The 57,671-nt window shown below is 45.0% G+C and carries 56 protein-coding genes (1 of these 56 cut by a window edge); 34 read left to right on the top strand and 22 right to left on the bottom strand.

The window, feature by feature from the left end:
* The first annotated feature begins 276 nt into the window (after positions 1 to 276).
* From moaB to ACR64J_RS09315, 10 genes are all read left to right on the top strand, one after another.
* Complete coding sequence (gene moaB, locus ACR64J_RS09360) at positions 277 to 807, top strand: molybdenum cofactor biosynthesis protein B (protein WP_435949425.1); 531 nt, start codon at positions 277 to 279, stop codon at positions 805 to 807.
* A 1-nt stretch (position 808) separates the two neighbouring features.
* Positions 809 to 1,591, top strand: a complete 783-nt coding sequence (gene mobA / locus ACR64J_RS09355) for a molybdenum cofactor guanylyltransferase (RefSeq protein WP_435949424.1) — start codon at positions 809 to 811, stop codon at positions 1,589 to 1,591.
* The gene (gene moaC / locus ACR64J_RS09350; protein ID WP_435949422.1) at positions 1,588 to 2,109 is read left to right on the top strand and encodes a cyclic pyranopterin monophosphate synthase MoaC; all 522 of its coding nucleotides are present in this window, start codon (positions 1,588 to 1,590) and stop codon (positions 2,107 to 2,109) included. The genes mobA and moaC overlap by 4 nt, the downstream gene beginning before the upstream one ends.
* 71 nt (positions 2,110 to 2,180) lie before the next feature.
* The gene (locus ACR64J_RS09345; protein ID WP_435949421.1) at positions 2,181 to 2,483 is read left to right on the top strand and encodes a MoaD/ThiS family protein; all 303 of its coding nucleotides are present in this window, start codon (positions 2,181 to 2,183) and stop codon (positions 2,481 to 2,483) included.
* A 74-nt stretch (positions 2,484 to 2,557) separates the two neighbouring features.
* Complete coding sequence (locus tag ACR64J_RS09340; protein WP_435951061.1) at positions 2,558 to 3,022, top strand: molybdenum cofactor biosynthesis protein MoaE; 465 nt, start codon at positions 2,558 to 2,560, stop codon at positions 3,020 to 3,022.
* Positions 2,988 to 3,839 carry a molybdate ABC transporter substrate-binding protein gene (modA, locus tag ACR64J_RS09335; protein WP_435949420.1) on the top strand — a complete coding sequence of 284 codons (852 nt, stop codon included), beginning with the start codon at positions 2,988 to 2,990 and terminating at the stop codon, positions 3,837 to 3,839. The genes ACR64J_RS09340 and modA overlap by 35 nt, the downstream gene beginning before the upstream one ends.
* A gap of 59 nt (positions 3,840 to 3,898) precedes the next feature.
* Positions 3,899 to 4,603 carry a molybdate ABC transporter permease subunit gene (gene modB, locus ACR64J_RS09330; protein ID WP_435951060.1) on the top strand — a complete coding sequence of 235 codons (705 nt, stop codon included), beginning with the start codon at positions 3,899 to 3,901 and terminating at the stop codon, positions 4,601 to 4,603.
* Between the two features lie 69 nt (positions 4,604 to 4,672).
* Positions 4,673 to 5,059 carry a tautomerase family protein gene (locus tag ACR64J_RS09325; protein ID WP_435949419.1) on the top strand — a complete coding sequence of 129 codons (387 nt, stop codon included), beginning with the start codon at positions 4,673 to 4,675 and terminating at the stop codon, positions 5,057 to 5,059.
* An 18-nt stretch (positions 5,060 to 5,077) separates the two neighbouring features.
* Positions 5,078 to 5,686 (top strand): GNAT family N-acetyltransferase, encoded by a 609-nt coding sequence (locus tag ACR64J_RS09320; protein WP_435949418.1) that lies wholly within the window; start codon positions 5,078 to 5,080, stop codon positions 5,684 to 5,686.
* A gap of 90 nt (positions 5,687 to 5,776) precedes the next feature.
* Positions 5,777 to 6,877 carry a hypothetical protein gene (locus tag ACR64J_RS09315; protein ID WP_435949417.1) on the top strand — a complete coding sequence of 367 codons (1,101 nt, stop codon included), beginning with the start codon at positions 5,777 to 5,779 and terminating at the stop codon, positions 6,875 to 6,877.
* Here ACR64J_RS09315 and ACR64J_RS09310 read toward each other — a convergent pair.
* On the bottom strand, positions 6,874 to 7,539 hold the full coding sequence (locus ACR64J_RS09310; RefSeq protein WP_435949416.1) for a class I SAM-dependent methyltransferase: 666 nt from the start codon (positions 7,537 to 7,539) through the stop codon (positions 6,874 to 6,876). The two genes, ACR64J_RS09315 and ACR64J_RS09310, sit on opposite strands and share 4 nt — an antisense overlap.
* A gap of 450 nt (positions 7,540 to 7,989) precedes the next feature.
* On the opposite strand from ACR64J_RS09310, the gene gdhA reads away from it, so the two are divergent.
* From gdhA to ACR64J_RS09285, 5 genes are all read left to right on the top strand, one after another.
* Complete coding sequence (gdhA, locus tag ACR64J_RS09305; RefSeq protein WP_435949415.1) at positions 7,990 to 9,336, top strand: NADP-specific glutamate dehydrogenase; 1,347 nt, start codon at positions 7,990 to 7,992, stop codon at positions 9,334 to 9,336.
* 310 nt (positions 9,337 to 9,646) lie between these two features.
* Positions 9,647 to 11,284: a glycosyltransferase family 2 protein gene (locus ACR64J_RS09300; protein WP_435949414.1), complete on the top strand. Its 1,638-nt coding sequence runs from the start codon at positions 9,647 to 9,649 to the stop codon at positions 11,282 to 11,284.
* A 44-nt stretch (positions 11,285 to 11,328) separates the two neighbouring features.
* Complete coding sequence (locus ACR64J_RS09295; RefSeq protein ID WP_435949413.1) at positions 11,329 to 12,564, top strand: glycosyltransferase; 1,236 nt, start codon at positions 11,329 to 11,331, stop codon at positions 12,562 to 12,564.
* 16 nt (positions 12,565 to 12,580) lie between these two features.
* Entirely contained in the window at positions 12,581 to 13,810 is a 1,230-nt protein-coding gene (locus ACR64J_RS09290; RefSeq protein WP_435949412.1) for a hypothetical protein, read from the top strand.
* A 22-nt stretch (positions 13,811 to 13,832) separates the two neighbouring features.
* Positions 13,833 to 14,792: a glycosyltransferase family 2 protein gene (locus tag ACR64J_RS09285; RefSeq protein WP_435949411.1), complete on the top strand. Its 960-nt coding sequence runs from the start codon at positions 13,833 to 13,835 to the stop codon at positions 14,790 to 14,792.
* Between the two features lie 11 nt (positions 14,793 to 14,803).
* On the opposite strand, the gene ACR64J_RS09280 is transcribed toward ACR64J_RS09285, so the two are convergent.
* Positions 14,804 to 15,595: a hypothetical protein gene (locus ACR64J_RS09280; protein WP_435949410.1), complete on the bottom strand. Its 792-nt coding sequence runs from the start codon at positions 15,593 to 15,595 to the stop codon at positions 14,804 to 14,806.
* A gap of 463 nt (positions 15,596 to 16,058) precedes the next feature.
* Between ACR64J_RS09280 and ACR64J_RS09275 the strand changes: the two genes are divergently transcribed.
* Genes ACR64J_RS09275 through ACR64J_RS09265 form a run of 3 tightly spaced genes read left to right on the top strand, consistent with a single transcriptional unit; the run spans position 16,059 to position 18,429 of the window.
* Complete coding sequence (locus ACR64J_RS09275; RefSeq protein ID WP_435949409.1) at positions 16,059 to 16,889, top strand: amino acid ABC transporter substrate-binding protein; 831 nt, start codon at positions 16,059 to 16,061, stop codon at positions 16,887 to 16,889.
* Positions 16,889 to 17,626 (top strand): amino acid ABC transporter permease, encoded by a 738-nt coding sequence (locus ACR64J_RS09270; RefSeq protein WP_317198707.1) that lies wholly within the window; start codon positions 16,889 to 16,891, stop codon positions 17,624 to 17,626. Before ACR64J_RS09275 ends, ACR64J_RS09270 begins: the two co-directional genes overlap by 1 nt.
* Positions 17,627 to 17,685: 59 nt before the next feature.
* The gene (locus ACR64J_RS09265) at positions 17,686 to 18,429 is read left to right on the top strand and encodes an amino acid ABC transporter ATP-binding protein (protein WP_435949407.1); all 744 of its coding nucleotides are present in this window, start codon (positions 17,686 to 17,688) and stop codon (positions 18,427 to 18,429) included.
* 104 nt (positions 18,430 to 18,533) lie between these two features.
* On the opposite strand, the gene ACR64J_RS09260 is transcribed toward ACR64J_RS09265, so the two are convergent.
* From ACR64J_RS09260 to ACR64J_RS09235, 6 genes are all read right to left on the bottom strand, one after another.
* Positions 18,534 to 19,481, bottom strand: a complete 948-nt coding sequence (locus ACR64J_RS09260) for a DMT family transporter (protein ID WP_435949406.1) — start codon at positions 19,479 to 19,481, stop codon at positions 18,534 to 18,536.
* 448 nt (positions 19,482 to 19,929) lie between these two features.
* Complete coding sequence (locus ACR64J_RS09255) at positions 19,930 to 20,496, bottom strand: ureidoglycolate lyase (protein WP_435949405.1); 567 nt, start codon at positions 20,494 to 20,496, stop codon at positions 19,930 to 19,932.
* Positions 20,497 to 20,510: 14 nt separating this feature from the next.
* Positions 20,511 to 21,347, bottom strand: a complete 837-nt coding sequence (locus ACR64J_RS09250; protein ID WP_435949404.1) for a bifunctional allantoicase/(S)-ureidoglycine aminohydrolase — start codon at positions 21,345 to 21,347, stop codon at positions 20,511 to 20,513.
* Positions 21,348 to 21,412: 65 nt separating this feature from the next.
* Positions 21,413 to 22,405 carry an allantoinase PuuE gene (gene puuE / locus ACR64J_RS09245; protein ID WP_317198702.1) on the bottom strand — a complete coding sequence of 331 codons (993 nt, stop codon included), beginning with the start codon at positions 22,403 to 22,405 and terminating at the stop codon, positions 21,413 to 21,415.
* Between the two features lie 62 nt (positions 22,406 to 22,467).
* The gene (locus ACR64J_RS09240) at positions 22,468 to 23,718 is read right to left on the bottom strand and encodes an NCS1 family nucleobase:cation symporter-1 (protein WP_435949403.1); all 1,251 of its coding nucleotides are present in this window, start codon (positions 23,716 to 23,718) and stop codon (positions 22,468 to 22,470) included.
* An 81-nt stretch (positions 23,719 to 23,799) separates the two neighbouring features.
* Entirely contained in the window at positions 23,800 to 23,973 is a 174-nt protein-coding gene (locus ACR64J_RS09235) for a hypothetical protein (RefSeq protein WP_435949402.1), read from the bottom strand.
* A gap of 503 nt (positions 23,974 to 24,476) precedes the next feature.
* On the opposite strand from ACR64J_RS09235, the gene ACR64J_RS09230 reads away from it, so the two are divergent.
* On the top strand, positions 24,477 to 26,594 hold the full coding sequence (locus tag ACR64J_RS09230; protein WP_435949401.1) for a TonB-dependent receptor domain-containing protein: 2,118 nt from the start codon (positions 24,477 to 24,479) through the stop codon (positions 26,592 to 26,594).
* 127 nt (positions 26,595 to 26,721) lie between these two features.
* Positions 26,722 to 27,471, top strand: a complete 750-nt coding sequence (locus ACR64J_RS09225) for a siderophore-interacting protein (RefSeq protein WP_435949400.1) — start codon at positions 26,722 to 26,724, stop codon at positions 27,469 to 27,471.
* Between the two features lie 69 nt (positions 27,472 to 27,540).
* Here the strand turns inward: ACR64J_RS09225 and ACR64J_RS09220 are convergent, their stop codons facing one another.
* The 4 genes from ACR64J_RS09220 to ACR64J_RS09205 form a co-directional block, all read right to left on the bottom strand.
* A complete protein-coding gene (locus ACR64J_RS09220; protein WP_435949398.1) occupies positions 27,541 to 28,311 on the bottom strand; it encodes an ATP-binding cassette domain-containing protein in 771 nt (256 codons plus the stop codon).
* Positions 28,312 to 28,369: 58 nt separating this feature from the next.
* Entirely contained in the window at positions 28,370 to 29,413 is a 1,044-nt protein-coding gene (locus ACR64J_RS09215; protein WP_435949397.1) for an iron chelate uptake ABC transporter family permease subunit, read from the bottom strand.
* A 38-nt stretch (positions 29,414 to 29,451) separates the two neighbouring features.
* On the bottom strand, positions 29,452 to 30,552 hold the full coding sequence (locus ACR64J_RS09210) for an ABC transporter permease (RefSeq protein ID WP_435949396.1): 1,101 nt from the start codon (positions 30,550 to 30,552) through the stop codon (positions 29,452 to 29,454).
* Positions 30,553 to 30,621: 69 nt separating this feature from the next.
* The gene (locus ACR64J_RS09205; protein WP_435949395.1) at positions 30,622 to 31,662 is read right to left on the bottom strand and encodes a siderophore ABC transporter substrate-binding protein; all 1,041 of its coding nucleotides are present in this window, start codon (positions 31,660 to 31,662) and stop codon (positions 30,622 to 30,624) included.
* A gap of 312 nt (positions 31,663 to 31,974) precedes the next feature.
* Here ACR64J_RS09205 and ACR64J_RS09200 point away from each other — a divergent pair, with 312 nt between their 5' ends.
* The 3 genes from ACR64J_RS09200 to ACR64J_RS09190 all read left to right on the top strand — a co-directional run bounded on the left by ACR64J_RS09200 (position 31,975) and on the right by ACR64J_RS09190 (position 34,204).
* On the top strand, positions 31,975 to 33,012 hold the full coding sequence (locus tag ACR64J_RS09200) for a TonB family protein (protein WP_435949394.1): 1,038 nt from the start codon (positions 31,975 to 31,977) through the stop codon (positions 33,010 to 33,012).
* A gap of 98 nt (positions 33,013 to 33,110) precedes the next feature.
* Positions 33,111 to 33,704, top strand: coding sequence for a MotA/TolQ/ExbB proton channel family protein (locus ACR64J_RS09195; protein WP_435949393.1), 594 nt, complete (start codon positions 33,111 to 33,113; stop codon positions 33,702 to 33,704).
* Positions 33,705 to 33,802: 98 nt separating this feature from the next.
* On the top strand, positions 33,803 to 34,204 hold the full coding sequence (locus ACR64J_RS09190; protein ID WP_435949392.1) for an ExbD/TolR family protein: 402 nt from the start codon (positions 33,803 to 33,805) through the stop codon (positions 34,202 to 34,204).
* A gap of 176 nt (positions 34,205 to 34,380) precedes the next feature.
* On the opposite strand, the gene ACR64J_RS09185 is transcribed toward ACR64J_RS09190, so the two are convergent.
* Complete coding sequence (locus ACR64J_RS09185; protein WP_435949391.1) at positions 34,381 to 34,905, bottom strand: DUF2799 domain-containing protein; 525 nt, start codon at positions 34,903 to 34,905, stop codon at positions 34,381 to 34,383.
* A 246-nt stretch (positions 34,906 to 35,151) separates the two neighbouring features.
* On the opposite strand from ACR64J_RS09185, the gene ACR64J_RS09180 reads away from it, so the two are divergent.
* Entirely contained in the window at positions 35,152 to 35,766 is a 615-nt protein-coding gene (locus ACR64J_RS09180) for a hypothetical protein (RefSeq protein WP_435949390.1), read from the top strand.
* Between the two features lie 252 nt (positions 35,767 to 36,018).
* Positions 36,019 to 38,724, top strand: coding sequence for a type I DNA topoisomerase (gene topA, locus ACR64J_RS09175; protein ID WP_435949389.1), 2,706 nt, complete (start codon positions 36,019 to 36,021; stop codon positions 38,722 to 38,724).
* Positions 38,725 to 38,825: 101 nt separating this feature from the next.
* On the opposite strand, the gene ACR64J_RS09170 is transcribed toward topA, so the two are convergent.
* Complete coding sequence (locus ACR64J_RS09170; RefSeq protein WP_435949388.1) at positions 38,826 to 39,383, bottom strand: superoxide dismutase family protein; 558 nt, start codon at positions 39,381 to 39,383, stop codon at positions 38,826 to 38,828.
* A 318-nt stretch (positions 39,384 to 39,701) separates the two neighbouring features.
* Positions 39,702 to 42,209, bottom strand: coding sequence for an endopeptidase La (lon, locus tag ACR64J_RS09165; RefSeq protein WP_435949387.1), 2,508 nt, complete (start codon positions 42,207 to 42,209; stop codon positions 39,702 to 39,704).
* Between the two features lie 265 nt (positions 42,210 to 42,474).
* On the opposite strand from lon, the gene ACR64J_RS09160 reads away from it, so the two are divergent.
* Positions 42,475 to 43,848 (top strand): Na+/H+ antiporter family protein, encoded by a 1,374-nt coding sequence (locus ACR64J_RS09160; RefSeq protein WP_435949386.1) that lies wholly within the window; start codon positions 42,475 to 42,477, stop codon positions 43,846 to 43,848.
* Positions 43,849 to 44,295: 447 nt separating this feature from the next.
* On the opposite strand, the gene ACR64J_RS09155 is transcribed toward ACR64J_RS09160, so the two are convergent.
* On the bottom strand, positions 44,296 to 45,153 hold the full coding sequence (locus tag ACR64J_RS09155; RefSeq protein ID WP_435949385.1) for a 5-formyltetrahydrofolate cyclo-ligase: 858 nt from the start codon (positions 45,151 to 45,153) through the stop codon (positions 44,296 to 44,298).
* 132 nt (positions 45,154 to 45,285) lie between these two features.
* On the opposite strand from ACR64J_RS09155, the gene fumC reads away from it, so the two are divergent.
* Entirely contained in the window at positions 45,286 to 46,686 is a 1,401-nt protein-coding gene (fumC, locus tag ACR64J_RS09150; protein ID WP_435949384.1) for a class II fumarate hydratase, read from the top strand.
* Positions 46,687 to 47,026: 340 nt separating this feature from the next.
* The gene (locus ACR64J_RS09145) at positions 47,027 to 47,767 is read left to right on the top strand and encodes a hypothetical protein (protein ID WP_435949383.1); all 741 of its coding nucleotides are present in this window, start codon (positions 47,027 to 47,029) and stop codon (positions 47,765 to 47,767) included.
* Positions 47,768 to 47,964: 197 nt separating this feature from the next.
* On the opposite strand, the gene ACR64J_RS09140 is transcribed toward ACR64J_RS09145, so the two are convergent.
* The 5 genes from ACR64J_RS09140 to ACR64J_RS09120 all read right to left on the bottom strand — a co-directional run bounded on the left by ACR64J_RS09140 (position 47,965) and on the right by ACR64J_RS09120 (position 52,656).
* Positions 47,965 to 48,846: a DMT family transporter gene (locus ACR64J_RS09140; RefSeq protein ID WP_435949382.1), complete on the bottom strand. Its 882-nt coding sequence runs from the start codon at positions 48,844 to 48,846 to the stop codon at positions 47,965 to 47,967.
* A gap of 271 nt (positions 48,847 to 49,117) precedes the next feature.
* Entirely contained in the window at positions 49,118 to 49,921 is an 804-nt protein-coding gene (locus tag ACR64J_RS09135; protein ID WP_435949381.1) for a MipA/OmpV family protein, read from the bottom strand.
* An 84-nt stretch (positions 49,922 to 50,005) separates the two neighbouring features.
* Positions 50,006 to 51,001, bottom strand: a complete 996-nt coding sequence (locus ACR64J_RS09130; RefSeq protein ID WP_435949380.1) for a rhomboid family intramembrane serine protease — start codon at positions 50,999 to 51,001, stop codon at positions 50,006 to 50,008.
* Positions 51,002 to 51,061: 60 nt separating this feature from the next.
* The gene (locus ACR64J_RS09125; RefSeq protein WP_435949379.1) at positions 51,062 to 52,282 is read right to left on the bottom strand and encodes an alpha-hydroxy acid oxidase; all 1,221 of its coding nucleotides are present in this window, start codon (positions 52,280 to 52,282) and stop codon (positions 51,062 to 51,064) included.
* Between the two features lie 17 nt (positions 52,283 to 52,299).
* Positions 52,300 to 52,656 (bottom strand): glutaredoxin family protein, encoded by a 357-nt coding sequence (locus ACR64J_RS09120; RefSeq protein ID WP_435949378.1) that lies wholly within the window; start codon positions 52,654 to 52,656, stop codon positions 52,300 to 52,302.
* A gap of 192 nt (positions 52,657 to 52,848) precedes the next feature.
* On the opposite strand from ACR64J_RS09120, the gene mtgA reads away from it, so the two are divergent.
* The 6 genes from mtgA to ACR64J_RS09090 all read left to right on the top strand — a co-directional run bounded on the left by mtgA (position 52,849) and on the right by ACR64J_RS09090 (position 57,306).
* On the top strand, positions 52,849 to 53,535 hold the full coding sequence (gene mtgA, locus ACR64J_RS09115; RefSeq protein WP_435949377.1) for a monofunctional biosynthetic peptidoglycan transglycosylase: 687 nt from the start codon (positions 52,849 to 52,851) through the stop codon (positions 53,533 to 53,535).
* Positions 53,536 to 53,589: 54 nt separating this feature from the next.
* Positions 53,590 to 55,794, top strand: a complete 2,205-nt coding sequence (gene ppk1, locus ACR64J_RS09110; protein ID WP_435949376.1) for a polyphosphate kinase 1 — start codon at positions 53,590 to 53,592, stop codon at positions 55,792 to 55,794.
* A gap of 293 nt (positions 55,795 to 56,087) precedes the next feature.
* On the top strand, positions 56,088 to 56,264 hold the full coding sequence (locus ACR64J_RS09105) for a hypothetical protein (RefSeq protein ID WP_435949375.1): 177 nt from the start codon (positions 56,088 to 56,090) through the stop codon (positions 56,262 to 56,264).
* Positions 56,265 to 56,325: 61 nt separating this feature from the next.
* Complete coding sequence (locus tag ACR64J_RS09100; RefSeq protein WP_435949374.1) at positions 56,326 to 56,586, top strand: hypothetical protein; 261 nt, start codon at positions 56,326 to 56,328, stop codon at positions 56,584 to 56,586.
* A 54-nt stretch (positions 56,587 to 56,640) separates the two neighbouring features.
* A complete protein-coding gene (locus ACR64J_RS09095) occupies positions 56,641 to 57,021 on the top strand; it encodes a hypothetical protein (protein ID WP_435949373.1) in 381 nt (126 codons plus the stop codon).
* A gap of 84 nt (positions 57,022 to 57,105) precedes the next feature.
* Complete coding sequence (locus ACR64J_RS09090) at positions 57,106 to 57,306, top strand: hypothetical protein (protein ID WP_435949372.1); 201 nt, start codon at positions 57,106 to 57,108, stop codon at positions 57,304 to 57,306.
* A 121-nt stretch (positions 57,307 to 57,427) separates the two neighbouring features.
* On the opposite strand, the gene ACR64J_RS09085 is transcribed toward ACR64J_RS09090, so the two are convergent.
* Positions 57,428 to 57,671: the end of a tRNA-(ms[2]io[6]A)-hydroxylase gene (locus tag ACR64J_RS09085; protein WP_317198661.1), read on the bottom strand. The gene runs 482 nt beyond the window's last position; the window shows 244 of its 726 coding nt (coding positions 483–726); the start codon falls outside the window, past its right edge; its stop codon occupies positions 57,428 to 57,430.

The following is a 57,671-nucleotide window of genomic DNA, read 5'->3' as shown; positions in this document are numbered from 1 at the left end:
CTAAAATATTTCTAGTCTAAGTGAAAATTGCAGGTAATGCAGATGCCTTGGCTAGATTTTTACAACGACTAGGGCGATTTTAGCATCAGCCTTGCAGGACAGGACTATTTTTTGCCACTTTATTGATAAAAATAGACCCTTAGAGTAACTAAGCTTGCTATTTTTATCTGCAAATTGCCTAAAAAATAGTCTCTATCAGTGCCACGGTCGAATGCTCAAACACGCCCTAGTAGCCACTTTTGAATAATTAAAGTCTGTATTTTATTAGGAACTTTTATGAGTAAGCCTGCTGCTAGTTTTATACCCCTTAACCTTGCTATTTTGACCGTTTCTGACAGTCGTACGCTGGCAGAAGATACCTCGGGTCAGTATTTAGTAGACAGTCTAACTGAGGCAGGCCATCACTTGGCTGATCGTAAGCTTATCACCGATGATATCTATCAGATTCGAGCGGTCATTAGTGGCTGGATTGCCGATCCAAATGTGCATGCGGTGATTACCACGGGCGGTACTGGGTTTTTTATCAGAGATAGCATGCCAGAGGCGGTAAGCGTGTTGTTTGATAAGTCAATCGATGGCTTTGGTGAGATGTTCCGTCTGATCTCAAAAGACGAGATTGGCATGTCAACGGTACAGTCGCGCGCCGTTGCAGGCATGGCGAATAATACAGGTATCTTTTGTTTGCCAGGCTCGTCGGGCGCGTGCCGTACAGGCTGGGAGAGTATCTTAAAAGAGCAGCTCGATAGCCGTACGCGTCCGTGCAACTTTGTACCGCACTTTATGGCACAAAATCCTACTCATAATTAATATGACTGACGTTATAAAAGACTTGGCTCATTTGGCAGGCGTGGTCATTTTAGCAGGCGGCGCATCCACACGTATGGGCACAGCAAAAGCCCAGCTTAGATTGCCGCCAGGTGAGCGCTTGCTAGATTATCACGTCAGACATGCGCTTGACTTGGTCAGAGCTAATGTTGTCCATGGTAAAAAGCTACCTATTATGATTGCTGATAATGGTCGCGGGTTTGACGTTGATTCAGCTCTAAAGAACAGCAGCCCGCAAGCTTCCATCATACATATTGCTGATTATGCTAGCGCTGATAATAAAAATAGGAATGATAAGATCAAGACGGGCGGGGCATTGGTCGCTATCGAGTCCGCTTTGCAGACTTTGACTCATTTAAAGCAAGCCACCCAGTTGCACTATAATCCATCATCATGGTTATTGGTTATCAGCTGTGACAGCTTGATACCAGCCACAGACTTATGGCAGAAGTTGCAGCTTGCAGCGACTCAAATAACTAAAAGTCAGTCAACTGATAAAAAAGTGATTTGCTTGATTGATGATAGCCATTTATATCCGCTGTTAGGACTTTATCAATTAAGCCTTGAGCCTGATCTAAAAGCTTATATCGATAGCGGCGCGCGCCGAGTTATGCCCTTTATTAAACCTAATGTACAAGCGGTATCCTTCACAAACAACTGGCAGCATTTAACCAATTTTAATACGCCTAAAGACTTTGAGCAGGCTTGCCACTCGTTAAGCACTCTATCTATGTCAGACTATAAATATCAGAGAAATCCTCTATGAACAGAGACGTCCAAACAGACAATCAAAATACTGCGATCCAATCTGGACTATCGCATTTAGATAGCGACGGTGATATTACCATGGTCGATGTGAGTGGCAAGAGTACCACCACGCGAGAGGCTCATGCGGCCGGACAAGTGCGATTTCCTAGCGAGATTTATCAGCAGATCAAAGCCGCTGATGGCATGACCAAAAAAGGCAGTATCACTCAAACGGCGCATATTGCAGGCATTATGGCTGCCAAGCGCACTCATGATTTGATTCCACTATGTCACCCATTACCACTCGATAAAATAGGCTTGAGCTTTGACTATGATGATCGTTTAAACAGTATCATCGTTAGTGCTACGGTCAAAGTCACGCATAAGACGGGCGTTGAGATGGAAGCCTTAACGGCTGTGAGCATTGCTTGCTTGACCATTTATGACATGACTAAAGCCATATCACATGATATCGTCATTGATAATGTGCGCTTGATAACCAAAACGGGCGGCAAATCTGATTATAGTCATGCTTAGGATAGTAAAGTTTCGTTTTAATGATTAGTAATGAAATGAAACTGAATAGCTTGCAAAGAACGGAGAAAATAATGAGCGCTATTAAAGAGACTGAACGAGCAACCAGAGCAGCAACCCAAGTTGGTGCTGTAATAACTATCAAAGTCCTCTACTTTGCCAGTTTAGCTGACGCCGCCAATTGCCAACAAGAGACCGTAAAGGTTGAGCCGTCGACCTCACTAAGCGAGCTTTATGATAACTTAAGTCAAAAGCATGGCTTTAGTCATTCACAAGAAGAGCTACGCGTGGCGGTGAATGATTACTTCGCTAAATGGTCAGACCCGATTAATGATGGTGATAGCGTAGTATTTATTACCCCAGTCGCTGGCGGCTAGGCAAGGGGTTCGAGATAATCAGTAGAAACCATGAGTAGAGATAACCTATGACAGACAACGTCCACAGCCACTCCATGACCATTAAGCGTAGCGTTGATGAGGTCTATGCTATTGCACAGCGCGATGGCTTTGCATTATTAGATATCGCTATTGACGAAAACCGACTTAAAAATACCTTGGATGATGATCGCTGCGGCGCCTTTGCCTGCTTTGAAGGTCGCGTGCGCAATCATAACAACGCTACCAGCGTTGAGCGCTTAACCTACTACGGTTATGAAGACTTAGCCTTGAATCAAGGTCGCGCCATTATCGAGGAGGCCAAAAAACGTTTTGAGATCACTCATGCTATTGCCATCCACCGTATCGGCGCATTAGAGATTGGCGATGTCGCGGTATGGGTTGGGGTGGTTTCTGCGCATCGTTATCCCGCATTCGATGCTTGCCGCTGGATACTCGATACTATTAAGGCTGATATTCCCGTTTGGAAGCAAGAGTATTACGAGGATGCGCCCTCTAAGTGGCTTAGCAATAATGGTTAGGGTCACAGCGCTTTTGTGCGCAAGTGCCTGTTTACTATTAACTGCTTGCACACGCGAGAGTGCTACAGATACTGCCTCTACCAACCACGAGTCGGAGCAATTGCAGACGCTACGTATTGCAGCGGCTGCCAATCTGTCTGATGTCCTGCCCGATATTATTGATGGCTATCAGTCAACGAACGAGTTGTCCAAGACAAGTATAGAAGTCACGTATGCCTCCTCTGGCAAACTATATGCGCAAATAATAGCAGGCGCGCCCTACGATATATTCTTATCGGCCAATCAAGAATTCCCTGCTAAGCTTGCTAACAATAGCGCACAAAACAAACAAGCTCATCACCCTTTTATTTATACGCAAGGTCAACTGGCACTATATAGCGTCACCAAACCTTTGGATGGATTCAATCCAAAAGCGCTGACTGATATATTAATAAGCGACAGCAGTAGCAAGATCGCTATTGCTAGTCCTGAGCTTGCCCCTTATGGCGCGTCGGCAAAATCCTACTTGCAGGCGCAAAATTTATATAACCCTTTAGAGCAGCAAAAGCGATTAATACAAGCAGAAAATATCGGGCAGGCGTTCCAATATGCCCATACAGGCAGTGTCGATTATGGCTTTGTCGCGCAATCTCAAATTATCGCTATTGATGCTAAACCTGAGCAGTTTATTACCTTAGCGCCTGAGTCTTATCCAGCTATTTTACAAGATGGTATTATCATCAGTGATAAACCTGCTACCATAGATTTTACGAACTATTTGCGCTCAGCCGCAGGGCAGCGGTACTTCTCGCAAGCCGGATATCTTGCGGTTCAATAGTAATCTCTTAGATACAATAAACCTTATACCATTAGTAATGAGCCATGAGAAATGACATCATGATAGATCCATCGCTTATGTCAGACATGCTCAGTCCCTTCTTAGTCAGCCTCAAACTTGCTACGGTTACTACGATATGTCTACTGCTTTTTGCTACGCCTGTGGCCTATTGGCTAGCCAAGCCCAGTCGCGGACCTATCATTGCGCGGATAAAGGTAATACTGATGGGCGTTATCGCTATGCCGCTGGTCTTACCGCCCACTGTGATTGGATTTTATTTATTACTTTTGCTAAGCCCTAGCGCTGGTATCGGTCACTATCTTTTGGAGCATAATATCAGCCCGCTGATCTTTACCTTTGAAGGTCTGGTAATTGGCTCTATTATTTATTCCCTGCCGTTTTATATTCAGCCCGTTTATGCACAGTTTTTACGCATTCCAAAAAGCGTAATGGAGATGGCGCAATTACTCGAGCCAAGTCGCCTAAGGCGTCTTATGACAGTGGCGCTCCCGCAAGCCAAGGTCGGTATTATTTTGGGTAGTTTAATTAGCTTTGCCCATACGATTGGCGAGTTTGGCGTGGTACTTATGATAGGCGGCAGTATCGCAGGCGAGACCAAGGTGGTATCTATCGCTATATACGAGCAAGTCGAAGCGCTCAATTATGACGCCGCGCATATGATGTCAGGTGTTCTAATCATTATGGGAATGGTCATGGTCGCGCTCATTGCGAGTGTTAGCCGTATCAATCAGCGAGGTAGATAAGACGTAATAGATGGTCGTAGATACAAAACGTATGAACGACTACAAGCAGTTAAGTCAAAGAGACAAAATATGATTATAGTGTACGGCATAAAAGAAAATCTTAATCCTATCAAAGCCCAATTATCAGAGGTCATTCATGGTTGCATGATGTCCGTCCTTGGGCTGCCAGAGGACAAGCGCGCGCAGCGTTTTATCCCTATGGACGCTGAGGACTTTTACTATCCGAGCGACCGCTCAGCCGCTTATACGGTTATTGAAATTAACATGATGGCAGGGCGTACGATTGCTACGCAAAAGGCGCTGATTAAAGCGTTATTTAAGCAGATTGAGTTAGAGCTTGGAATAGCACCGATAGATATCGAGATCACGATAAAAGAGCAGCCCGCACACTGCTGGGGCTTTCGCGGTATCACAGGTGATGAGGCGCGCGATTTGAGTTATAAGATTACCGTGTGATCTATATAGGACGAAGGCATGACCGCTAAGATTACAAAAACTAAGATAAAGGTATCAAAAGCAGGCATATCGACACTCACAACAGAGCGCTTAATTCTTAGACAGTGGCAGGCAGGGGACTACGCTGATTTTGCGCAAATGAATGCTGATGCTGAGGTGATGAAATATTTCCCTAAACGCTTAACAACCGCGCAGAGCGACATGATAGCCCATAAGTGCCAGCAGATTATTGAAGATAATGGCTGGGGATTTTGGGTCGTGAGTCTAAAACAGACTAATAAATTCATCGGTATGGTTGGCTTAAACCAAACGCACGCTAATATGCCGTTTGCACCAAGTGTCGAGATTGGTTGGCGTTTGCAAAAGAGATATTGGGGACAAGGGTACGCGACTGAAGCGGCGCGGGCGGCTCTATGCTTTGCCTTTGATGAGCTTAAATTTGATGAAGTCGTAGCCTTTACTGCCGTTATTAATGAGCACTCACAAATGATTATGAAGCGTATCGGTATGAGCAACACTCAAGATGATTTTTATCATCCTATGCTGGACTCAAAGCACTCGCTTGCCAAGCAGGTGCTCTATAAAATAAAGCAAGAGCAATGGTCAGAGGTTCAAAAATTTGCTTAATAATAAGAGCATATCTAACTAAGTCATCTGGGTTTTGTACGTTTCAATTAGTATATAATTGTTTAATTTTAATCGTTAAACGAGATTGATATGGAAGATTTATTAGTAGAATTTGAAAAACGAATATCAAAATTGCTTAGTCTTTTCAACGACGCAAGAGATGGAATTGGTAGCATACCGGTATCTAAAGATGTTAGAGATTATATCGATAGGTTTGTGGAGAGTTACGAAGCCTACAAAACTGTCTTAAATGGAAACAATGCAGAGGAAATAGCTGAGTCGGCTAACAGGGTATGTATTTACGGTGAGGCGTTTGGTAGAAACTTAAAGAAAATTGATGTAGATGACAAAACTAAGGTCTTGGCTAACAAATTGGAAAGTAGCTCCTCCGAATTAAGGGAAATAATAAAAAGCTCACCAATTCTAACAGCTCCTCTGACAGATAAGCATCGTTTAGCTCTCTCCGATGATATGCAAAACTATCAGTCATTTAGAAAGCAGTTAAAACAAGTAATTCAAAATCAGAAAATTTATGATGAGCGTATTAAGAAAACACTAGATGATAGTGAAAAAAGAGCTATTCTTTTAGAGGAAAAATTAAAGACTCTAGAGTATGACTATACAAAAGAGCTAAAAATAGTATCAGATTTGTACGAGTCTGAATTGGTTAAAATTGAAGAAAAAAATGCACAGATAAATAAACTATTGGGAGACGCGGCTGGTAGGGTTATAGTTTCAGAATACGCAGTTAGTGCAGAGCAAGAAAAAGTAGCCGCTGAGTGGTTGAGAGTAGGATCAATTTTTTGTATGGCAGTCATCATTGGAATAGCTGGGTATTCTTTTTGGGAATCTATTCATCAAAGCTTTGATCTGTCTAACTCTCTTTTACGATTGGCATTAGTATTTTTGTTGTCTGTTCCAGCAGCATATTTAGCGCGTGAATCTACTAAGCACCGTCAGCAACAGTATACTCATCTTCAAACCTCACTAGATCTAAAAGCTATTAACCCTTACATAGCATCGTTACCTGAAGAAGAGCAGCATAAAATAAAATCCGAGATTGCTCAAAGAATATTTGCACCTAAAGACTTTCAATCAATAAGTAATGAATCTTATCCAATCAATTCTCAAGAAGTTATCATGGCACTTATCTCAAAATTTGGAAATGATAAGGATAAACAGATAGATTAATCCGCGCGCAAAAACGTCAAAATATGTCCTTTAAAAGGTAATTCTAAATAAGTGGTCTCTATCGGTTTGACGTGTTGACTACTAAAACCTGACGCAATCATTTTAGCCGTGAGTTTATTCTTACGACCGCGCCCAGGATCAACAACGATGACTTCGCATTTAGGTTTAGCATGACGGTTGATAAAACCTGCTAGTATATCGATATGCTGATCTTCATAAAGCAAATCACTACCGATAATCATATCAAACTGACCAAGATGACTATTATCCCCAGCCCAGTCTAAGCGCTCAAAATGAATGGCTTTGCTATTATTGAGCAGCGTATTGCGATCAAGAAAATACTCAACCGCTGGATGATAGTCAGTCGCTGTGATATCAGCATGACGATGATTGAGCAGCAGACTTGATAACGCCATGCCGCAGCCAATCTCCAAAATACGCTTGCCTGCGATATTATAATCAAGCATATGGTTGGCAAGTACCAAGCTTGAGGGCCATATCACTCCGAACATCGGCCAAGACGCCGAGCAAATGCCCAAATCAAGCGCCTCATCGTTAGGATCACTAAACTCTTGATTGTCACGTAAGGTGCAAATATGGATATCAGTACTACCGATCTCTATGGTTTGATAACGCACACGCACAGGAGTCGTTGAGGTCATAAACCCTCCAAAAACAGAAGCAAAAGTGCAGAGTCTGGCAAAGGTGCCACTATAAAGGGAGTGTATTGTCAGAACGAAAGCTGACATATAAAAAGATGTGTTTTAAAAGGACTGTATAGGTAGTAAAGGTTTAAGGGATACAAGTATAAGGGATTAGTGCGACACATAGTGTTACTTCTCAGGGTAGTAATGCTACGCAATCACTTGTGATATCTGACATAGCGAATGTAAATTTGCCTATAGATTCTGGTTATGATGATATTTACTAGACTTATACTGGCAAAAAATGATATATACATACGTTGTTAGTTGGCATTTGTTCTAAGCTTAAAAAGTATAACGACTTCAATCCTGTAGTTAGTCGTTAATACGCTGATCAGTCAGAACACCTCTGCTTATAAGCAAAATTGCGCTAATAAATATCATAATCTCTACCATTAAGGATCTTATATGAGTATCTCTCAGGCTATCGAAAAAGTCGAAGCACGCTACGCCCATCAACCTGAATTTGTACAAGCGGTAAAAGAAGTTGCTCTGACTATCGCGCCTTTATACGACGCTCATCCTGAGTATAAAAAAAATAAAATATTTGAGCGCTTAGTTGAGCCTGATCGCATTATTGCTTTTCGTATCAACTGGGAAAACGACAAAGGCGAGGTGCAAGTCAATCGCGGCTGGCGAGTACAGTTCAGTAACGCTCTAGGCCCGTACAAAGGCGGCGTAAGGTTTCACCCTTCGGTCAATCAATCAATCCTAAAGTTTTTGGGTTTTGAGCAGATATTCAAAAATGCATTGACCGGTCTGCCTATGGGCGGTGGTAAAGGCGGTTCTGACTTTGATCCTAAGGGTAAAACGGATAACGATATTCGCCGTTTTTGCTATGCTTTTATGCGCGAATTACATCACTACGTCGGTAAAGACGTTGACGTACCGGCGGGCGATATCGGCGTAGGTAGCCGCGAAGTCAGCTACATGTTTGCTATGTACAAAAACTTGACTCATGAGCATGGCGGCGTGTTGACGGGTAAAGGCGTGGGTTTTGGTGGCAGTCTTGTGCGTACAGAGGCTACAGGGTATGGCGCGGTTTACTTTTTAGAGAACATGATGGCTGCCCAGAACGACAATATAAAAGGTAAAAAGGTGCTGATATCAGGGGCAGGCAACGTATCCTTACACGCGGCTGAAAAAGTCTTTATGCTCGGCGGTGTACCGATTACCGTTTCTGATTCAAAAGGAACCTTATATGACGAAGCAGGCCTTGATCAACAAAAAATCGATTGGCTCAAAAAGCAAAAAGATCAAAACAAGCCACTAGCGGACTATGTTGATGTCTATGGCGGCGAGTGGTTTGCCGAGCAAAAGCCTTGGCAGTTTAAAGGGGACATCGCTATACCGTCGGCCACACAAAACGAAGTCAACGAAGACGACGCCAAACTGCTGGTTGAGAACGGCATAAAATACGTCGTTGAAGGCGCAAACATGCCTCTAACGGCTAAAGCGGTCGATTATATCTGTCTGCATCGTGTGCATTTTGCACCAGGTAAAGCGGCAAATGCGGGCGGGGTAGCGGTCTCTGCGCTTGAGATGTCACAAAACTCAGTACGTCAGTACAAAAGCTTTGATCAAATTGATGAGCGCTTAAAGCTTATTATGAAAAACATCCATGATAGTGCCGCTGACGCGTCACAAAAATACAACCAGACTGAAGATGGTTATATTGATTATGTGGCAGGGGCTAATATCGTCGGTTTTAAACGCGTTGCTGATGCCTTATGTGCTTATGGCATCTTAAACTAAGTAAGATACACCCCACTCAAAACTACACGAGCGTCTACCTATATAGGTAGGCGTTTTTTTTGTTTAAGATTATTTTGATAGCTTATTTTAATACTTGGTCACAAGACGCTTGCTAAAGTTTTTTAGAGCGCAAGTACCTAATTTAAAACTACTTTTACACTTCTTACCCAGCGTTACATTTATTCGAAATTATAGACATACCCTCTATAATTATCTAAAGACATTGAAGTTATTATTGATTTACTTTCAACTTTAACGACATTTTTAGATATCTAAAAGGTATCGAACGGGCGGCTAGGGATATAATAAAATGATAAGTAAGGAGTTTGATAACAATCAAAGCATGCTCAAGGTACTAAGTGAATTTGTCATAGATAGTACTGACAGTCAGCCTATTTTCAAAAAATCAAATGGCTTTATGGATGTCAATATAGAGCTGTATGAAACCAGCGCAAAAGACAATAGAGCCTCATATAATAATTATACCTCGCAAACTGATGCTACTATATCTCTTAGTTTTCAGCTTATTATCCGCGCTGAACCTACCGCTTTAGTCCTTGCTACTATCCGCTCACTTATTGCTATCAAACACTCCAATGATGAGATTATCATCATCGACAATAACCACACGCAAACGGAGCTATACGAGCCTTTATCTCACTATTGCGACGCGCTTGATGACGCGTTAAACGTCCACTTTTATCATATTGACGCCGTAGAGGGTTTTAAAGCGGGCGCACTCAATCTAGCACTAGGTCTTATGGATCCTAAGTGTAGCCACATTGTGGTTGTAGATAGTGATTATCAAGCATTGCCTAAGGCAAGAGACGCGATTGTCACGGCTATTGCCGCCCATCCTAATCATGCACTATTACAGTTTCCGCAGTTCTATCGAGACGCAGGACGTGCTGATATTCATAGCGAGCTTAACCATTACTTTAACTATCATCTGTATAGAGCGTTCAATCGTACGCGAGCTTTATCAACAGGAACTTATGCGGTCATCCGTCGCCGCGCTCTGTTAGATATGGGTGGCTGGTCAGGTGCGTCAATCACCGAGGACGCGCAGATGGGTGTTCTGATGCACCGCACAGGCTTACGTAGTCGTTTTATTCCTAACGTTATTGCAACGGGTTTATTACCCAATACGTTTTGCGACTTGATCGGGCAACGTCAGCGCTGGATTTATGGTAATGCACAAGTACTCAATACTTACTTTACCGCGCCTACCTTACAAAAGCCTACCCACGAGCGCTTGAGCTACTTACGAGCTCATTTATCGCAGCTGAGCGCTTGGATCAATTTTACGGGTGTTTTTATACTACTGCATATCTGTACGCTGCTAGTGATTTCAGCGTTATTACTAACAAACATAAGCGCAAACATAGCTGCACTACTGACGCCGCTGTATGTCGTGTATGCCGCTTATGGCGTTTTTTTGCTAAGACGCCTATGGGCTTATCTACAAGACTCATCTCCATTAAATAAACAGGTGAATAAGCACTATGCGCCAACACTGAGTAAAAAGTTGCGAGCTTGGGCGCTACATTTAAATTTTTGGGAAATTGGTGCACTGTCTTGGCTTCCTGTGCTTTGGGGACGGGATAAACCTTTTGTTTGTACGCCCAAACAAGATATCGCTCGTACTAAGCAAACGGTACTAGGCGATAATATAAGAGCGCTACCAAAGCTGATCATCATGCTAAATATCGTCACGCTAGCCCTAGTATCGCCATTGTCAGTCTTGTACTCGCCCGTGTTATTTGTCAGTGCACTAATCATTATAGCGATTAAGCTGTGGTCAGCTAAAGTCGCTTTTGACAATTATGCTTATAGTGATGTCAGCAAACCTTTAACGATGAGCAGCACTGTACCTGCTAAAGCATCAAGCCATGTAAATAACTCCATTTCTGCTACGTTTAATAGTAAGAAACTACAGGATTCTTAACGCTACAACCCACCTTTTTATAGTGATAGATTGACGGACATCCCATGCGCACGATTACTGACGATATAAGCGTTACCACAGGCAAGCCATATTCCCCAACTTATACTCATGACATAGCAAATGGGTCATCAAAACCACTGCGTATCGCTATTATCGCGCACTCTTTGTATCCCATTGCGCAGCCGTACGCGGGCGGTCTTGAGATGATTACCGAGCTTATCTGTAATGAGTTGGTCGCTCAAGGACATGACGTGTTGCTCTATGCGCACGCTGATAGTCAAACCGATGCGACGCTAGTGTCCTTTATGACGCGTACGCAGTTTGAGGCACTGGTCTATGATAACGAACATGACTCGGTCGGTATGAGCCGTGAGGAGCTATATCAGTATCTGGTCTATCAGCACGCTATGCGCGATATCATCAGCCGTGATGAACAAGGAGAGATCGATGTGGTGCACAATCACAGCTTACATCACATACCGATGATGATGGGTCAGGCGTTTGGTGCACGTTTTTTTACTACCTTTCATACACCGATTTTCCCGCAACTGCGTTTGGCACTATTGACCCTACGCCACGGCACGCACACCCAGTTCACCGCAATCAGCGCTCATCAGCAGCAGCTATTTGCTGAGTTTGTACCCTCGCACGTGGTCTATAACGGTATCGATGTACAGTCATTTGCAGCCAATACAGACCCAATAAAAGATGAGGTGTACTTTTGGTACGGGCGTATCTGTATTGAAAAAGGTACGCATCTAGCAATGGAGTACTGTAAAGCGGCTGGCAAGCGCCTGATCATTGCAGGGCCTAAGAGTAACGAGGAGTATTTTGATAAGTACGTTGCGCCGCTACTAGAAGAGGATAGAGATGACGGCACGCCAGCATTATTTAATTACGTCGGTCATTTGAGTAAAGCGCAAATCAATGAGCGTTTAAGTCACGTCACCGCCATGCTGTTTACCAGTACTTGGGATGAGCCTTATGGTTTGACCCTAGCTGAGAGTTTGGCTTGCGGCACGCCTGTCATTGGCTTTGATGTTGGTGCAAGTAGCGAGATTGTCACAGCTGATACTGGCATTATCGTACCTAAAAAGGATAAACACGCTTTTATTCAGGCTTTTGATGGTATTCAAGATATTTCTCGCGCGGCATGTCGCCTACGTGCTGAGCAGTTCTGTTCGGTTGCAGCAATGGTCGATGGCTATCTAAGTTTATACGAGCACGCTGTAGAGAATATCAATATGAATGGTGCTCAGAGCCGAGCTGTATCGTTTTAGATTAGGATATCTTTTTATGCGTATTGGCTATTATGCTCACCATCATGGCTCAGGTCACAGCCGTCAAGCGGATAAGTTAGCGGCTCTACTACCTTTTGCATTGCGCTCGCAGATGACCGTATTTACCAGCTTGCCTAATGATGGCTATCGTTTTGATGCTATAGCTGATGAGCAAATCGTACGTTTGAGCGCTGAGGATCAGCTGCCAGAGGATGTGCTACTGGGACGAGCTGGAGAGTATTGGCAGCCAAGTAGTTTGCATTATTCACCGGTAGGTAATAAAAACATTCAAACACGCAGTTGGCAGCTGCTTGACGAGATACGCAAGCGCCAGATTAATCTGATGATTATTGATGTCAGCGCCGAAGTCGCTATGCTGTGCCGCGCCGCTAGCGTGCCATATTTATATGTGAGACTAGCAGGCGAGCGTGATGATGAACCACACTTAAATGCCTTTGCTGGCGCGCTTGGGTTACTGGCGCCTTATCCAAAGACACTAGAAGCAGCAGCGACGCCAGATTGGGTACGGCAAAAAACGCTATATCTGAATTTTATGCCCAATAAGACGGATGAGCCGTTATCATTTACTGCATTTATAGATAAGCTAATGACGCTGACCTCAGATGATACGCTTTATAAGCGATTGTCCTCTGTAGATATCATCAATAAAGGGTCTGAGATGACTTTTGTAACGGTGATCAAAGGGTACGGTGGGCATGAGGCAATTGATGCTAAATTGCCAGAGCTGCGCCGCGTGTTACCAAACGCGTTGATTATATCGCTTGGACCTATCGGTGACGACATGCGCGGTTATGTTGATATCGCCGCTCACGTCGAGGATGTAACGCCTTTTATTACTTATAGTGATTGGCTAGTGATGGCCTGTGGCTTAAACGGTATTGCACAAGTCTATGATTGTGCAACGCCGCTTGTGGTATTGCCCGACGCGCGCCCGCATCGTGAACAAGAAGTGATGGCAGAGGCGCTTATTGAACAAGGACGCGCACTAAGTTGGTCGCAGTTTATCGCTCAAACGACAACGTCAGAGCATCAAGATCCGCCATCTTACTTGAATAAATTAGCAAGTACTGAGTCAATCAATAAAGACAGGGATACTGTGATAAGCACTCAAACTAACACGCCTGCGCACAGATTTATGGATAGCGTCGCTAACTATAATCTTGTCAAAACTTGGTTTGAAGACTGGCTATTGCCTCAATTTGATATAAAACCTAAACAATCTTAAAAGCATAAGAGTATAGAGAGTTATGACAATCAAAGCGCAAGACGCCGATCACAACACAATTGCTGTCACTGTACCTTTGAGTGTCATCACTACATGCTATGGGCGCAACCAGCACTTATACAACTTACTTAGTAGCTTAGCGCAGGGTAGCGCGCGCCCAAGCGAAGTCATCATCGTTAATGATGATGCCGAACCTGCACGCCTTGCAGAGCACGATCTAAACATCGTCAAAATTCCAACGACTGAGAATGGGTTGGCAAGTAATGCGTCGTTCGATATTGGTCGTAATCGTAATCTTGGCGCGGCGCGGGCCGCATATGAGGCTATGATATTCTTGGATGTCGATTGTATCGTCACGCCCACTTTTATTGCGCAGCTATATAATAAACTACAAGCACATCCCGACGCCCTGTTGATGGGTCAGCCGCGCTACTTAACGCGCCCTTTGAGGGATGATGAAGGTAGTCAGCTCCAACAAGGGAAATTATCAGCCGATTTTTTAGATAAGCTGTCGGTATTTAATCCTTATCGGGATAACTTTGATCTACAGCAAGATACGACTATCAAGCAGACGCAAGATTATGGCGCATTTTGGAGTCTTTGCTTTGCGATTATGCGCCCTCAGTTTGAGCAGATTGGTGGTTTTGATACCGATTATGTTGGTTATGGCGCTGAGGATACTGATTTTGCTTTTGTGGCGCGTACGCTGGGTATCGATTTTTATGTGACAAGTGATGTGATTTATCATCAGCAGCATAGTGTCTACCGGCCGCCGCTTAATCATTTGGACAGTATCGTTATCAATGCCAATCGCTTTTATGAGAAATGGCAGCACTGGCCGATGGGAGGCTGGCTTGGCGAGTTTGCGCAGTTGCAATTGATTGACTGGCAAGAGGCGCAAACTACACCCATTTGTATCAAGCGCCAGCCAAGTTATGAGGAGATTACAGCGGCGCACTATCCAGATGCGCCTTATGTATAAGTCAGAATCAATCAATACTGGCGAATAATCTCGACACCTTGCGGCGGCGCGGCAAGCTCTTGTCTCTCAAACGCCCAGTTATGACCTTCCCAAAAATTCGCGGTTTTGTCATCATTATTAAACCCCAGCATCACTATCGATATTGGCGTATCAGTATCTCGCTGCGGCTGTACCTCTAAGCACGCTGCCAACAGTAAACGATACAACAAAAACCCTGACGTTGGCGCGGACGAGTGAATGTCGGCAAAGATAGGATAGTCCTCGACGACGCTGTGCTGCTCTGACAGTACGCTACAGTGCGCTTCACTACGCAGCAGCTCATCAAGCTGACTTGGAATCTTGAGCACTCGCTTGGCAGTAATGGGATCATCGTTAGGTCTTGGGTCATCGCTTGGTGTTGGAAACTGATAGTGTGTATTACCAAACAAAACGCCAAGCGTCGCTTGCTGCGCCATATCGAGCATCGCTGTCAGATTGTTGCTGCGCGGCGGCAGACCAAAATGCAATAAGCTATCGCCATTTTGTCGAAAAAATAGAAGTTTTGGTAAATCCTTAGCGCTAGGATGATGCGCGAAAAACTGAGCATGGATAAAGTCATTAAACAAAACCAGCATATCTGTTGGCTGCAAAAGGGCCTGTAATTTGTCTTCGGTAATCGATGGATTGTTCGCCACTAAGATAATACGTTGTCGATCCAATAGCGCATCTTGTATCACAAAAGGCAAGGTTTGATAAGGAGAATAAAGAACATCTGCATAGTCATAATTGTTATTTAGGGCTGCAGTTTGATACGTGTTTTGCATAGGTGGTGAGGGTCTCATCAAAGAAGAAGAAATTGGCTTACAATGCTGATGTATTATAGCTCTTGAGCATAAAAATAACTCGATTATATATGGACTCAGCGTGCAAATACTCATATGCCATATCTGCAAAAAAGTCATGTAAATTATGCGTGCTAGTAGACAAGTCACGAAGGTAGATCTCAATTAAACGTTTGTAGAGACGACACCTAATCGGGCGCTAAAAATATGCCGCATAAAAATACGTAAAGTAAGGTTCATATTCTAAATAGGCATAAGCCTTCAAGCATTCAATGTTTGGGGCTGTTTTATGTATAAGGGATAATAACCAGATGTTTTTATAAAATGTTATACATATTGAAAAATACCCTTGCCGTCTTCAAATCAGTCCTCACCCGCTATAGCACGTATGTTATATTTGACAACATTGCTCATTCTTTATTCATTCCTCTTATAAGGACGCCTTATGAATCGTCGTACTCTTTTGGCCTTTGCCGCTAGCACCGTACTACTTGCCGCTTGTGGCCAATCAACCACCACTGATGCCGATACCACTACAGCAGATAGCACGGCCGGCTCCGATCTGCTGCAACGTATCAACAATGGCGGTACTATCAACGTCGGTACCGAAGGCACTTACCCGCCGTTTACTTATCACGATGAGAGCGGCGCGCTGACCGGTTACGATGTCGAAGTCACTCGCGCCGTCGCTGATAAACTGGGAGTCGATGTTGATTTTAAAGAAACTCAGTGGGATGCGATGCTGGCAGGTCTAGATTCAGAGCGCTTTGATATGGTTGCCAACCAAGTGAGTCTAACGACGCCTGAGCGCTTAGCTAAGTATGACAAGTCGCAAGCGTATAGCTGGTCAGGCGCGGTGGTCTTAGCCGCAACCGATGACAATCGCTATAGCTCATGGGAAAACTTAAAAGGGCTGCGTAGCGCGCAATCACTCAGTAGTAACTATGGCGAGCTTGCCGAGAATTACGGCGCTGAGGTGATACCTGTTGAAGGAATGGCACAAGCGATCCAACTGGTCAAGCAAGACCGCGCGGACTTTACGATGAATGATAATCTTGCGGTACTCGACTATCTCAAAAAATTCCCAGATAGTGATCTTGAGATCAAATTGGTGGCTCCCGCTAGTGAACAGACAGGTTCAGGTTTAGTACTGCTCAAAGGTGATGACGCCGTAGTCGCAAAGCTAGACGAAGCTATGGCAGCACTGGCAGCTGATGGGACGCTTACCAGACTCAGCCAAGAGTTTTTCGGTGCTGATATAAGCCAGCAAAAATAATGCTAGCGTCTATAACCTCAGTGCTCGCAGAATTGTTGGCACTCTTGCCCTTTATGGATGCGGCGCGGGCACAGATCGTTATTACCTCATTCTGGCCTATGCTCAAAGGCGGTATCTACTATTCGATACCGCTGGCGCTAATCTCCTTTGCAATCGGTATGGCTATTGCGTTGACGGTAGCACTCATTCGTATCGTGCCGCGCGCAGGCTGGGTTCACAAAATAGCTTATAGGCTCGCCCGCATCTACGTCTCTGCTATTCGCGGCACGCCGATGCTGGTACAGTTGTTTATCATCTTTTATGGTCTGCCAAGTATAGGGCTCAAACTTGATCCTTTTCCCTCGGCGATCATTGCTTTTTCACTCAATATCGGTGCTTATGCGTCAGAGACGGTGCGCGCCTCTATTTTGTCTATTCCAAAAGGGCAGTGGGAGGCAGGCTCAACGGTCGGGCTTACCTACCTGCAGACCTTTCGCCATGTGATACTACCGCAAGCGCTACGAGTGTCTGTACCGCCATTATCTAATACCTTTATTAGCCTCGTCAAAGACACCTCACTTGCCTCATTAGTACTAGTCACTGAGCTGTTTAAACAGGCGCAGATCATCACCGCGCGCAACTATGAGTTTATGCTGGTCTATACCGAAGCGGCGTTCATATATTGGGGTATTTGTCTGTTTTTAACCTTTATCCAAGGTAAGCTTGAGACGCGACTTGATCGTTACATCGCTAAGTAACGCTATGCTCAACTCGCACTCACTTCACTAGTATTTTCAATTTGTCAGCGGAAACGGTTATGATTCAAGTCAGCAATATTCACAAAGCTTTTGGCAGTAATCAAGTGCTCAAAGGCATCGATTTGACCATTCATAAAGGTCAAGTTGTGGTGATATTAGGGCCATCAGGGTCGGGAAAGACCACCTTTTTGCGTTGCCTAAATGCGCTTGAGATTCCAGACCAAGGCAGCATTAGCTTTGATGATGGTAGCTTGACAGTCGACTTTGCCACCAAGCCCAAAAAGAAAACTTTGCTCGCCTTGCAACGTAAAGCGGGTATGGTCTTTCAGTCTTATAATTTGTTCCCGCACAAAAGCGCGATTGAGAATCTCATGCTAGGGCCGACGGTAGTACAAGGACAAAGCAAGGCGCAAGCCCGTGATCAGGCTTTAGCATTACTTAAAAAGGTTGGGCTGTCAGATAAAGCCGATTTGTATCCGTTTCAATTATCTGGCGGTCAGCAGCAGCGCGTCGGTATCGCCCGTGCGCTTGCTATTGAGCCATCGTTGCTCTTGTTCGATGAGCCCACCTCAGCGCTTGATCCCGAGCTGGTACAAGATGTGCTGGGCACGATGAAACAACTGGCCTCTGAAGGCTGGACGATGGTCGTTGTGACCCATGAGATTAATTTTGCGCGCGATGTCGCCGATCATGTGGTGCTTATTGAAGACGGTCATGTGGTCGAGGAGGGCAGCGCGCAGCAGTTATTTGAGCTATCCTCGCATCCGCGTACGCAGGCGTTTTTGCAGCGTATTGCTGAATAGTTCAGTTTTGAGCTCTCAGTTTTGAGCTTTAAGAAAAAGCCCCAACTTTGATAGCTAGTTGGGGCTTTTTTGTTTTTTGTAAAAGGCAAGTTTAAACCATAAACCTAAATCTTTTGCCGCCTTTTTAACCAACGCGGCACGCGCGTAGTCGTTCCATTTAATACAGCGTTCATCAAAGCGGCAAGTAAAATGAGTATCACGCCTATATATTGAATCCATGATAAGGATTGGTGCAATAGTAGGGTTGCAAGGACAATCGCTGTCAACGGCTCAAAGATAGTAAACACCGAAGCGCGGGTAGCAGGTAGCTTCTCAAGCGCTTTCATGTACAGAGCAAAAGGCACAACAGTTCCTAATAGAGATAACCCCAAAACGTAGCCCCAAGTCAGCACAGGCAAGGTGAATAACTTACCATAAGTGTGATAGGTCTGCGGGAGCAATAGCAGCACGCCGGCACTGATAATGATCGAGGTAAAAAACACCAAAGGGGCAGGATGCGCGTAGTGCATCGCGCGCTTGCCGAGTACGCCGTATAGCGAATAACACACGCCTGACAACAGCCCAAGTACAATGCCCCAATTGACTTGCGCCTGATCGCCTAACATCGTTAGACCCACGCCAAATACTGCCATGAGTGCCAGTAGAGCGGACTGCCGCGTAATAGATTCACTCAAAAACAGCGCTGAAAAGAGTAAGCTAAAAACAGGCGCGGTATAGAGAAGGGCAACGGCGGGACCGGCACCGACATAGATTACAGCAAAGAAATAGCATACTGACATGCCAAGCACACCAATTAAGGACTGCACTGCCAGTCCAAGCCACTGCTTTGGGCGCAATGTAATAAGATGTGGCCATATTTTTGGTAGCATCACTAGGATAAGAAAAGCGGCGGTCACGATACGCAAAATGGTAATTTGCCAACCACTAAAACCTAGCTGATTCAGATAGGTCGAAAATATCCCAAGCGTACCCCAGCAGATGGCTGCGGTTATGATTTGAATCGTTCCTATCCAGGATTGCCGCGCTGACATTGGGCTATCGATGTTTGCCATATCGCTCTCTTATTGTCATTATTTTTATCAGTTTAAGTCGCTCAAGATTTTTAGCAGACCTAAAGTAAATGTATTAAAATAAGAAAAGACAACCCAATTAAGGGCTGTCTTTTATATCAAAATGGTCACTAGCTACTACTTAACCAGGGCGTGTTGAACATTCAACCATGGCACTGCTGATCGCTAAAATGGTTCCAGACACGGCGCAAGTCGAAGATAATGTCTAGACCTTAGCTAGACTTGCAACACAGTATGGGGCAATTTTAGCATCAGCCTGAAAGGACAGGACTCTTTTTTGCCGCTCCTTTAATAAAAATAGACGCTTAGAATGACTAAACTTACTATTTTTATCTTGCTTCTAATTTAAGAGCAGCGACTAAAAAATAGTTTCTGTCAGTGCGTATTTGTGAATGTTCAACACGCCCTAATAGTTTAACCAAGCATAAAATCAAAACTTAGCTTGTTCTGAGCTTGGCGCGTTATTATCCGTCTGCTCGTCTTCAAGCGCTATAAATATTTGCCAATCCCCAATATCAAGCTCATGGCAATTATTACCTTCGCCATTGATACGATCAACCACCAAAAAGTTAGAATCACGCCCAAGCGCTAGCAGAGGATGATGCCAGACGTTAGGGTTGTATTGTACGCCTTGATGCGACTTGGCATAAAACACCGTCAAATCATCAGCAGACTTTGGTGGCGCGCCGGCTGGTGCGACGACTACAACATAGTCTTGAGCGTTCATAGAAAAAAACGCCTGCGTGCCAAATGGATGATACTCCATCACTGATAAAGCAATAGGAACATCGCGCTTTTTGGCACAAAATATACTCATACCGACAATGCCGCCATCGAGCTGACACTCAGCGATAGCATGATGACGTGTGGCATAACCGTTATTAATCACATAGCTGTTATCAGGCGTTTGCTGCTGGGCATCATACGGCTCAATAACGGTACCAAAGGGCGCAAATTCAACCTTAGTCAAAGGTTTTGCAACGATTGTAGTACTCATAAACTCCTCTTCCCTTAGCGTTCTGGGCGAATAAATGGCATATGTCTATTGACGTCTTTATAGAGTAAGTATCTAAAGGGTCCAGGGCCACCAGCGTAACAGGACTGCGGGCAGAACGCGCGTAGCCACATAAAGTCGCCCGCCTCAACTTCGACCCATTCAGCATTTAGATGATAGACGGCTTTACCTTCTAGCACATACAGACCATGCTCCATCACGTGCGTTTCATCAAATGGAATCACGCCGCCTGGCTGAAAGGTGACGATATTGACATGCATATCATGGCGCATATCAGATTGCTCAGTGAACCTTGTCGTCTTCCAAACGCCATCAGTACCTGGCATCTCGATACCGTCAACCTCATGGTCGCTGGTCACGAACGCTTCGGGCGCGTCGATACCGTCTACATACTGATACGCTTTACGTATCCAGTGAAATTTGACATGAGCGTCGCTATTGTTTTTAAGCGTCCAGTTGCATTTAGGCGGCAAAAAAGCATAGCCACCTGCTTGCATATGATGCGTCACGCCTTCAATAGTGACCTCCATCTCACCTTCTACAACGAACAATACGGCTTCAGCTTTGTCATCAAGCTCAGGTTTATCAGAGCCGCCATTTGGGGCAACCTCGACGATGTACTGCGAAAAAGTTTCAGAAAAACCTGTTAGCGGGCGGGCAATTACCCACATACGCATGCCTTCCCAAAACGGCAAGTAACTGATGACGATGTCGGTGAGGACGCGTTTGGGAATAATCGCATAGCTTTCTGTGAAGATAGCGCGATCAGATAGGAGCTGCGTTTGCGGAGGCAAGCCACCCGTTGGGGCGTAATAGGTACTCTTTGTTGACATGATTTATAATCCTTAATGTTTTTCCGCGGTAAATGGACGTCTAAACTTGATCTACAAACTTAAAGTTACATCCAGTTCGCGGTGTTATCTTCGGTGGCAGGATGGTTCTCATACCAGTGCTTAGCAATTGCGTCGCGGCGGCAGATCCAAACGTCAGGCTTACTGGTAATATATGCTAAGAATTTCTTTAACGCGACAATACGCCCAGCACGGCCAATAATACGGCAATGTAAGCCGATAGTGAGCATTTTGGGTTCGTTCTTACCATCTTTATCTCCCTCATCATAGAGTGTATCAAAGCTGTCTTTGAGATACTGATAAAATGGCTCTGAGTTGGTAAAACCGGGACTTGAGGCAAAGCGCATATCATTGGTCTCTAAAGTATAAGGGATGACTAGGTGCGGCTTGCGCGTAATCTGATTACCTTCTTCTACTTTCACATTAAGCCAGTAAGGGAGTTCATCGGCATAAGAGTCAGAGTCATAGCTATAACCGCCTTGCTCAACCACCAGCTCACGAGTATTGTGACTATCGCGCCCCGTGTACCAGCCAAGAGGCTGATACCCAAGCATGTTCTGGAATATCTCAGTCGCGCGGCGTACGTGTTCACGCTCAGTCTCACGGTACATATACTGATAAGTAATCCAGCGCAGACCGTGGCTTGCGACCTCGTGACCGTCCTCTAACACACGCTCGATGATATGCGGGGTCTTCTCAGCTGCCGCCGCGCAAGTAAAGGTCGTGATAGGCAGACCATATTCTTTAAAGGCGTCAAGTACCCGCCATACACCGACGCGGCTACCGTACTCAAAGGCTGACTCGATAGACTGGTGACGATTATTAAACGACGGCGTACCCAATATATCAGACAAAAAGCGCTCAGATTCTGCATCGCCATGAATGACGCTGTTTTCAGCGCCTTCTTCGATATTGAGTACGAACTGAACCGCAATCTTCGCCCCGCCCGGCCAGTTGGCTTTTGGTGGATTATCGCCGTAGCCTTTTAGGTCGCGAGGATAAGCGTTTTGATCGAAGTCACTGGTTATCTTCTGTGTCATTATTATTCCTTTTTAGCGTTCTCATTTATGGGGTTGCAAGTACGACTTTATTAAACACTACTTTAAATCGTATGTGGGTCTACGGCATACGGGCGCATCAATACCCAATATACAACGCCGCCCAAAGCTGCGCCTAGCAAGAAGCCATAACCCTCAAGACTAGCTAGCGTAGGTATCAGCACGGTTGCCAAGGAGAATACAGCACCGACAGCGAAGGCAATCAGGCCACGTATATTCCAGCCTTTATAGTAATAATAAGCCCCTGCTGGATCAGCTGAGAACAAATCATCCATATCGATCTGTTGGCGCTTAATTAGGTAGTAATCAACGACTAAGATACCAAAGAAAGGCGCGATAACAGCACCAACAGCATTAACAAAGCCGACAATACCGATCTTGCTGATAAAAGATAACCACAAGGCGCCAACAAAAAAGGCAATCACAGCGGTGATCAGACCACCCATACGAAAGTTAATATGCTTAGGAAATAGGTTGGCTAAGTCATAAGCGGGCGGGATAAAGTTTGCCACCATGTTAATACCAACCGTCGCGGCAAAGAAGGTTAAGGCGGCAACGATAGTCAATGGCAGTGAGTCCACCCGATCAACGATATCTGAGGGATTGGTTAAGGCTTCGCCAAATAGTACTAGTGTCCCTGCAGTAATCACCAAAGCGATAAACGAGAAGAACACCATGTTGATCGGTAGTCCAAGCAGGTTACCTAACTTCATATCGCGCTCACTACGTAAAAAGCGCGAAAAATCACCAAAGTTAATCACTACAGCGGCAAAATAGGCCACCATCGTACCGACAATCGCAGTAAAGGCTTGGAATGATGTGCCGGTATAAGCACTGCCGCTAGCAAATATTGAGTTAATTGCGGGTAATAATTCTGAGCCTGATTGATACCAGACTACACCCATCAAAATAAGCATAACCACATAAACGAGCGGCCCCGCCCAATTTAAGAAGTGCTTAATCGGCTCAACCCCAGCCCAAAACAGCATAATCTGAAAGACCCAAACAATAACAAAGGCCAGCCACGCGGTACCATTTAGACCCAAAAAGGTCGAATCTGAGCTACCTATCACTAAGGCTAACAATATGGCAACTGCTGTTGAGGCAAAGTAAGTCTGCACCCCGTACCAAAAGATACCGATAATCGCCCGCAAAATAGCAGGCAAATTGGCACCGTTGATACCCATACTAGCGCGCACTAAGACGGGAAAGGGTATGCCGTAGCGTACGCTGGGTTTACCCGTTAAGTTGACCATCCACATGACGATAAAACCTGAGCAGATAATCGCTGCCATCACCCACCAGCCGCTAAGACCATAACTCAAAAAAAGTGATGCGGCGAGAGTATAGCCGAACAGACTTTGGATATCGTTGGACTAGACGTTAAAGATTGCAAACCAGCCCCAGTTGCGCTCTTTGGGCTGCAGCGGTGCTAGGTCTTCGTTATAAAGTCGTGAGTTTTTGCGTTCTGGATTAAACGTATCACAATCATAAAGTGCTCTGTTGGGCTGACTATTGAGCTGACTTCCTTGCTCATTTGCAATGGACATCCTTTTCTCCCTTGGTGTTAAAATCAATCGAAGCTAATATTGTTAACATTTAGCAACATAGATTGTTAACACTTTAAGGATGTCTAGGTCATAGGTCAAGATAATTATGACTTTTGTCTATCAGTATTATCTGCAAATAGACGTCACGTCTGTAAAGGTGCTATGCGGTATACTTTTATATTTCAGGTAACTTTCACACTTTATTTGCAGCAATTTTTTGTATCTTTACTTCCTTAAAATTCAACAGATTACCTTCGTTTTTTAGTCTCTATTAATGTAAATTTAATCGCTTATCTACGTACACTTCTATATTTACTGTTGCCAAAATATAAATACTTCGTTATCATTCCTCTCGTTAATTGAATGATAATAATTATCATTAACATTAGTATTAATAAATATATGAGTCAATTTTTTGGTTGCTTGGTGATAATCTCATCAATCCTGAATATGACTCATACAAATTTAAGTACCCTTTTCATAGTGAAATCAGCGAGTAAGTTATGCGTGAAGATCAGAGTTTAAGTAAAAGCCGCTCTAAGCCAAAAAATCATAGCCAATTAACCCTATTATCTATGGGCGTAGCAGCAGCGCTATGGTCACAAGCTGCGAGCGCCGCGACTGCGGACTCCCTGCCAAGTACGACGCTGCAAACGATTACGGTAACGGCGAATACTTCTGTACGAGATGAGTTGCAAGAAGAAGCGGTTTATATCGATAACTATACGCCTGCAGCGCAAGCGAGTCATTTAAGTGACTTCTTAGATGTGATACCTGGAGTTGAGGTCGGTGGTACCTCAACGGTAAACCAGCGTATCAGGGTGCGCGGGCTTGATGATACCAATCTGAAAGTGACTGTCGATGGTGCTCGTCAAGAGGGTGCTTTGTTTTATCATATGGGTGATGTCACCCTTGATCCTGACCTGCTCAAACGTGCTGAGGTAGCGGTCGGTAATAACTCAGTGACGCTAGGTAATGACGCCCTAGGCGGCGCGGTAGCGTTTGAAACTGTGGATGCAGTAGATTTGCTCAAGCCAGGTCAAAAGATCGGTGCAAAACTAAAGGCTGGCTACGGCAGTAATAATGATGAGCTGTTAACCTCAGCCACCGTCTATGGCGCGCCTACTGATAATATCGACTTACTAGCTTATTATGGCAAGCGCGATACGGATTCTGGTGAGGATGGCGATGGACGTGAGCTATTTGAGGACAGTGAAAGCGAAAATATTTTGTTAAAAGCGGGCGCTTATATCAATGATAATCACCGCGTAGGTGCAAGCTTTAGCCGTACTGAAAAAGAAGGTATTTTCCCGTTTCGCCCAGATTTTCCTAGTTTAACTGATGATCCTATACCACAAAAGGTAAACCGCGATACGTATACGATTGACTATAACTTTAACCCGCTAAATGCTTTAATTGATGTTGATACCACGATTTATCAGACCGAAACCGAAATCTCGCGAGATAATAACGCTGACGTATCGCCAGGCTATGACTGGAGAGCTCAGGTAAAAACGACAGGCGGCAAGATTGAAAACACTAGTGTAATCGATGACAGCGTTTTTGAAGGGGTTACGGGTACGCATAGACTCATCACAGGCGTGGAGCACTATAAAAAAGAATCACAGATGGCGCGTGAGGGCAGGGATACGGCGACTGATGAGGCAAAAACCACATCGCTCTACTTAGAAGATCAGTGGCAACTGGGCAAATTTAGCTTAACGCCAGGCGTGCGTTACGATCGCTATGAGTCGCCTGAATATGTCTCAGGCGGCGAGACCTATGACAATGTCGTTGGCGCATTAGCGGCCAGCTACGAGATTGCTCCAAGCACACAAGTATTTGCCAGCTACACGCAGTTATTCAACGGCCCTGATCTTGCGCAAACCATATTTAATAGTAATGGCGATAGTATCTATGTCAATGATGATCTCAAAGCAGAAGAAGGCTACAACTCTGAGATTGGGGTCGCGACCACATTGCGCGGATTGACTACCGCTAATGATGCTTTGCAACTAAGCGCCAAATACTTTCGCTCTAATATCGAAAACTTTCAGCAGTTTGTTAGAACAGGAGATCGCGCCGGTCGCTACGGTCTAAACTGTGCTACAGGTGAGCGCGGTTCGCCTGACAACTTACAAGACTGTCAAGGCATGATCAATAGCGATGAAGATTACGAGATCAAAGGTGTCGAGCTTGCAGCGAACTACAGTACTGATAACTTTGGTATGGGTCTTAGCTACGCGCGTGCACGCAGCGAGGGTGACAAAACCGGTGATAGCATTCCCTCAGTGAGTGGCGGTAGTGCTGACTCAGGTGATCGTTATATGGTGAACCTAGATTATGCACCTAATGAGGTGGTTGATTTAGGTTGGCGCAGCACTTATGTAGCCTCCATCACTGATAATAGCGGCGACACCAAGCCCAACTATGATGTGCATGATATCTATATGAACTACTCGCCGCGTCAGCTTGAGAACGTCAAAGCTACTGTCGGGGTATATAACTTATTTGATGAGACTTACGCCAGTCACGCCTCACGCTATAGTGCCGTTAGTGATCAAAGCACTGACTTTGAGATGGGTCGAAATATAAAAGCGTCGTTAACGTATCAGTTTTAAGTTTTGATATAAATAATAAAAACCAGCAATCTCACAAAGAGCGCTGGTTTTTTGTATCAGGATCTGTAAATTCTGATAGCTCAAAACCATTATTAGCTCAGCTAATAAGTCATGAGAGAATACAGAAATGGCAAAACCTACCCCAAGAGTTCTAGAAGTCAAACGTATTACAGACATCACGCCGCATATGCGCCGCATCACTTTGGGTGGAGAGGCGTTTAAGGACTTTCCAACAAACCAACAAAGCGCTTATATTAAGTTGATGTTTTCACAGCCTAAGAGCAGTAAACCTATCATGCGCACTTATACTATCGCTGAGCAGCGCAGTCACGAGATAGATGTAGACTTTGTATTGCATCCTCAAGAGCATGCAGGTCCAGCACTACAGTGGGCACATACCGCGGCTATAGGCGACAGCATCTTGATCGGCGGCCCTGGAGCCAAAAAACAGATCAATGCTCAAGCCGACTGGTTTTTGTTAGCAGGTGACATGACTGCGCTACCTGCCATAACGGTAAATTTGGCTGAGCTACCCGCTGATGCTCAAGGCTATGCGGTAATAGAGGTCATAAGTGAAGCAGACATCCGTTCGTTGAATATGCCTGATAATATGGATATACACTGGGTAGTAAATGCAGTAGCAAGCATCGATAGTAGTCCACTGCTTGAACGCATTAAGCAGTTGCCTTGGTTAGAGGGCAGTCCCGCTGTGTGGGCAGCGTGCGAGTTCAATAGTATGCGCGCGCTACGTCATTACTTTAAACAAGAAAAACAGGTAGCAAAAACCCATCTGTATATCTCAAGCTACTGGAAGCTTGATAACAGCGAAGATGAACACAAAATCATCAAGCGTGAGGACGCCGAAGCTATCTTGTAGAGACAACTGTAGTTGATACGGTTTGCGCGAATCCTTTGTCTTTAGTACACCGCATTTTTATAGCTGTACTCACACCGTATCTACTATCACAGGACGACCATGATGGGTCAGCACCGTCACTTCAACGTCATACAGCGCTTTCATTGTCTTTTGGGTCAAGACATCGACTGGGCGACCGACCGCTTTGACTTGACCGTCTTTCATCGTTACCACCGTATCGGCAAACTGCGCGGCTTGATTGATATCATGCAGCACAATAACGACCGTTTTTTGCTGAGTATGACTAAGCGTACGTAGCTCACGCATCAAGCGTCCTGCATGATACATATCCAAATTATTAAGTGGCTCATCAAGAAGCAGATAGGGTGTGTCTTGGCAGACAATCATCGCAATCAGTACGCGCTGACGCTGACCACCGGATAACGTTAACAAAAATCTATTGGCTAAGGGCTCAAGCTCAAAGCGCTCGATAATCTCATTGACCTTTTGCTGGTCAGCCGCGCTTGGGCGTCCTTGGTGATACGGATAGCGCCCAAACATTAGTAGCTCATGGACGCGCAGCCGCCCTTGTACTTGATTGTCCTGACCGAGCATGGCGACTGTGGTGGCAAGTGTACGGGCATCACAGCTGATGATGTCATGGTCTTTATTATCTACGGTAAAGCTGACTGAACCTGTTTGCAAAGGGTGCAGGCGCGCCATGACCGAAAACAAAGTTGACTTACCCGCACCATTAGGACCTATCAGAGCGATAACTTGTGAGGGCGGCAAAGACAAAGTAATGTCGTGCAGTATTTGCTGCGAGCCAATATGGTGTGAGAGGGAATTAATTTTTATCATAGCAATGTCTTCTAATCATTTTATTTTTTATAGCTTTGAGACTTTAAAGCTTTAAAAGTCATACGCGGCGACGGTGGGTCATAAATATCAATAACAAAAACACTATTCCGCCTGCCAGCTCAATCACCACGGACAAAACGCCCGCCATATTCAGCAGTTGCTCAAAGACAGCTTGACCGAGCACCAAACATATCATCGCCACCAAACTGACCAATACCAGCCGCTCGCTATGATACATACGCCGCGTAATACGATTGGTCAAGGCGCATACGAGCAGACCAAAAAAAGTCACAGGCCCTACCAAAGCAGTCGCCGTGGCTACCAAAACTGCAATGACGCTCAGCAGTCCAAACGCCAAACGCTGATAATTAATACCAAGATTAATCGCTTGCGGTTTACCGAGCATTAATACATCGCACTGATAGCGCCAGCGCCAAACGACAATAGCGCTGAGCATACAGATAACAAGGCTGACACCCAGCAGCTTAGGATTGAGCGTATTAAACTGCGCGTAACTGGCCGCCTGCACCACCACAAAATCATCAGGATTAATTAGGCGGGCAATCAGCGCCGATAAGCTACGAAACAGCACACCAAAGATCACCCCGACCAATATAAGACGCGTTAGGTCTTGACTGCGCTTTGAGAACAATACTTTAAATAACAACAGCGACGCGCCAAACATCAAGGCAATCTCTAACCCAAACTTGGCTATAGGATCGATACTGGTATAACTGATTGATCCCAAAAAGAACACCAGCAAACTTTGCAAAAGTACATATAGCGAGTCAAAACCCAAGAGAGAGGGCGTTAGGATAGGATTATGGGTTAAGGTTTGAAACAGTAATGTTGATACGCCAATCGCATAAGCCACCACCATAAGCGCCAGTAGCTTTTTGCCGCGTAAGGGTAGGGCAAAGTCCCAATAGCCATGAACATTAATGGTCATAAATAGGAGTATGGATACAAGTAAGACCACGCCAGCTATGACTATTGGACGTTCAGCTAGTGTGTGCACCAAACGCCGCTTTTGACTAAATGGTGTCTCAACGTGAGCCTTATCATTTGTATTTACACTGCTAGGAGTAGACGGTGAGAGCATATGCTAATCTTTTAATAAAAGGAGAGATGAGGCAGAGCCTAAGACTCGCTTGGCGCGCGCAATAATAACCATAAAAACACGGCGGTGCCGGCGACACCAAAAATAGTGGCAACAGGTATCTCAAAGGGATAGCGAATAGAACGTCCGATGATATCGCACAGTAGGACAGCTGATGCGCCCAAGCACGCCACCGCAGGCAAGCTACGCCGAAGTTTATCGCCCATAATACGGCTGACGATATTGGGCACAATCAAGCCAATAAAGGGAATGACACCTACTGTTACCACTACTACCGCGCTCATCATAGCGACCATGCCGACACCGACCCAAGTGATCTGGCGTTTATTGATACCCAAATTGAGCGCAATATTATCGCCCAGCCCTATGATAGTGAACTTGTCAGCAATAAAATAAGCAAGCAGACAAAGCAGTCCTGTCAACCATAGCAGCTCATAACGCCCTGCCAATACGCTAGAGAAATCCCCAAATTGCCATACACTGAGCATCTGTAAGGTTTCAGTTTGATAAGCGATATAAGTGGTCACCGCCTCGATAATACCGCCAAATACAATACCAATCAGCGGAATCATCAAAAAATCAGTAGGTGGAATCTTTTGAATCAGCCCCATGAACAGCACCATACCGAGCATCGCTGTAACGGTTGCCACGCTCATCTTGACAATGAGGGCGCTGGCTGGAAATAGGAGGCTGACTACCAGTAACCCAAGAGCGGCGCTTTGCGTTGCGCCAACCATTGAGGGCTCAACAAAACGGTTTTTGAGTACCACTTGGATAATCATGCCCGCCACTGCCATAGCGATACCTGTTAAGATAATAGCAACGGTACGCGGCAAGCGACTAACGAGCATCAAAGCGCTGTCTGAATTGCCGCTACCACTGACAAGACTTTGCACAAGGCCCGACCAAGAGAAGTCTGCCACCCCAATCGATAAGCTCAGTAATACCAATAGCCCCATAATCAGAAGGCTACCGGTATTTATGAGCCAAGGCGGTATGGCAGCACGTCGATGGTTATGACTTAGATCAGTGTAAGGTTTTTTTTGCCAGCTTAATAATGGCGCTGGCAAAGAAGAATCGGCTTTGACACTAGTCTGAGCGCGAGATGAAAATAACGGCATAACGTCTACTGGCTTAAAGGTAAGGGATGAACATGCAATCAATAACGACGGCTCAAACTGTCATAACGCTTATTTTGCCTTTGCAAATGCATTCTTGATCGTCGTCAAATCTTGCATCCATTGATAATATCCACCAAAGGCAAGGTATGCATCTGGGCTTAAATATACCACTTGTCCTTTATCCCAAGCATGGGTTTGAGCTACTAAGGGATTATCTAGCACCGCTTTGGCTCCCGCGCCTTCTTCACCGATAGCGGCGCTGCGATCAATGATAAACAGCCAGTCTGGATTGACTTTTTGTACGTATTCAAATGAGACGGGCTGACCATGACGGGCATCCTCTATTTGCGTATCAGCCATAGGCACACCGAGTACACTATGGATAAAACCAAACCGTGACTTGTCGCCATAAGCGGATAGCTTGTTGCCATTGACCAAAATGACCAGGCCATTACCTTTATCTTGAGTCAACTCTTGAGTTTGAGTGATAAGGCCGTCGATATCTTGCTGCAGGGCAAAGGCTTCGTCACTTTTGCCAAACAATGCGCCCAAGTCGTGCAAGCGCTGTTTGCTAGAGTCATAGATATTGGCGGTATCGATGCTCATATCTAGTGTTGGCGCGATACTGGATAATTCGTTGTATTTTTCTGCCATTCTTGAACCAATCAAAATAGCTTGTGGCTGCATAGCGTTTAGGGCTTCAAGATCAGGTTCAAAAAGCGTACCGACATTTTCACTATCAGGCTGAGTATCAGAGCGCAGATTGTCCAGCGGTAGCTGGTCTGGCATCCCAGCGACACCTACATTTAACGCCGCCAAATCCTGCATCAAAGTCATATCATAGACGACTAAGGGCGCAGGATTGATAGGTAAGCTTACCGCTCCTTTGACCGTATCGACATCGATAGTTGCCACCGATACCGCATCATTGTCAGCGATGTTTGATGATACATCGGCGCTATTGTTTTCAACTTTGGCATCGTCTGTTTCAGAGCTGTTTGAACAGCCTGTCAAGCCAACACTCACAGCAAGTAGTGATGCCATAGCCGCGAATAGAGGACCTTTAAACAAAGGCGCGTTTTGGGGTTTAGAATAAGTAGTGGTTGGCATAATAAACTCGGTAATCAGAAGGGCTTAGATAGCAGTTTTGTTATAAGTTGGGATCATTCTGGAGACAATGATAAAGGATAGTGATTTTTTTATCAATGATAATGATTATTATTAACGTATGTGTTTATAAGACGAATAAGGACAAATATGCAGAATATTTTAGTTAAATTATCATTGATAATGATTCTCATTTATAATATCATCTAGCCACTTTTGGAGTTTGCGCATTTTAGTTGTCTGTCATGCTTACTCATACTCATGAATAAAACCTAAGCCATTACTTTAAGTCCTTAACACAAGACGTAGAGCGTTATGAATCCGATCACCAGCCACTCATCACCGTATAAACTCATACTGATTGTCATCGGTCTGGTGGTGAGTTTGCACGTCTTGACCGCGATGGCGCTGGTTATGATAAAGCCGCAACCTGTCTTTGAGCCAGAAGAGGTGACGCCGATAGAGATTGAGCTAGTAACGCCTACTAATATCAAAGAAGCGGCTGTTGTCAAAGAACAAGCAGAGCCTATGACTAAGCCTGCTGCCGCTCCTAAAGCGCAAGTTGCTAAAGAATCTAAGCCTGTTGATAAACCTAAGCCTGTCGTCAAAAAACAGACGGTTAATGATGATAAAAAAGCTGTAGAACCAAAGAATAAAATAGTAGAAGATAAGCCCAAGGTTACGCCGCAACCCATCAAAAAACAGCCAACTCAAGTCGTCAATATACCTACGCAACAAGAGCTTGCTGCTCAAAAGCTTAGGGAGCAGCGGCAAAGAGAGTTAGCCGCACAAGCTGAGGCTGAGGCGGCGATACAGGCAGAGAACCTTCGTAAACAGCACCAAGCGCAAAGGGCTGAACAAGATAAAGCCAATGCTGCTAAAGAAGCACAGAAAATAGCGGCTGAGCGACAGGCTCAAGCGGATGCACAGGCCAAGGCAGAACAACAAGCCAAGGCAGCAGCTGAGGCGCTAGCGGCTAAGCAAGCAGCCAAACGCGCGCTAGAGCAGGCCGCGCAACAACAAGCTGTAAAAGAGGCCGCTGCGCAGGCGGCGAGTAATGAGCCTGCCGATTATGGCAACATAGGTCAGTCAAGCTGGTTAAGAGAACCTGTATTTACCTCTATCCAAAATAAAGATTATGGTTTTAGAGGAGTTGAGGCTGCAATTAGAGTCAGTATGGTGGTGGACGCAAGTGGTAATATAAGTAACATAAAAATATCTAAGAGCTCAGGTAAAAACGCATTTGACAGAGATTTTGTAAAAGCATTATCAAGAGCCAAACTCAATCCTGCTACGAGAGGCAATGCGCCGACTAAAAGCATAGCTAACTTTTCATTTCGTATGAAACTGTAATCATAGATAAGACAAAATTTTAAAGGTAGTCAGGTTATAAATTGATACCTATCAACCCAAGTTTGACACACATATATTGAGCAACATTAGGAGTCTACATGGACTTTATGAGCTACTGGCAATACAGCGATATGGTCACCAAAGCGCTGTTTTTTATACTACTCGCGCTATCGATACTCTCCTGGGTGACGGGTATTATTCGTATTATCCAAAGCCGCAAATTGGCAAGTACGGTAGCAGATGATTTAAGCGCGCAGATTCAGGCCAAGAGCACGGATACGAGCGCAGATGACGTAGCGACTCACCGTTTGGTGATCGAGCAGGCATTACTTCAGCATATTGGCCGTTATCGTTTTGCCAGCGAGCGTGGATTGCCTATATTAGGCACGACCGCTGCTATCGCTCCCTTTATCGGGCTATTTGGCACGGTATGGGGTATCTTTCATGCGCTCAGTAATATCGGCACCACAGGTCAAGCAGGTCTTGCGCAAGTGGCAGGTCCTGTAGGCGAGGCGCTCATTATGACAGGACTTGGCATCGCAGTTGCTATTCCAGCAGTGGTGTTTTATAACTTGGCTATCCGTATCAATCGCCGAGTGATGTACGAGGCTAATGATCGCGCCCATGATCTTTTAGCGCAGTCGGCTCATACTCTAGACCCCAATGACGCTACACTAAAAAAGAGCGTTTAAGTCGCTATTTCGATTCAACATCATATGGCTAGCGACAACCGTTTAACTATCAGCCTCAAAGTAAAAAACACATTAAGAATAATATAGAGAGCAAGCATATGGCATTTCAATTGGGTGACGATGACACGCAGAGTATGAATGAGATGAACCTAATTCCGCTCATCGATGTCATGCTCGTCTTAATGATTATATTCTTGCTCACAGCGACAGTACTTAATCCAACAGTGCCACTGGATCTGCCAGAAACTAGTGCGCAGGTCAATGAGACCCCAGAGCAGGTCATTCAGATTAGTATCGATAAAGATGCTGGACTGTTTTGGGATGATGATTTGATTACTATGGAGGAATTAAGTTCGCGGTTAAGCGTAGAGGCTCAAGCAGATAATGAACCTTCCATTCATCTGCGCGCTGACAAAGACAGTAAATACGATATGGTAGCGCAAGTATTGGCGGCGGCGAGTACAGCGGGACTGACCAAGATAGCTTTCGTCAATGAATAAGATTTTTATAAAAATAAGCGGGCTAAATAGACCAGTAAAGCGCCAATTAAGAATATGATCAAAACAATAATAAAGAAGATTAAAATAATAACGCTATCTCCGACCTCGCTTTGATTAAGCGAGGTTTTTATTTAGCAAGGTTTTGTTTACCTGTTCTAACTTAACTTTTTGAAGGGCTACCAGCCATAACCAAACGGCCCATACCCGTAGCGACCGTAGCCACTAAAGCCAAAGGGATAGGGCAAGCGCAAATAGTCAAGATCACGCTGACGGATATAATAGTAGCGCCCTTGCGAGTAGGCTTCCTCTAACTTCTCAATACCCTCAAGCGGACAGACGGGTTGCCAATCATAGCCCTCACGCCCAATCTTATAAGCATTTAGCTCCGTACAATACGTCTTTAGCCCTTGCTGGCGACCTTGCTCCCACATAACGCGATTGGGCGTCGCACCGACGACACTAGCGCAGCTATTAGTATAGTAACCAAAATAAGCGCCTGAGCGACCGCGCATACCATCGACATAGCCGACCTCTTGCCAGTTACTGCCTTGACATTGCTCTGGTGTGAGGCTCTTTTGGGTAGTAGCGCAGCCAGATAAGGCGAGCAAGGCGGCACCTAAGACAGACAAATTCAGGCTAGATTTAGCCATCATTGATGGGTTTTGCAGCTTGGACTGCAATACAGCGAATAAAGGAATCATAATAAACCTGCGCGCATCGAGAGTTATGGTTTATGATAGCACCTTTTTATAGGCCGCAACTTTTTGCATCTTGTTACCGAGCATATTTTTTGTCGTTAAGTGCTTGAAAGCTAAGTATATAACGGTAGGTAGATGCTCATGCTTTGATCACCTGCTATTCGCTCAAGCTTGATTTTTGAATTTGTACACTCATTATAAGTAGCGGCTACTGCTTTACTTCACTATTTTGTTTGGGGTTTGATTGTCATGGGAATATGGATCGCCATTCTTATCGTAATGTTCGTACTTGGCAGTATGATGGCGCTCAAACCTAGCGGTATCGATCAGCGCTTGGACAAGCTGCGTATTGAGGCGCGGCGTATGCAACTCAACCCAAAGCTGGTCGCCTGTCCTGAGTGGATGCAAGGACGCGATAACGAGATGGGGCGCGGTATGATAGGTCAGTATGGCTTGGTATTAGATAATATCAAAATGCCGCATACCCGCTACAAAGCTATCAATGGTCAGTGGCGCGCGGATACCAGCATCGAAAGTACCAAGGCCGATACGAGCACCAAGCTTGATATTCCTACAAAAGTGCGCACCAATACTCAAACGATGACAGCAAAGCCGATGCCCAAGATAGATTTTAGTTTAGATAAGATGCCGCTTGAGCTGCCGCCAACCGTAGAGCCGTTTGTAAAGGCGCTGATTACCCAAGCTAACAGCGTGATTATCTATTGGGAGGATGTCGACTATGTGCGTCCATCGACCAATCCTGCTTATAAGTCTTATAACATCGAACCTGATCTATTAGTGCTCAAAACCCAGTTAGAAAAATGGGCGTTGCAAGTGCAAAACGCGCAAAAAAGCGCAAGTTAATGACCAATAATTTAGCATGGCTTAACAGAAAAACCGCTTTTATTATTTAAACTGTTTTAGGCAAAGCGCTGTTTTACAGTTGACATCCCAACTCATAGCAGTGTAACGTCTTTGTAATTAGGTTACGGTTATCTATCTCTTACAGCTTCCTTGATAACCCTGTTTTAAATACTATTATTTTTATAATCAATACCTTATATCCTCTAGTGATTTGTAATTCCTTTTAATCCATTTATTATGGTGTCGTCAGATATGGCAAAAACCACAACTAAAAGAACCATCAAAGCCACGGGCAGTGCCAAAAAGCCTCGTGCTGCAAAGAGTACTAAAGCGGCAACTTCAGATGGTGGTACTCCCTCCAAAGGCAAATCTTTGGTGATCGTCGAGTCCCCTGCCAAAGCAAAAACCATTAACAAATACTTGGGTCCAGATTTTGTCGTGCGCTCGAGTATCGGTCATGTGCGTGATCTACCTGTTGGCGCCAGCAAAAGCGCTAAAAAGACTGCTACTACCAAAAAAGACGACACGCTATCAAAAGAAGAAAAAGCGCAGCAAGCGCTGGTGCGTCGCATGGGCGTTGACCCAGAACACGGCTGGAAGGCGGTCTATGAAGTACTGCCAAACAAAACCAAGGTCATCAAAGAGCTCAAAGCACTCGCCAAAGACGCCGATACTATTTATCTAGCAACGGATATGGATCGCGAGGGAGAGGCTATTGCTTGGCATCTTAAAGAAGTCATCGGCGGGCCTGATAGCAAATATCAGCGCGTAGTCTTTAACGAGATTACAAAGTCGGCGATTCAAAACGCCTTTAAGCAGCCCTCAAAGCTCGATATTGACCGCGTCAATGCGCAGCAAGCAAGGCGGTTTTTAGATCGCGTGGTCGGCTTTATGGTCTCGCCAATCCTATGGCAAAAGGTCGCGCGTGGCTTGTCCGCAGGCCGCGTCCAGTCGGTTGCTATGCGCCTCGTCGTTGAGCGTGAGCACGAAATTCGCGCCTTTATTCCTGAGGAGTATTGGCAGATTCACGCTGACACGCATATCGATGATAAAAAAGAAGCAGACATAAGCATCCGCTTAGAGGCGACCAAGCAAAACGATAAAAACCTTAAACTGGTAAATAAAGAGCAGACTGATAAAGTTCTAGAGGTTCTCAAAACGAGCGACTATATCGTCAAAGAGCGCGAAGAGAAGCCCACGCAGTCGCGTCCTAGCGCGCCGTTTATTACCTCAACCTTGCAACAAGCGGCCAGTACGCGTCTAGGGTTCTCAGTCAAAAAGACGATGATCTTAGCGCAGCGTCTATACGAAGCGGGTCATATTACTTATATGCGTACCGACTCGACGTTTTTGTCAGGGGACGCGCTAGCTAATGCGCGCGGCTATATTGAAGATAGCTTTGGTCAAAAGTACGTACCAGAAAAGCCAAATTTTTATGGCAATAAACAAAACGCGCAAGAGGCTCACGAAGCAATCCGCCCCTCAAACGTCAACATGAAATCGACCCAGCTCAAAGGTGTGGAGCGTGACGCTATTCGCCTCTATGAGCTGATTTGGCGTCAATTTGTTGCCTGCCAGATGATGCCAGCCAAGTATTTATCGGTTAATTTGTTTGTCGAGGCGGGCAACGTTGAGCTAAAAGCGCGCGGTCGCACTATGACCTTTGACGGCTATACTCGCGTGATGCCGCCTGCCAAAACCGATGATACCTTGTTGCCTGATGTCAAAAAAGGCGACCAGCTCATACTTGATAAGCTCGATCCCAGCCAGCACTTTACCAAGCCGCCAGCACGTTTCACTGAGGCCAGCCTTGTCAAAGAGCTTGAGAAGAAAGGGATCGGTCGTCCCTCGACCTATGCCTCTATTATCTCAACCATTCAAGATCGCGGCTATGTCAAACTTGAAAATAAGCGCCTGTTTGCCGAAAAGATGGGCGATATTGTCACCGATAGATTGACAGATAGCTTTCCTGATCTGATGGATTATACCTTTACCGCCGCGCTTGAGGATAAGCTCGATCACGTGGCAGAAGGCGATACTGATTGGAAAGATGTGTTAGATAACTTCTACGGCGATTTTAAAAAGAAAGTGGAGCACGCCAAAGATGCTGATGGCATGCGCCCTAATGATCCGACCGATGTGCCTGACGTGCACTGTGATATATGCGCGCGTCCCATGCAGCTGCGTACGGGCTCAACAGGCGTATTCTTAGGCTGTACCGGCTACAATCTACCGCCCAAAGAGCGCTGTAAAGGCACCAAGAATTTGATGCCCGTTGAAGCTTTTGCTAATCTCGATGACGCGGAGAGCGATGACGAAGCGGCTGAAGTCAAAGATTTGATGGAGAAAAAACGCTGTCCAAAAGATGGTACGGCGATGAACGGCTATATCGTTGATGGCGGTCTTAAACTACATATCTGCGGTAATAACCCAGATTGCGACGGTTATATTCTAGAAGAAGGCAAATTTGAAGTCCCAGGCTCTGATGCGCCAACCATTGACTGCAACAAGTGTGATGGACAAATGGAGCTAAAAACAGGACGCTTTGGTCCTTACTTTGCTTGTCAAAACTGCGACAATACGCGCAAAGTGCTCAAAACGGGTGAGCCTGCGCCGCCGCGTATGGATCCTATTCATCTGCCAGATCTTAAGTCCACTAAGCATGATGATTACTTTATCTTGCGTGAAGGAGCCGCTGGAATGTTCTTAGCTGCGTCCAAGTTTCCAAAGGTAAGGGAGACGCGTCCGCCAAAACTGGCTGAACTGCGAGAAATCAAAGATAAGATGGAAGATAAGTTTCAGTATTTATTCGAAGGTCCAGACGAAGACCCTGATGGTAATCCGACGATACTACGCTGGTCACGTAAGAAAAAAGAGCAGTACATTGGCTCTGAGAAAAACGGCAAAGCCACACGCTGGGGCGTCTACTGGCGTAAAGGCGAGTGGGTCGAGGAATAACTATTTTTAGTACCTGCATAAAAAAACCTCTTAGTTCGCTAAGAGGTTTTTGTTTATCTAAAATTCAATAGAGCTAAATGTTTTAATGGAGCTAAATGTAATTATGCCGCGCCAATAACACCACAGGCGATACGCGTACCAGAATTACCTGCTGGCTGAGTCACATAATCATCTGCATTGCTATGTACGATAAATGCTAGACGGTTCACACTGTACTTGCCAACGGGAGTCGCTGCTATTTGCTTGTTAACGAAATTGATAGTAGCAACACCGTCTTCATTAGCAGTGATGTTTGGCAAATCACCTGCATGACCCATCATATCGTCAGGGTTAGAATGCGGATAGTTATCAGGGTTGAAGTGACCACCTGCTGCTTCGCCATTCATAGCACAGCTGCCTGTCTCATGAATATGTAAAGCAACTGTCTTACCTGGTGCCATGTTCATAAGCTTACCATACACCTGTACGCCGCCATCAACAGGACGTAAGAATAGTTGTCCTACTTCAGTGTCATTACCATCAACCGTATTAACGGTAGATTTAAGCGTGGGCTGGCTAAATGGATTGCCCGTTTGTAATTGATCTTGAACGGTTTGGCAACCCGTCATCGCTAAGGCTGAACCGCATAATAGGGCACTTGCAAGCATTGTCTTATTCATTGTTATCTCCAATTGTTTATTTGTTAATTTAGACTTTTATTTATCGTCTCTGATCATGAAGTTTTGAGACAGAGTGTTAATGTCGAAGCCAGTATAGCCAAGACTTAGACATAGTTATTCACTAGAAGCGCAACAATCGGTTAATAAGTGTAAGTATTGTATGGGTTTGCCAAACAAAGTTTTTATAATCAAACGAACTTTAAAGTATATATAGCAGTATAGACTCACAAAAAAGCCGCCTATCACAGAGATAAGCGGCTTTATAGTTATATGTTAATTAAGATCTGGTTCTAATTAACATATGATTTCAATCAAGGCTTAGTTACGTAATGCTTTATCGGAGGTTTTATCGACCACCGCTTTAGCAGGCTTTAATGGTTTTGGTATACTAACCAAAGCGACTTTAAGCACTTCATCGATAGTCGCTACTGGCTGAATGGTCAAACCTTCCTTGACGTTATCAGGGATGTCTGCCAAATCACGCTCGTTAGACGCTGGAATCAACACGTGCTTGATACCACCGCGATGCGCGGCTAGTAGCTTCTCTTTGAGACCACCGATGCGCAGAATCTTACCGCGCAAGGTAATCTCACCCGTCATCGCAATGTCAGGACGAATTGCAATGCCAGTTATCGCCGAGACCAATGCTGTCGTTAGCGCACCACCCGCTGATGGACCGTCTTTTGGCGTTGCACCCTCTGGCATATGCACATGGACGTCAGTCGTTTTGAACGTCTCATAATCAATGCCTAAGCTATCACCGCGAGCACGAACCACAGTCATTGCCGCTCGAATAGACTCTTTCATAACGTCGCCAAGCGATCCTGTAAAGCTAAGCTCACCTTTACCTTTCATCGCGACGGCCTCGATAGTCAATAGCTCACCACCGACTTGTGTCCAAGCCAAACCAGTTACGCGGCCAGTTTCAGGGTCTTTCTCAGCCAGACCGTAGTCGAACTGATGGACGCCAAGATAGTCATCTATATTGCTGTCATCGACAACGACCAGCTCACGATCATCTTTTTTCGGTGCGCGTGCACCATGAGTCTCAACCGAACCGCGAACCACTTTGCGGCAGATTTTGTTGACTTCACGCTCAAGGTTACGCACGCCTGCTTCACGCGTGTAGCTGCGTACGATGCTATGTAATGCTGCTTCGACAATCTCAATCTCGCCTTCTTTGAGACCATTTTGCTTGATCGCTTTTGGCACCAGATACTTCTGCGCGATATTGACCTTTTCTTCTTCGGTATAACCCGGCAGACGAATGACCTCCATACGGTCCAGAAGGGCAGGCGGGATATCCATACTGTTAGCCGTACAGATAAACATCACTTGTGATAGGTCCAAGTCCATATCAAGATAATGGTCGTTGAACGTATCATTCTGTGAGGGGTCTAATACTTCTAATAGCGCTGATGCTGGATCGCCGCGGAAGTCTTGCGCCATCTTGTCCACTTCATCTAACAAAAACAGCGGGTTTTTGACTTCTACTTTGGCAAGTGATTGAACGATTTTGCCTGGCATCGCACCGATATAAGTACGGCGATGACCACGGATTTCCGCTTCATCACGGACGCCGCCGAGCGCCATACGCACAAACTTACGACCCGTTGCTCGTGCAATCGATTCACCGAGTGAGGTTTTACCCACACCAGGAGGACCGACGAGACACAGAATCGGACCGCGAAGCTTTTTCACTCGTGACTGCACGGCGAGATACTCTAAAATGCGATCTTTAACATCTTTTAGACCATAGTGATCTTCATCAAGAGTGGTTTTGGCTTTTTCTAAATTGATGGATACTTTGGTCGTCGCATTCCACGGCGTGTCTAATATCCACTCAATATAGTTACGCACAACCGAGGACTCAGAGGACGCTGGTGGCATCATCTTAAGCTTCTTCATCTCTTGCTCAGCTTTTTTGCGTACGTCCTCTGGCAAGTCTGCATCTGCTAGGCGCTGCTCAAGCTCACCCACATCATCTTCACCATCGAACGCGCCGTCATTCATATCAGACAGCTCGTTCTTGATCGCTTTCATCTTCTCGTTTAAAAAGTACTCGCGCTGATTGTCTTCCATCTGCTGACGAACCGCATCTTGGATATCTTGTTCGATATTTTGCTCAGCGCTTTGCTTGACCAGATATTCAGTCAAGGTATTGATATGGGTCTTGATGTCATTGTCTTCTAAGAACGACTGCTTGACCTCCAGATCCATCGAGACGCGAGTTGAGATGAAATACACCAGCTCAAGTAAGTCGTCAATACGTTTGGCGACGCGAGTCAATTCACGCGCATTACGCAGGCGTGCATCGGCGTAGCTCTCAAATAGACTGGTTAATGCTTTGATGGTGTTTTTTTGTTGACTGTCGTCCATAGCGACATCGATATCAGCACGCTCAAAGCTTGCCATCAATAGCTCGCCATGATCTTCTAAGGTATCAACGCGCGCACGGTATTCGCCTTCGATGAGTACCTTTATGCAATTCTCATCGCTATCATGTGGCATCGTGCTAACGATGCGGCACACGGTACCGTACTGATACAAGTTGTCTTGATCAATATCTTCAGTCAGCGAGTCTTTTTGCGCGACGACTAGGACTTTATTGCCATACTCGCTTTGCGCTAATTCAACAGCTTTGACCGACGGGGCGCGGCCGACGAATAGGGCGATTTGCATGTGCGGATACACCACGACATCACGCAGCGCTAATAGCGGTAAGTAATTGTCTGACTTGGTATCCGTAGTAGTATCATCAGTCTCTGGCACGGCTGCCGAGACATCGATGTCGATATTGTCTTTATCGATATTATATTCACTCATATATTTTTCCTCGTTCACCAGACTTGTTCAGTCAAGTTCATGGTTGCTGTATAGATAAATGGTGCTTGCAAGCAAAATTGCAAGGCTTATACTCAAGCAGGCTTAACGATAGGTAATATCTGCAAAACGCCTTGACGCATTCTTAACTGATAGTTTCTACGCATAGGCTTTAGAGCCAAAATCAGGTAAACTGACGCCCTTTTAATATGCCTACATTTTGATAGGTAAGTCAGTTTTAGCAACATGACATATTTAAGGGCAAGGCATGGCAATCAACGCAGTATTATCGGCAGTCGTCATTATGCTTGGGCTGTCACTAGCGCGCGTGCATGTGGTGCTCAGCTTACTCATTGGCGCGCTAGCAGGCGGGCTGATAGCGGGTCTAGGTATTACTGATACCTTAGCGGCTTTTCAAGAAGGTATTCGCAATGGCGCACAAATCGCGCTGTCTTATGCGCTACTTGGTGCTTTTGCAGTAGCAATTGCGCATTCTGGTTTGCCGCAGTCTTTGGCAGGAGCAGTCATCAAGCGTATTGACGCGGCAGGCTCAGGCATAACAGCAGGCGGCATGATTAAGTACACGCTGTTTGCAGGGCTTGTGATGATGAGCTGCTTTAGCCAAAACTTAATCCCCATTCATATTGCCTTTATACCACTGCTGGTACCGCCATTATTACTCGCTTTTAATCGTATGCAGATCGATAGACGCCTGATTGCTTGTCTGTTGACCTTTGGCTTGGTCACCACTTATATGTTTATCCCATACGGCTTTGGTGATATTTATCTTAATCAAATCATGCTTAAAAACGTCGGCGAGGCAGGCATTGATATCGCTAACATCTCTGTAGTCAAGGCCATGGCGATTCCAGCGCTCGGTATGTTTATCGGTTTGCTGACTGCCGTATTTATCAGTTACCGCAAACCGCGCCAGTATCAGCAGCTTGCGATAGATAAAGATGCACGCGATGCGGTTGTCAAAAATGATGATTTAGGCAAGACTGCTGCTGAGGCACCTTCTCAAAGTAAGATAAAGACGCTTATTGCCTTAGCTGCCATTGTTACCGCTTTTGTCGTGCAGCTATACACGGATTCGTTATTGCTGGGCTCGATGTTTGGCTTTGCGGTGTTTATGGCAACAGGCGTGGTGAAATGGCGCGATGCCGATACAGTCTTTAATGACGGTATCAAACTCATGGCGATGATTGGCTTTATTATGATTACCGCACAAGGCTTTGCCGAGGTGATGAAAGCGACGGGCGAAATTGCCCCGCTGATTGATGGCGCGACTAACTTATTTGCGGGGAATAAAGCGATTGCTGCCTTTGTTATGCTAGGGATTGGCTTAGTAGTGACCATGGGTATCGGCTCGTCATTCTCAACCATTCCAATTATTGCCGCGATTTACGTACCGCTATGTATCTCGCTAGGGTTTTCGCCATTGGCAACCGTCGCCATTATTGGAACGGCAGGCGCGCTTGGTGATGCCGGCTCGCCAGCGTCTGATTCAACATTGGGACCGACATCGGGTCTGAACGTCGATGGGCAGCATGATCATATTAGAGATAGCGTCGTGCCAACCTTTTTGCATTACAACATTCCGCTGCTTACGTTCGGTTGGATTGCGGCGATGGTGTTGTAAGGTTACAAAACTTACGTTCTATCAAAAAATTTTCTCAAAACGAATAGACAGACTTGGCAAAAAAATAATACTAAAAATATTAAAAATGATAAGAGCGTCCACATGATCATCAAAACTAACAAGGGCGGCGCATGCATCGCGCCCATACCAAAGTATAAGAGGAATGGAATAGTAATGAGCAGCATCACGCAAAACTTCCAATTATTATGCATCAAAAAATCACTAACAAAGAGCAAAATTAAATGTAACATCATTGCAGCAATTAAAAATACTACTAGGCCAGTTTGATAGGGCTCAGAACTGTTGTCAGAGTACATATCGAACGAATGAGGGCTTTGCTCAAAACCTGCGCTAATGATTAGTCCTACAAACAAAACCCATAAAACAGCAAAAACTACCCTTAGTGGTTTTGAGCAAAAATAGCTCATTATTGTCTTTGCAAATCTTTTATGAGTCTTTATTGTCATCCTCAAAACCCTCTATCTCACCACTCAAACTAGCCAAAAATTTATCACTCTGCGCAAGCAATTCATTTAAACGCGCTTCATTAATGACACTTGATAATTCCTCAGCGCTAAAGTCCTGTTCTTGGCTGTAGTAGAGCATCTCCCTAGTGTCATCATTGCCTAGTGTTTGCAAATAGGTATCAACCGTATCAGCGCTAGATACTTTTTCGTCAGCGGTTGCATGATTACCAAACCACCTTATACCGTTTGGCGTTATCAAGCCATCTAATGGCACATCCCATGGTTGACGCTCTAATTGCTTTACTACTTGAAAGTCATAACACCAGCCAATACGCAAAGGTTTTTTTACTCCTGATCGATAGCTTTTACCTAAAGTCGTATCATAAAATCCGCCGCCCATACCCATACGATTTCCATCCATATCTACCGCCACCAGTGGACAGATAACCACGTCCAAATCTGTTGCCCATAGTAGCTTACGACTATGATTTTGTTTCATACCAAGACTATGAATACGAGTCGGCACATTGCTAATTTTTTTGTGATAAATCGGCACAAAGCGCAAGCGTTTATCATCACGGCCAAGCGAGCCAACCACTGGCAAGTAAGCCTGATATTGCAGACGCTGGCACCAATCCAATATGGGCTGAGTCGGCAGCTCACCAAAGCCGTCATAATACAGACCAATACGCGCGTTACTAGGCAAGCGCTGCTGGAGTTTGATCAAATGCAGACTTGCCTCACGTGCCAATTGTCGGCGCTCGCTTGCGCTCAGCTTACGGCGTAGGCTTGTAAACTGACGTCTAGGCGGATTTATGGATATTTGAGCATTTGGCACCTGTAGCCCTCGCAGATGTTGAGAAATTTGTGATAAGTCATGCTATCATAATGACGCTTTACATCCTATTTTCCTTATGTGCAGCGCTCGTTGCACTTCTTACGGACAGATAAAAAATCAAAGAGGGTAGTTATGTCACAGAATCAGGCCACTCGTACTGAAAAAGACACCATGGGCAACGTCGAAGTCCCAGCAGACGCTTATTGGGGCGCGCAAACCCAGCGTAGCCGCGAGAACTTCAAAATAGGTGGCGAGACTCTGCCGCGTCCAATGTTAGAGGCGATGGCATTAGTCAAAAAAGCCGCTGCCATTACCAACGCCAGTCTTGAGCGTATCGAAGATGACAAGCGCGATCTAATAGTACAAGCCGCTGACGAAGTCATCAACGGCGGTCTTACCGATCAGTTCCCATTAGTGGTATGGCAGACCGGTTCGGGCACGCAGTCGAACATGAACATGAACGAAGTACTCGCCAACCGTGCCAATGAGATCGCAGGTAGCGAGCGCGGTAGCTACACGCCAATTCACCCCAACGATCATGTCAATCACGCCCAATCGACCAACGACAGCTTCCCAACCGCTATTCGTGTCGCCGCCGCGCGTCAAATTAACAGCCTGCTTATCCCAGCGGTAAAAGCACTACGCGATACGCTAGATAAAAAAGCCAAAGAATTCGATAGCATCGTCAAAATTGGTCGTACGCATTTGCAAGACGCTACGCCTTTAACCTTAGGCCAAGAGTTCAGCGGTTATGTTAGCCAACTTGATCATTCGTTGACTCGTATCGACAATGCGCTACAAGGCTTATATGAGTTGCCATTAGGTGGTACAGCGGTCGGTACCGGCCTTAACGCCCATCCTGATTACGCGGTAAAATCAGCTGAGCAATTAGCAGAGCTAACAGGCTTGCCGTTTGTCACTTCACCGAATAAATTTGAAGCCCTAGCGGCGCGTGATGCCGAAGTCTTTGCCTCAGGCGCACTTAAGACTCTAGCTGGCAGCTTAAATAAAATCGCTAACGATGTACGCTGGCTCGCCTCAGGCCCTCGTTGTGGTCTAGGCGAATTGACCATTCCAGAGAATGAGCCAGGCTCATCCATCATGCCGGGTAAAGTGAACCCAACCCAGTCAGAAGCCATGACCATGGTCGTGGCACAAGTGATGGGTAATGACGTCACAATTAGCATGGCAGGCGCGTCAGGCAACTTTGAGCTGAACGTCTATAAGCCTGTGATTGCCTTTAACTTACTGCAATCTATTAAGTTATTAGGCGATGCGTGCAACAGCTTTAATGATAATTGTGCTGTTGGTATTGAGCCTGTCAAAGACAAAATCGATGACTTCTTACATAATTCATTGATGCTAGTGACGGCTTTGAACCGTCATGTTGGTTATGAGAACGCGGCAAAAATCGCTAAGACTGCATATAAAGAAAACAAAACGCTCAAGCAAGTCGCGGTAGAGCTGGACTTGATGACCGAAGCGCAGTTTGATGAGTGGGTGACGCCAGAGGACATGGTGCATCCTTCTTAATTTGAAGTTTTTTTAGATAAAGTGAGTAGGATGGGTTAGCAACAGCGTAACCCACCGATTTGATTTCAACAAAAAAGACCTTGTCACGTCGCGTGGCAAGGTCTTTTTTTGGTTATATTTTTGCTTATACGTATCGTAATTCAGTCTTCAATATCTAACAAAGTTTGAAAATGTTTAATTTGTAGGTTGGCGTGGAGCTTGCGACACCCAAAATGGCAATGTGCTAACCTATAAATTTGAAGCTACCTAACTGCGGACTATCACCTACATTGCATTGGTTAACTTGAATCTTTCTTTTAAAAGAGTATAAAATGCCTTTAATTATTCAAATGAGATAGGTATGTATCAACAGTTGCCGAATACATGTTACGAGTGTGGGGTTCCATTAGACCAAAAAAGCTTAACGAGAGAGCATGTACCTCCTAGATGTTTTTTCCCTAAAAATGATAAATTTTCTTTGATTACTGTGCCTTCATGTATCGAGCACAATGGTGGTAAATCTGATGATGATGAGCACCTTCTACAAATTATATCGCTTCAAATTCTAGCTAATGAAAAAGGGCAAAATATTGCTACAGGTAAAACTGTAAAGAGTATATTGAGAAATAGAAAGAGAACTAGGAGCTTAGTTAGCAACGCAACGCTAGTCTATGTTGATGAAAAGAGAACAGGGCAACTTAAACCTACTTTTGCATTCAAATTTGATGAAAGTAAATTTAACAGTAGTATATCCTCTATTTGTAAAGGGCTATACTACTACGAATTCCATAAGGTTTTTAATGGAGATATCAAAATTTATAATGAGTTTCAAATATCATTGAATGACGACTCGATAAATAAAAATAAAGAGTTTGATAAAAATAGAATTTTGATAGAGAAGAGTTTTTCTAATGTCAAAAAAAAAGGAGAAAATCAAGAAATTTTTTACTACCAGATAATGAAGCCACCAAAGGGTTTGGACTTTTCTTTTGCTATTAGGCTCTGTTTTTATGAAGGAATTGGTATCCTAACTTTTTTGCAAGAAAAAAGAGTATTGACACTCAATGCAATCACAACTGCAATAATTAAAGTGCAACAATGAACATCTTTACAAAGACTATGCCTTGTGGCTTCTACAATCACTTTGATTTAACTTAACTAAATTACTACCAACAAAAAGCTAGGCTAAAAGCCTAGCCTACGTCTAACTTATTTTATATAAAATTCAACCCTAAGGTTTATAACATAATCCTAGCCTCATCGTAGCACCAGTCCTCGAGTCAACCATCAGCTTTATACCTAACCTCCCAACCGAGCAATACTACCTTTATCTGTTTTCCTAGAATATATATTGAGCGAATTACCAGCGACTATCAGCAGCATGCCAACGACTAAAGCTGCGCTAAAGCTCTCAGAATACAACAGCACACCGATGAGTGAGATGAGCGGCAATCTAAACATATCCATAGTGACTACGAATGTCACCTCAGCATATTGCATGGCTTTGGTCATACAGTAATGCGCCGATAATGCCGTGACACCTATGATGACCAGCCATAGCCACTGGATATCTACTGGCGTTGTCCAGCCTTCTATAAACAACAGCAACCCTAGTGGCGCTTGTATCAAACACATCATAAAAATAATAGTGATGGGACTATCGGTATTAGACAGCGACTTTGTACACACATGAGCAAAGGCGTAGCAAATAGCAGCGCCCAGTACGATAAGTGACGCATAGTGAGCGACATCTAAGCTAGGTTGTACAATGACCAAGACACCTAATATGCCTAATAGTACAGCAATGATTTTTTTTATCGTTATAGGCTCTTTTAAAAAGAGATACGAGATGATTATCGTCCAAAAAGGCACGGTAAATTCAATAGCGAAAACGGTGGCTAAGGGTAGTAGTCCTATGCCTAAGAACCAGCCATATTGCCCCGCGAAATGAAATAAGTTTCTGACTACGTGTAATTTAAGACGTTTGGGAAATAATAAGTGCCTTATCTTTGGCAAAGCGTTTGATAGCCATATGATTGGCAATAATACCAATAGCCCGACGATACTACGAAAGAATAGTATCTGAAAAACACTAATCTCACCGTTTAGCTCACGAGCACCAATAGCCATCAAACAAAATGAGGTGAGCGCGCCAATCATCCAAAGGGTAGAGCGGATCATAATGGTGCAATCCTCTAATGATAAAGTCAAAAAAATAGATACCTTATGTAATGACACAGAACTGGTATAAATTTTTCTTGCTTGCTGTAGCTAGCAGACAGAGGCTACAAAAAATTTATTCCAGTTCAGCGGTATCGTTTTTATATTGAACTGACTATTTAAAACCAAAGCTTGAGTTTATAGTATAAGTGAATGCTTTATATCGATGGATAAACCAAAACAAAAAAGCCAAGCAAAATGCTCAGCTTTTCAATACTAAATTGCTAAAACCCTAAAACTTATATAGCAAACCCAGCGTCGTTGTTGCATCGGTACGCGAGTCCACCATCGGGCTATCGTATTGCTCATTGGGCAAGTAGCTTAAGCTTTGGTTAAAGAAGCCAGCAAAGCGCTCATTGATGTCATAGTTAGCACTAATATTGATGTACGGGTTCAAGCTTGAATTGGATTTATAAGCAGCAACGCCTGTATCTGCCGACTCTTGATCGCTGACGCCATAGTAGTACTCATTGTATTCATCATCATGATACTCAAAGCCAATGCTCGGATAGACGGTCAGCTTGTTTTTAGTAATACGAGCCAAATATGTCAGGCGCGCTGTCGTACCGCCGCTACGATCCAAGACATCGGTTGCCGCTTGAATACGAAAGCCACCGACAGGCGTACGGCGTAGGTAGCTCAGACCTGCCGCCGCTGATGCTTTACGCTCATCTAAACCTTGGAGCACGCCATTGGCATCATCAGGGTCAAACTCGCTGCCTGCCAGTTGGACATAAGCGGCCAGCTGATTGGTACCATCATTGACGATATAAGCGCCTGCTTGCGCGCCGCGGGCATAGAACTTATTGTTGTCATAGAACACGCCTGGCAAGACACGTACCTGCTCATCATCTAGATCATAAGCACTTTTGCTATATAATACATTGACGCCAACGCTGAGCTCGGCATCTTGATCAGCAGGCAGATTTTTGAATAGGGCGGCGTTAGCATGGCTGCCAATGCCAAATAGCACTGTAGCCGTTAGGGCAGTGAGCAGAGTGCGGCTAGTGATAAAAGGGGCGGATAGTTTTGACATAGTCGGGTCTCTTGAGCAGGTAAGGGTAAGTAAAATAGCGCTTTAGTGGGTGATACTCATTTTTGATCACTATAGCGCACTTATTTATTCGTTAGCAGCGAGCACTTGTAGTATCTGATTATGCATATCTTGCCACCACCAGACAAAGCCAATCAAGACGATAAGCATCATGAGCCAAGGCAGTAGTTGCCATATCTTGCTGACTTTGATGGGCTTAATAGCAACAGGTTTGACGCTAACATAAGCTGGATTATTGTAGTTAATGGTCGTATTCACGTCGGTATTATTAACAGTACTAGCAGAATCATGCTCTAAGTTTACAGGGATTTGGCTAGTGTTATCACTAAAAATATCCCTAAGCGGTGGATCGTTATAATCGGTAACTTGAGGGTCAGCTATTGGCAACTGATTTCGTAAGGCGCTTTGGTACTCTGCAAACGCTTGTTGCTGAGCCCCTTGGCGCTGGCGCTGAGCAAAAACAAAACCAAGGGCAATAACCAGTCCTGTGATCGCGCCGCCGATATGCCCCGCGTTATCGATACCCGGTACCGCAAAGCCATAAACCAGATTGATACCCATAATAAATATCAGACTCTTTAGATTGAGCACCATTCCATTAACTGATATTTTAAACAGCGCTGCTATCAGTAAGGCTGCGCCAATACCCATGATACCGCCAGACGCGCCAGCGGATAATCCGGGCTGCGCTGAGCCATCTAAAATGCCTTGCCACGTCACATAATTGTTTAATAGATTGCCACCGATAGCGGCAAGCAAGAACAGCGCCAAAAACTTCACGGAACCAAACATAGGCTCGGCTACTTGTCCAAAGAAATACATGGCAAAACCGTTAAACAGTAGATGCATCAAACCAATATGCAAAAACGCACTGCTAACCAGCCGCCACGGGTCATCCACCATCGTCAGCGGCAGAGCATTAGCGCCCCAATAGATGAGCGCTTGGGTCGAGGGGTTATTGGCATCGACGCCTAAAAGCACTTGGATGATGAACAGCCCGATAAAGCTGACTAAGAGTAAGGTGCTGACAGGTGCAGTTTTTAGCAATTGCTGTATGGTCATAAATGGGTATCAGTTAAAGGATATGGGTAAACAAGATAAGCTGATCATTAAATCAAAGAACTACCAGCGCATCGGTGCAAGATCAGGACGACCAGATTTTAGGTACTCATAAGTGCCTTTGACCAAGATATCGTCGGTCACTTGGGTGATATCAGTATGACCACAAAACGCCATGCTCACATCACATTCCTTGTAAATAAGCTCTAAGGCACGGCGTACGCCATCCTCGCCATAAGCGCCTAGCCCGTACAAAAAAGCGCGCCCGATCATCGTACCAGTAGCGCCCAGTGCCATAGCTTTGAGGACATCTTGCCCCGAGCGAATCCCACTATCAAGCCAAATCTCAATCTCACTACTTTCTGCACGTACCGCTTGCACGATATCGCTTAGGGCAGCGATTGAGGAGGGCGCGCCGTCCAATTGCCGACCGCCATGATTGGAGACGACTAATGCATCAGCGCCACTACGAGCGGCGAGTATCGCATCTTCAGGCTCCATGATGCCTTTGATGATAATTTTACCACCCCATTCATCTTTGATACGAGCCACATCATCCCAGCTCAGCGCCGGATCGAACTGCTCTGCTGTCCATGCGGACAAGGAGGAGATATCCTCGACATCTTGAGCATGACCGACGATATTACCAAAGCTGCGTCTTTTGGTACCAAGCATATTGAGGCACCACTGCGGCTTGGTCATAAGGTTAAGGATATTAGCCAGCGTCGGTTTGGGCGGCGCAGAGAGACCGTTTTTGATGTCTTTGTGGCGTTGACCGAGCACTTGTAAGTCAGCGGTCAAGATCAGCGCTGAGCAATTGGCTTCTTTGGCACGGCGAATCAGATTGCTCATAAAAGCTTTGTCACGCATGACATACAGCTGAAACCAAAAGGGCGCACTGGTATGACTCGCCACATCCTCAATAGAGCAAATGCTCATCGTCGATAAAGAAAACGGCACGCCGAACTTTTCAGCGGCGCGCGCAGCATGAATCTCGCCATCTGCCCACATCATCCCCGTAAAGCCAGTAGGTGCAATAGCAACAGGCATATTCACAGACTCACCAATCATTTTGGTCGCAAGCGAGCGCCCTTCCATATTGACCAGTACGCGCTGACGCAATTTGATACGGTCAAAGTCGCTTTCATTGTTACGATAAGTGGTCTCGGTCCATGAGCCAGAATCGACATAATCGTAGAACATGCGCGGAATTTTGCGCGCCGCTACACGGCGTAAGTCTTCAATCTCAGTGATTCTATTTAACTTTGAGCTTAGATTTTTCATAGGGTTCTCGCTGATGATTACTCAGACAGTAATTGCTGTAAATCCATGACCGAAAACGGATAGTTAAGACGCCGCGCAGATGTCAATAGTACAGGAATAGTGGTAGCAAATTGCATCATTAGCGCCTCATCAAAATCGATAATGTCGACATCGAGGCAATCAATAGGCTGCACCATTTGAAAGCGCGTTATCAAAGCTTTGGCATCTTCACATAAATGACAGTGAGAGGTACCCAATAACCACCAAGCCTCACTATGATTAGCATCAGACAAATGTGGCAGCGCTGTCATGATAGAAGCACGTAGCTCTACCACCGATGATTTTGTTTCACTAAGCTGATAGCTATTAGGCTCATTCGTCATCTGTGTACTCATATACGCACTCTTACTTTAACTATGCAATACTTTTAACTATTCAATACTCGGTCTTAAAATTTTAAAACCACAGCTTAATGCTTGCTATATGATAAAGAAATCAGAGCAATAATGACAGCGATTGCCCAATTAGGTAAGATAGCTTGCAATTCACCAAAGTTATTTTTAATTTATTATTTGGATACATAGCGCATGACAAGTTTTGGCAAAGTTATCAAAAAAATACTATTGGCCTTTATGTTGCTGGTAGTGGCTTTTCATGTGTTGGTTGCAGGCTTGCTATTGATATGGAAGACCCAGCCCATCAATAACAGTATGTTTATGCTCACACATCGCTTGACAGGCGGTGAGGTCACGCAAACTTGGGTGGAGTATGACAATATCGCCAAATCAGCCAAGCAAGCGGCTATCGTTAGTGAAGATTCAAAGTTCACTCAGCACAATGGCTTTGATCTTGAAGGCATTGAGGTGGCAATGAAAAAGAACGAAGCCTCTGGCAAAGCGTCCGCTGGCGGCTCAACAATTACCCAGCAGCTTGCCAAAAATCTATTTTTGACCTCTCATCGCTCCTACATTCGTAAAGGCGAGGAGGCAATTATTACCGTTATGATAGAGACGATTTGGGACAAACAGCGCATTTTGACCGCTTATCTCAATGTCGCCGAATTTGGCAACGGTATTTACGGTATAGAGGAGGCCGCGCAATATTACTTTGACAAATCCGCGGACAATCTTAACCGAGATGAGTCCGCACTGCTTATCGGTATGCTCACCAATCCCAAATACTATCAGGATAATAAAGGCGATAAACGCCTGCGCAACAAGCAGCGCATTATCAAAAAACGTATGAAAAACGCGGCTTTACCACAAGCGGCTTAATGGCTGATAACCAAAAATGTTCAGTGATCAAAAATAAAAACAAAGGATGACATCATGAGTACTGCCAATAGCGACGCCATGGACAATAGAGCACTGGATGAGCATAGTCTCACAGCGGATAAAGCGGTGACGCAAACGGCTTTGACCGAGATAGCTTGGCAGCGCTCTGAAGATGGTAGCTATTCGCCCAGCAGCTATATCAACCGTGATTTGTCCTTGTTACAGTTTCATCTGCGGGTACTCGCGCAAGCCGCCAATCCGCGTCATCCACTGCTCGAGCGTTTGTTTTTTTTGATTATCTTTTCATCGAATATGGATGAGTTCTTTGAGATTCGCGTTGCAGGCATTATGCAAAAGCTTAATCTAGGCAACGTTGTTACAAGCCCGCACGGTATGCGCCCAAGCGAGGTGCTAGGTGAGATATCCGCAGTTGCGCACAATGCTATCGATGAGCAGTACCGCATACTAAACGAAGATATCTTACCTGCTCTTGCCCTTGAGGACATCCGCTACCTCAAACGTGATGAGTTAAATGCCGAGCAATCAGCATGGATGAAGCGCTACTTTACTGAGCAGGTCTCACCTGTACTTACGCCGATTAGCATTGATCCTGCCCATCCGTTTCCGCGCCTCGTGAATAAGAGTTTAAACTTCATTGCAACGCTAGAGGGCAAAGACGCTTTTGGTCGTGATATTAATTTAGCGATTGTCCCTGCGCCGCGCAGTTTGCCGCGAGTGATTCGTCTGCCTGATGAGCTCACAGGCGGCAAAGAGCACCATGTCATGCTCTCGGCGGTCATTCATGAGCACGTCGGCGAGCTGTTCCCTGGGATGAATGTCACCGGCTGCCATCAGTTTAGGCTGACGCGCAACGCCGATTTGGACTTAGCAGACGATGTTGATGATATCGCCAAAGCTTTAGAGGGCGAGCTTGAAAATCGCCGCTTTGGGGATAAAGTGCGCCTAGAGGTCACAACCGACTGCCCAACACCGATTAGCGATTATTTGCTCAATGAGTTTGAGCTGCATGATAACCAGCTCTACCGCGTTAATGGTCCTGTGAACCTTACGCGCTTGCTTTTCGATTTTAATATTCCAAAGCTGCGTTATCAGCCCTTTACTCATATTATGCCCAAACCCTTTCGCCGCGAGGTAGATAAACTCGACAAGGCGACTAGTATGTTTGCCGCTATGCGTAAGCGTGATGTGCTCGTACATCATCCTTTTCATTCGTTCGCGCCTATTATCAATCTGCTGTGGCAAGCCGCTAGCGACCCCAAAGTGTTAGCGATTAAGCAAACGCTTTATCGCTCAGGTACCAATTCTGAGATCGTCAAAGCGCTCGCCGCCGCTGCTCGTAATGGTAAAGAAGTGACTGCCGTGATCGAGCTACGCGCACGCTTTGATGAGGCTTCTAACATCGCCGTTGCCAACTTCTTGCAAGAGGCGGGCGCGGTTGTGGTCTATGGCATCGTAGGCTACAAGACTCATGCCAAGCTTATGCTCATTGTGCGCCGTGAGGATGAGCGCATCCGTCGTTATGTGCATCTAGGGACGGGTAATTATCATGCGGCCAATGCCAAAGTATATACCGACTACGGACTCTTTAGCGCCGACCCTGACATCTCAGAGGACGTACACAAGATATTTCAAGAGCTCACTGGCATGGGTAAGCCTGCTAACCTCAAAAAGCTCCTTCATGCACCTTTTACTTTACACGACAAGCTTATAGAGTTTATTGATGCTGAGATTACGCAAGCAAAGGCAGGCAAGCGCGCGCATATCATTATCAAAGTCAATGCACTCAACGAGCGCCGCTTGATTGACAAGCTCTATGATGCCTCACAAGCTGGGGTCAAGATTGAGCTGATACTGCGCTCTATGTGCTGCTTACGTCCGCAGGTCAAAGGTTTATCTGAGAACATCACTGTACGCTCTGTTATCGGGCGCTTTTTGGAGCATACGCGCGTTTATTACTTTTATAATGGTGGTGATGAGCGCCTGTACTGCGCAAGCGCTGACTGGATGGATCGCAACTTATTTCATCGCGTTGAGGTCGCTTTTCCGATTGAAGACAAAAAACTATTCAAGCAGATTTTTGAGGATGGGCTACAAAACTATTTGCAAGACAACGTACAAGCATGGACGCTCAATGGCAGCGGACAATGGCACAAGGTCAAACGCACAGATAACGAGCCTTTGCATATTGCGCAGGATTATTTATTAAAGGTTATTAATCGTGTCGGGGAACCAGTCTAATGATGAATGATAAGAGTGCAGGTAGTAAGCGACTCAAATAGTTACAAACTTGCTAGTCGTATCACATTTATTCACATTTAGACACCTGAGCACACTGGTATGATAAAGCTTAATGTCTCTATACTAGCTTTTTACATTTAGATACTCTGTACATGTAAAGCTGTACATATAGAGCTAAGTTATACATTTAGACCTAAGCTAAATAACTTTAGAACACTTATATACAAGCTTGAAACGTTTAATCTCTACCAATAGATTTAAAGTGATAACCACTAAAATTCAGGAGTTTTACCATGAGTAACAATGACACAAAGAGCAACAATGACCCAAAATCAGAAGTAACCGATGCGGCGCAAAATGTCGATGCTAAGCAGCTCGAAAAAAACCTTAACAACGATGACGAGCAAGCTACCGATCATGATGATAATCAAGCGCCCTTTATCGATGAGTCGTTACGCACAGATCAGTAATCACGGCTCGTTAGTGTCAGCCAAATCTGATTAATTATAGCGTGTATACAAGGAGTAAGTTATGACTATACATAAGGAAAATGAACAACCCAATAACGAAGAAAGAGTCCCTGTTGACGATCCTGTAGCCGCAAAAGTGCTTAATCCAAAGGATAGCTACGAAGGCCGCAAATACGATCTTGAAATAGATGGACCGGAGCAAGCCTCACAAGAAACCGATGAGGTATACTCAGATCCCCGCAAAGAAGAAAACTTACCAGCAGGTGGCAAAAACGTCGCTGACCTAAATGCTCATGATTTGAGTCAAAACAACAATATCTAATTGATGACAGGACTTCTGTAGTAAGCCTATTAAATAATAATAAAGGACATAACAATGAAGACTAACGATCCAGCCCTGAGCAAAACACGTATTGATAACACCAATAGAGAAAGCGGCACTGCTATCGTTAATGACGATGCTCATAACTTAGCTTCAGACAACCACGAAAAGATCGAAGACAATACGACTGTTAACAAAGGCACTGACACTTTTGAAGATAACATAGTCGACAGCGAGCACGTCAAAGATGGTGATAATCCAGCGCGTCAACCTGATCGCCGCGATCAAGAAGGCAGCACGGCTTTTGATGAAAACATCAATGAAGATACGGTAGGAAGTGAAGCGCCGCAAAGTGATGAGATTACCGATCGCAATCGCTACGCGAATGTAAATAATGCGCAAACTCGTACATTAACGCCTGACGAAAAAGACTAGTCGCGATTGTGTATAAAATAAAAGGTACAATGTACAAAGGTATAGAGCGCAAAAGCACAGATAACGATAGTAAAGGAGTAGGGCATGAGTACGCCAAAAGACATGCATGATGATACCAATTACAAGCTAAAAGATTCTGATGACAATGAAGGTATCGTGCAAGACGACGCACTACAAAAAGCGAATCCAGCAGCTGCTGAGCGCACGACGGATGATCATGATCCGCATCATATTGCCAAAGACAATAAGCAATACGATACTGACGTTACTGAGTCTAAAAGGTAAGTATCAGTTAGCATAAAATAAAAAAGCAGTGCTTAACAAATGCAGTGACTAACAATAGTCGCTGCTTTTGTTATTATTAAAAGACATCAATTTTTATTAAAAGACATCGATTATAAGCAAGCTAAATAGGTACGCCGCTATGAAAGCGTAGTTCATCGTCAGGCGTAGATATCAGCTCGCTCTCAATAGCTTTAAAAAAATCAACACGCTCGTTGATACAAGTATCAGACAACGATTGCGCCAATGCTAGATAATCCTCAAAATGACGACTCTCAGATTTTAGCAAGTAACGATAGTACTTACTAAGGCGCGCATCATCTATCACATGGCTGAGCGCTGCAAAACGCTCACAGGAGCGTGCTTCG

It is taken from the genome of Psychrobacter sp. DM8 (assembly GCF_051307025.1).
Lineage (GTDB): Bacteria > Pseudomonadota > Gammaproteobacteria > Pseudomonadales > Moraxellaceae > Psychrobacter.
The sequence above is the reverse complement of the archived record's forward strand: the minus strand, read 5'-3'. Positions and strand labels throughout refer to the sequence as shown.

Coding starts and splice junctions, on each gene's coding strand:
- ACR64J_RS09260 (WP_435949406.1), bottom strand. CDS start 19,481: ATGGCAAACATCGATAGCCCAATGTCAGCGCGGCAATCCTGGATAGGA.
- ppk1 (WP_435949376.1), top strand. CDS start 53,590: ATGAGTACTGCCAATAGCGACGCCATGGACAATAGAGCACTGGATGAG.
- ACR64J_RS09340 (WP_435951061.1), top strand. CDS start 2,558: ATGACCATTAAGCGTAGCGTTGATGAGGTCTATGCTATTGCACAGCGC.
- ACR64J_RS09130 (WP_435949380.1), bottom strand. CDS start 51,001: ATGACCATACAGCAATTGCTAAAAACTGCACCTGTCAGCACCTTACTC.
- ACR64J_RS09135 (WP_435949381.1), bottom strand. CDS start 49,921: ATGTCAAAACTATCCGCCCCTTTTATCACTAGCCGCACTCTGCTCACT.
- ACR64J_RS09270 (WP_317198707.1), top strand. CDS start 16,889: ATGCTAGCGTCTATAACCTCAGTGCTCGCAGAATTGTTGGCACTCTTG.
- modA (WP_435949420.1), top strand. CDS start 2,988: ATGCGCCCTCTAAGTGGCTTAGCAATAATGGTTAGGGTCACAGCGCTT.
- ACR64J_RS09125 (WP_435949379.1), bottom strand. CDS start 52,282: ATGAAAAATCTAAGCTCAAAGTTAAATAGAATCACTGAGATTGAAGAC.
- ACR64J_RS09220 (WP_435949398.1), bottom strand. CDS start 28,311: ATGATAAAAATTAATTCCCTCTCACACCATATTGGCTCGCAGCAAATA.
- ACR64J_RS09105 (WP_435949375.1), top strand. CDS start 56,088: ATGAGTAACAATGACACAAAGAGCAACAATGACCCAAAATCAGAAGTA.
- moaC (WP_435949422.1), top strand. CDS start 1,588: ATGAACAGAGACGTCCAAACAGACAATCAAAATACTGCGATCCAATCT.
- ACR64J_RS09200 (WP_435949394.1), top strand. CDS start 31,975: ATGAATCCGATCACCAGCCACTCATCACCGTATAAACTCATACTGATT.
- mobA (WP_435949424.1), top strand. CDS start 809: ATGACTGACGTTATAAAAGACTTGGCTCATTTGGCAGGCGTGGTCATT.
- ACR64J_RS09205 (WP_435949395.1), bottom strand. CDS start 31,662: ATGCCAACCACTACTTATTCTAAACCCCAAAACGCGCCTTTGTTTAAA.
- ACR64J_RS09300 (WP_435949414.1), top strand. CDS start 9,647: ATGATAAGTAAGGAGTTTGATAACAATCAAAGCATGCTCAAGGTACTA.
- ACR64J_RS09265 (WP_435949407.1), top strand. CDS start 17,686: ATGATTCAAGTCAGCAATATTCACAAAGCTTTTGGCAGTAATCAAGTG.
- ACR64J_RS09145 (WP_435949383.1), top strand. CDS start 47,027: ATGTATCAACAGTTGCCGAATACATGTTACGAGTGTGGGGTTCCATTA.
- ACR64J_RS09185 (WP_435949391.1), bottom strand. CDS start 34,905: ATGATTCCTTTATTCGCTGTATTGCAGTCCAAGCTGCAAAACCCATCA.
- ACR64J_RS09295 (WP_435949413.1), top strand. CDS start 11,329: ATGCGCACGATTACTGACGATATAAGCGTTACCACAGGCAAGCCATAT.
- moaB (WP_435949425.1), top strand. CDS start 277: ATGAGTAAGCCTGCTGCTAGTTTTATACCCCTTAACCTTGCTATTTTG.
- ACR64J_RS09095 (WP_435949373.1), top strand. CDS start 56,641: ATGAAGACTAACGATCCAGCCCTGAGCAAAACACGTATTGATAACACC.
- ACR64J_RS09230 (WP_435949401.1), top strand. CDS start 24,477: ATGCGTGAAGATCAGAGTTTAAGTAAAAGCCGCTCTAAGCCAAAAAAT.
- ACR64J_RS09140 (WP_435949382.1), bottom strand. CDS start 48,846: ATGATCCGCTCTACCCTTTGGATGATTGGCGCGCTCACCTCATTTTGT.
- ACR64J_RS09190 (WP_435949392.1), top strand. CDS start 33,803: ATGGCATTTCAATTGGGTGACGATGACACGCAGAGTATGAATGAGATG.
- ACR64J_RS09170 (WP_435949388.1), bottom strand. CDS start 39,383: ATGAATAAGACAATGCTTGCAAGTGCCCTATTATGCGGTTCAGCCTTA.
- modB (WP_435951060.1), top strand. CDS start 3,899: ATGATAGATCCATCGCTTATGTCAGACATGCTCAGTCCCTTCTTAGTC.
- fumC (WP_435949384.1), top strand. CDS start 45,286: ATGTCACAGAATCAGGCCACTCGTACTGAAAAAGACACCATGGGCAAC.
- ACR64J_RS09250 (WP_435949404.1), bottom strand. CDS start 21,347: ATGTCAACAAAGAGTACCTATTACGCCCCAACGGGTGGCTTGCCTCCG.
- ACR64J_RS09280 (WP_435949410.1), bottom strand. CDS start 15,595: ATGCAAAACACGTATCAAACTGCAGCCCTAAATAACAATTATGACTAT.
- ACR64J_RS09195 (WP_435949393.1), top strand. CDS start 33,111: ATGGACTTTATGAGCTACTGGCAATACAGCGATATGGTCACCAAAGCG.
- ACR64J_RS09120 (WP_435949378.1), bottom strand. CDS start 52,656: ATGAGTACACAGATGACGAATGAGCCTAATAGCTATCAGCTTAGTGAA.
- puuE (WP_317198702.1), bottom strand. CDS start 22,405: ATGACACAGAAGATAACCAGTGACTTCGATCAAAACGCTTATCCTCGC.
- ACR64J_RS09235 (WP_435949402.1), bottom strand. CDS start 23,973: ATGTCCATTGCAAATGAGCAAGGAAGTCAGCTCAATAGTCAGCCCAAC.
- ACR64J_RS09275 (WP_435949409.1), top strand. CDS start 16,059: ATGAATCGTCGTACTCTTTTGGCCTTTGCCGCTAGCACCGTACTACTT.
- ACR64J_RS09100 (WP_435949374.1), top strand. CDS start 56,326: ATGACTATACATAAGGAAAATGAACAACCCAATAACGAAGAAAGAGTC.
- ACR64J_RS09315 (WP_435949417.1), top strand. CDS start 5,777: ATGGAAGATTTATTAGTAGAATTTGAAAAACGAATATCAAAATTGCTT.
- ACR64J_RS09290 (WP_435949412.1), top strand. CDS start 12,581: ATGCGTATTGGCTATTATGCTCACCATCATGGCTCAGGTCACAGCCGT.
- ACR64J_RS09310 (WP_435949416.1), bottom strand. CDS start 7,539: ATGACCTCAACGACTCCTGTGCGTGTGCGTTATCAAACCATAGAGATC.
- ACR64J_RS09320 (WP_435949418.1), top strand. CDS start 5,078: ATGACCGCTAAGATTACAAAAACTAAGATAAAGGTATCAAAAGCAGGC.
- ACR64J_RS09210 (WP_435949396.1), bottom strand. CDS start 30,552: ATGCCGTTATTTTCATCTCGCGCTCAGACTAGTGTCAAAGCCGATTCT.
- ACR64J_RS09285 (WP_435949411.1), top strand. CDS start 13,833: ATGACAATCAAAGCGCAAGACGCCGATCACAACACAATTGCTGTCACT.
- mtgA (WP_435949377.1), top strand. CDS start 52,849: ATGACAAGTTTTGGCAAAGTTATCAAAAAAATACTATTGGCCTTTATG.
- ACR64J_RS09215 (WP_435949397.1), bottom strand. CDS start 29,413: ATGCTCTCACCGTCTACTCCTAGCAGTGTAAATACAAATGATAAGGCT.
- ACR64J_RS09255 (WP_435949405.1), bottom strand. CDS start 20,496: ATGAGTACTACAATCGTTGCAAAACCTTTGACTAAGGTTGAATTTGCG.
- ACR64J_RS09325 (WP_435949419.1), top strand. CDS start 4,673: ATGATTATAGTGTACGGCATAAAAGAAAATCTTAATCCTATCAAAGCC.
- ACR64J_RS09180 (WP_435949390.1), top strand. CDS start 35,152: ATGGGAATATGGATCGCCATTCTTATCGTAATGTTCGTACTTGGCAGT.
- gdhA (WP_435949415.1), top strand. CDS start 7,990: ATGAGTATCTCTCAGGCTATCGAAAAAGTCGAAGCACGCTACGCCCAT.
- ACR64J_RS09240 (WP_435949403.1), bottom strand. CDS start 23,718: ATGGCAGCGATTATCTGCTCAGGTTTTATCGTCATGTGGATGGTCAAC.
- ACR64J_RS09345 (WP_435949421.1), top strand. CDS start 2,181: ATGAGCGCTATTAAAGAGACTGAACGAGCAACCAGAGCAGCAACCCAA.
- lon (WP_435949387.1), bottom strand. CDS start 42,209: ATGAGTGAATATAATATCGATAAAGACAATATCGACATCGATGTCTCG.
- ACR64J_RS09160 (WP_435949386.1), top strand. CDS start 42,475: ATGGCAATCAACGCAGTATTATCGGCAGTCGTCATTATGCTTGGGCTG.
- ACR64J_RS09225 (WP_435949400.1), top strand. CDS start 26,722: ATGGCAAAACCTACCCCAAGAGTTCTAGAAGTCAAACGTATTACAGAC.
- ACR64J_RS09090 (WP_435949372.1), top strand. CDS start 57,106: ATGAGTACGCCAAAAGACATGCATGATGATACCAATTACAAGCTAAAA.
- topA (WP_435949389.1), top strand. CDS start 36,019: ATGGCAAAAACCACAACTAAAAGAACCATCAAAGCCACGGGCAGTGCC.